Origin of the sequence: Klebsiella sp. CN_Kp075, from assembly GCF_040065055.2 — a bacterium.
GTDB lineage: Bacteria > Pseudomonadota > Gammaproteobacteria > Enterobacterales > Enterobacteriaceae > Klebsiella > Klebsiella aerogenes.
In genome coordinates this window covers 1,844,721-1,902,391 of the sequence record NZ_CM198050.1, presented here as the reverse complement: position 1 = coordinate 1,902,391, position 57,671 = coordinate 1,844,721, and the positions used below count along the sequence as shown (strand labels likewise).

The following is a 57,671-nucleotide window of genomic DNA, read 5'->3' as shown; positions in this document are numbered from 1 at the left end:
TCGCACCAGATAAAAAAACATGTGCGGGAGCGGCGAAAAGAAAACGTACCGCAAAGATACTTATTCACTTTGCTATGGCAACGACTCAATGGGTACAACAACAATTACGCCGAAAGCAGGCGCTTTTTCCGCCCCGGCATTATTGGTGGCTGGCGCTTTCTTTATGGAGTTTCTCGATGGCACGGTCATCGCTACCGCCCTGCCTGATATGGCGAAGGATTTTGGCGTAGCGGCGGTCGCGCTTAATATCGGCATCAGCGCCTACCTGATCACCCTCGCGGTGCTGATCCCCGCCAGCGGCTGGATTGCCGACCGCTTCGGCGCGCGAAAAGTGTTTACGCTGGCACTAGCCATTTTTACCCTCGCCTCCGTTTTCTGCGGTTTATCGCGCAACATCGAAAGCTTTGTGACAATGCGCATTCTACAGGGTATCGGCGGCGCGCTAATGGTCCCCGTCGGGCGACTGGCGGTGTTGCGCGCCACGCCCAAAGATCAGCTCATCAAGGCAATAGCCACGCTGACCTGGCCGGCATTGGTCGCACCGATAATCGGCCCGCCGCTCGGGGGCTTTATTACCAGTTACGCCAGCTGGCACTGGATCTTTTTTATAAACGTGCCGCTTGGGCTACTGGCGATGGCGCTCTCGCTACGCATCATTCCCAGCATCCGTGAAGAAGAACGCCGCCCCTTCGACCTCCCCGGTTTTGTGGCGACGTCATTGGCAATGATAAGTCTGGTGGCAGCTATGGAACGGCTCGGCGACCAGCAGCCACAAAGTTGGCAAACGCCGGCGCTCCTGGCGACGGGTATGGGATGTATGGCTTTTGCGCTACGTCATTTCCGCCGCGCCGCCTGGCCAATGGTACGGTTGGACGCTCTGCAGGTTCCGACTTTCCGGGTAACCATGTACGGCGGTTCACTGTTTCGCGCCTCGATAAGCGCCGTCCCGTTTCTGCTTCCGCTATTATTCCAGGTAGGGTTCGGTATGGATGCTTTTCATTCCGGGCTACTGGTGCTGGCCGTTTTCGTCGGCAATCTCACTATCAAGCCCGCAACCACGCCGCTCATCCGCTGGTTGGGTTTTCGCCGCTTATTGCTGATTAACGGTGCGCTGAATGTCGCCTCGCTACTTGCCTGCGCGCTGTTAACGCCGCAAACGCCGGTATGGCTGATAATGTTGATCCTCTATCTTGGCGGGGTGTTCCGTTCCATCCAATTTACCGGCGTCAGTACGCTCGCTTTTGCCGACGTTCCTTCCGCTCAGATGAGTTATGCCAATACGCTGTTCAGCACCGCTTCACAGCTGGCGGTTGGGCTAGGTATCACTCTCGGCGCCATCGGCATCCGCATCGGTGAACAGTTGAGCGAGTGGTTTAACCTGACGACTCTACCGGGAATTGATTTCCGTATGGCGTTTGTCTTTATTGCGCTGATTTGTTTGGTAGGGATGGTTGATACGTTGCACCTTACGCGAGATGCTGGCAGCACGGTATCCAGCAAAGAAAAACCATAGCAAACAGACCTGCACATGGATGCAGGCCTGTTTGAAAAGCCCTATCAACCAATAATCTGGCGGACAAAAGCTTCGATTTCTTTATCCTGGCAGTTTTCGAAGAAGCATTGCTGGAACCGCGGCCCGGAAACGGCGGTTTTTACCAGTTCCGGATCGATCGCCCGCAGGGTATCAAGATAATTTTCTTTCACCACCGCCGCTTTCACTGTGTTGAGGATGCCCGCGTTGCGTACCTGAGGTTCTTTGCGCTCAGGCGGATAACCTTCGCCATTGCGGCCCGTAAAGGCCTTCTCGAAGATAAAGCGCACGTTCAACTCCGCCCCCCAGCCAAAGCCTTTAGCAAAAGGCAGCGACAACGCGTTACCGTTGTTGATTTGGGCAAACAGGAAGGCATCCGCAGGGTCAATACAATAACCACAGACCACCCCTGGATGAATATTCAATGACATCAACGCGCCCTGACCTGTGCCGCAACCGGTCACCACGAAATCGACCGCTTTAGCGTTCAGCAGGATGCTGGCCATGATCCCCAGATGAATGTAGGTCAGATGATGGTCCTGTTCATCACTCATTCCCACGTTGTAAACCGGAAAGCCTTTCTCATCAGCAACGGTTTTCAACTCGTTGAGAATGATGGCGTTTTTGCTGGCCTGGCTGTTTTCCATCATCAGTGCGATTTTCATGCTTCACTCTCCTGAAAGCTGTGCGGGAGCGGCCCGCGAGTTCATTAGCGTTATCAGGACTCTACTACTTCATAAATGCATTTTCAAACTTTATGAAAAGCTGTTTTATAAATTACGTAGCGCTTCACACTTTAAGATCCGAGGCCCACGTACCGCCACCTTTGCCTCTGCGCCTAACGATGAGTATGTTGTCGTTGGGCTATCACTGACGGAATAATTATTAAATTAAAAGCATTCTCATCCTTTAATATATTGCCAATGCGTTTTATTCCCATTTGCATTTTTAATAATTAAATTTTTTAATTTACTTTTTGCAAATAAATAACTAACAAATTATAGTGGCGCCACACTATGTTTTATTCTTTATTTCCGGAGTGGACGCCATGCTGAAAGCAGAAATGATCGAAAAACTTAATGAGCAAATGAATCTTGAGCTTTATTCTTCTTTGCTTTATCAGCAGATGAGCGCATGGTGCAGCTACCATAGCTTTGAAGGCGCCGCCGCGTTTCTCCGCCGCCACGCGCAGGAAGAAATGACGCACATGCAGCGCCTGTTTGACTATTTGACCGATACCGGTAGCCTGCCGCGCATTAATGCCATTAGCTCGCCGTTTGCCGAATATACTTCACTGGATGAACTCTTCCGCCAGACCTATGAACATGAACAGTTAATTACGCAAAAAATTAATGAACTGGCGCATGCGGCGATGACCAATCAGGATTACCCGACCTTTAATTTCCTGCAATGGTATGTTGCTGAGCAGCATGAAGAAGAGAAATTATTCAAATCTGTTATTGATAAACTGACTCTTGTCGGTAAGAGCGGTGAAGGCTTGTACTTTATCGATAAAGAACTGGCAACCCTCGATACACAAAACTAATTCCCGCTGCGGCGGCTGCTGGCCGCCGCGTGTTCAATGACGGCAGATTTTACTTTCGCTGGTATTGAAGCCCTCTTCCACCGCAATAAATTTACCTTTCCGCTGCAAAAAAGCCACCAGTTGCGCCGCATCCAGACCCTGCGCCGAACAGGTGTGAAAGCGCGCATCAATACCAAATTGCGTCTTAATTGCCGCTTCGAGACTGGCAACGCTGTACGATTCGCCCGATGCGATCATCATCTGTAATACTTCATGACCGTGAATAGATGACATAGCTCCTCCTGTAAAAACGTGCAGCATATATGAGTCTGCGCCTGGCGGCTTTGCGCCAGCGCAGTGTTTTCTGCCCGCCAGAAGTGTAAATTTTTAATTACACACAATGTAACCTTCATTTGACGAAATCACTCATTTCACATACTCTGCGCGGCATAATTATTTGTCCATTCATTCACAGATAGAGAAAAGCGTGAAGAACCGCACTCTGGGTAGTATTTTAATCGTTGCAGGCACCACAATTGGTGCCGGTATGTTGGCGATGCCGCTCGCTTCGGCGGGAGTGGGTTTTGGCGTCACCCTGGTATTACTGATCGCGCTGTGGGCGCTGATGTGCTATACCGCCCTGCTGCTGCTGGAAGTCTATCAACATGTCCCTGCGGATATGGGGTTAGGCTCACTGGCGGCGCGCTATCTCGGCCGCTACGGCCAATGGGTCACCGGTTTCTGTATGCTATTTCTGATGTATGCGCTAACAGCGGCCTACATCAGCGGCGCCGGGGAACTACTGGCCTCTAGTCTGAATCAGTGGCTAAACTGGAGCCTGCCGCCTTCTGCTGGCGTATTGCTCTTTACCGGCATTGGCGGCGCGGTGGTGTGCATCGGGACCTCGCTGGTCGATCTGTTTAACCGCTTTTTATTTAGCGCCAAAATTATCTTCCTTGCGGTGATGCTGGTGCTGCTGCTGCCGCATATTCACCAGATAAATCTCCTGACCCTGCCGTTACAGCAAGGCCTGGCGCTGTCCGCTATTCCGGTGATTTTCACCTCGTTTGGTTTTCATGGCAGTATTCCAAGCATCGTTAGCTATCTGAATGGCGATATTCGTAAGCTGCGCCGCGTCTTTATCATCGGTAGCTTTATTCCGCTGGTCGCCTATATTTTCTGGCAACTCGCCACGCTTGGCAGCATCGACTCTCCGGCCTTTACCGCCGTGCTGGCGAAGAATTCCGGCCTGAACGGCCTGCTGGCAGCAATCCGCGATGTTGTCGCCTCGCCGCATGTAGAAGTGGCGGTACATCTGTTTGCCGACTTCGCGTTGGCCACGTCTTTCCTCGGCGTCGCATTGGGTTTGTTTGATTACCTGGCAGATTTGTTCCAGCGTAAAAACACGCCTGCAGGACGTATTCAGAGCGGCATCATCACTTTTCTGCCGCCGCTGGCGTTCGCCCTGTTTTATCCGCAAGGTTTCGTGATGGCGCTGGGATACGCCGGCGTGGCGCTCGCCGTACTGGCGCTGATGCTGCCATCATTGCTGGTGATGAAGAGCCGTAGACTGCACCCGAAGGCGACATGGCGTGTACCCGGCGGCTCGATAGCGCTGTGGCTGGTGTTGAGCTGTGGAGTGGCGATTGTGGTCATTCAATTCTGTATTGTGGCGGGATTATTACCCGCAGTCGGATAAACAACAGGGGCCATTTGGCCCCTGTTGTTATTTAGCTAAGCAACACTGCTTATACTTTTTGCCGCTACCGCAGGGACAAGGATCATTACGCCCCACCTTGGTCTCATTTCTTACCGGTTGCTGCACGGCCGTCGGCTGAGCGTTTTCCATCCAGTAATTATATAAAGCCAGCGCCGCGGGCTTAATACTATCAATGCTTTCGACAAATTCGTCAGCCGTCAGCGTATCGAGCGCTTCGAAGCGTTCTTCCGTTCCGTGTAGCGCAATGGCATCAAGCTGCGGCTGCAGTTCAGCGGGTAACGTCGACCAATCACTGAGAGCAACGCCACGCATGTAGCCGAAGCACCACTCTTCAACAATAGTCAGCTCCTGCCCTTCAAACTCACGGGTGCCGAACAGGGGATCAAACTGCTCCGGATAGTCAGCCAGGCGTTCGGCGATGTCGCTCATATGCTGCAGGGTCAGGTTGACGAAACGGTCGCGCTCGCGATCGTTAGCCCAGCGCGGTACGTTATCCGCTCCGCCCCAGATAGCCAGCAGCCACTGCGCTGGTTCAATTTCGCTCGGTCCGGATAAGATAGCCGTCAGCAGACCATCAAGTTCAGAGACATCAAGGATGGCGCCTTCGGTGGCATATTTCGACAGGATCTCATCCAGCCACTCGAGTTCGCTTTCGTTCAGGGGTCCGGTTTTCATTAACAGGCTCATGATGGTAGAAAAATGGCGCTTACAGTAGCGAAAACGGGAGGAGAAAACCACCCGCTCTCACTATCACAGGTGAATTTATTAACGCCGGGCAGGCCCGGCGGAGAATCAGTTACATATCTTTAATGATATTAGCACGCATCACTTCGTATTCACTTGCGCTAATGACGCCGTCATCAAGCATTTTCTTAGCTTGCGCCAGCCGATCTCTAACATCATCCGCGGCAGAACTCTTACCCATCGTGTTACCACCGACATTGTCGTCGTTCTGTTCATCGCCAAAGCGGTTGCTGCCAATGGTGCCACGGGTGAAAATCATCCAAATCGACATCACCAATGCGGCCAGGCCGCCCAGCGCAATCACCCATACCCATACTGCGGCTCTACCCTCTTCGACGGTGGCGGCAATACCAATCAGGCCGATTAGCATAATGCCGTACGGCGCCAGCAACCACCAACCGGACTTATTGAGATCGTGCAGACGGCGCACCGCAACCGCGATCCCCGGAATGATAATGATTAACCCGAAGATACCGCCAACGACAGGAATCAATCCCAGGATCGCGGACAAAATAAAGTTAGCAATGGTAAAAACCACATATTCCTGGCGCGCGGAGCGGCCGCGGAACGTAGCGTATTTTCGAAAACAGTTCCCGTAGCTTTCAAGCAACGTGGCCATAAGATCCCTCATATATAATTATCATTGCCATTAAGGCTTCACATACCCAAAAGATATCAATACAGCGTTAACATTAACGCCAGTGATATATTACCTTAAATAGTTTGTGAATTTCCTGATAAAAATAGGTAAGGGAAACGCGGTTAACTTCAGCGTAGACCCAGCTTATCCATAACCGATTTAACTTCGTTAATGGCCTCCGCGGAGAGTGAGACCAAAGGTCGTGGTAAACACTCTACTTCGGTCAGTTCGAGAATAGAGGCGGCGGCGGCAATCACTTTCAGACTGCCGTGCAGTCTAAACAATGCCCATAATGGCTCCAGACGCTCGCTTAATACCGATGCCAGCTGCCGATCGCCGCTCAGCGCTGCCGCGGTAATATTTTGGGCAATTTCCGGGAACAGGCCACCGCAAACTGAATACCACAAGTTACAGCCGGCGTTTAACCCTGCAGCGGCAAAAGCGTCGCCGCTGACGCCAATACTGACTCGCTGCGGCACGAGCTGACGAAGCGTAGCGACTCTGACACCAACCTGATCATCCGGCAAACCGGGGATCTTTATTGATGCAATATTAGCTAACGAGGCAATACGCTCAACAAGCGCATCAGAAAAGATCCTGTGGGTGGTACGCGGGTTATCATAAATGCAAATGGGTACCGACACATGGCGATCAACCGTCTGGAACAGGGTGAACACCTCGTCATCCGCCAGAGGCTGGTAATTCAACACCGGTAGCAGCAACGCGTCCGCCCCCGCCTGCTGAGCATCCTCTGCAAGACGTAAAATAGTATCCGTCGCCATCGCACCTATCCCGACCATCATCGGGATCCCTTGCGTATGCTGCTTTGCCGCCAACACAACCGTTTTACGCTGCTCGCGGTTCAAATAGGCATAGCTGCCGGTCGAGCCCAGGATGCCCAGAGAATCAACTCGCGCCGAAACCAGACGATCGATAATTTTTATCAGCGCGCGGCTATCTACTTCATTGTCGCGCAGCGGCGTCAGTGGAAAAGCACACAATCCGGTAAACATATTTCCCCTACTCCTGTTGCCTGGTTCGAAAATCCCATTAAGCGTAGCAAGCACCGCAGGTTTTGTCATAGGACAAATAACGCTATAGCGCTGTGAGTCTATCTCAGCGGGTGGGGGAGGATGTCAGAAATGATGTCAGGAAATGACGCTTCAGAAATGGAAAAACCACCCGGAGGTGGTTTCACGACACTGCTTATTGCTTTGATTATTCTACTTTATCCCAATGGTACCCGGAGTGGGACTTGAACCCACACAGCGCGAACGCCGAGGGATTTTAAATCCCTTGTGTCTACCGATTCCACCATCCGGGCTCGGGATATAAAGTGGAGGCGCGTTCCGGAGTCGAACCGGACTAGACGGATTTGCAATCCGCTACATAACCGCTTTGCTAACGCGCCTTTAATACTTAAACACCCGCTACTGCCGATGCTTTTAATTTGGAGCGGGAAACGAGACTCGAACTCGCGACCCCGACCTTGGCAAGGTCGTGCTCTACCAACTGAGCTATTCCCGCATCATCAAGTAGATTAGCTAATCACTTGATTTTGTTATCGTCTGGAAGACTGTGCCGCCGTTCGATGCGTTGCATTCTACTTATCTCACGCGGTGAGTCAACGGTATTTTTCGCAACTTCGTCTCGTTTGCTGAAATTTGCGTCGAAACGATCACTGTTCAAGCAAATCGCCGCGCGCAGCGTTCAAATATTGTAGCATTGACCACAGCGTCAACACCGCAGCAACCATGAACAGAACGATACCAGCCCATTCCACCCACATATTCGGCCGCCACAGCATCCAGACCAGCGCCGCCATCTGGGCTGTCGTTTTCACTTTACCAATCCATGATACGGCTACGCTGCTGCGTTTACCCAGCTCTGCCATCCACTCACGAAGTGCAGAAATAATAATTTCACGTGCGATCATCGTCGCTGCCGGCAATGTCACCCACCAGGTATGATAGTGCTCGGCGACCAGCACCATGGCAATCGCCACCATCACTTTATCCGCGACTGGATCAAGGAAGGCGCCAAAACGCGTGCTTTGGTTCCAGCGACGCGCCAGATAACCATCGAACCAGTCGGTAACGGCAGCAACAAAGAAAATTAACGCGCAGACGAAAGGCGCCCAGCTAAAAGGCAGATAGAACGCCAGCACGAAAAACGGTATCAAAATAACGCGAAACAGAGTGAGCAACGTAGGAATATTAAATTGCATGGTAACAGGTAACTATATGTTGTAAGTGTAAATTAGCCCTATGGTGCTACAGAGCCCCTAATGTTTCAACGAGTAGAAGATCTTTTCTGCCAGTCCGTGAGATATCCCCGGTACTTGCGCAATTTCTTCTACACTGGCTTTCTGCAAACCCTGCAGACCACCCATATATTTCAACAACATCTGTCGGCGTTTCGGACCAACGCCGTCAATCGTTTCAAGAGTACTGGTACTTTTCACTTTTGCCCGTTTTTTGCGGTGCCCAGAGATAGCATGATCGTGCGACTCATCGCGAATGTGCTGGATAACATGTAAAGCAGGAGAATCCGGCGGCAGACTAAACCCCTCGCCTTCAGGTTCAAAGAATAATGTCTCCAGTCCGGCTTTACGATCGCTCCCCTTTGCTACTCCCAGCAGCAGTGGATGATTTTTGTCCCACGGTACATCCAGTTCGGCAAATACGGTTTTGGCCTGGCCAAGCTGGCCTTTACCGCCGTCGATCAGGATGACGTCCGGGATTTTGCTCTCTTCAATGGCTTTACCATAGCGGCGACGTAATACCTGATTCATTGCCGCGTAATCATCGCCAGGCGTAATACCGGTAATATTGTAGCGGCGGTATTCCGCCCGCAGCGGACCATTGCTATCAAACACTACGCAGGAAGCGACGGTTTGCTCCCCCATGGTATGGCTGATATCAAAACACTCCATCCGCTTCACCGCAGGCAGTTTCAGTAACGTCGCCAGGGCCTGCAGACGCTGGCTGACCGTTGATTGCTGCGACAGTCTGGTGGTAAGCGCGACAGCGGCGTTGGTACGCGCCAGCTTCAAATAGCGCGCGCGATCGCCGCGAGGTTTGGTCTGCACATTCACCCGACGACCGGCAAGCTCGGAAAGCGAATCGGCAAGCAGGGTTTTATCGCCAAGGTTGAAATCGAGCAATATTTCCCCCGGCAGCGTTCGCATCTGGCTACCCTGCAGGTAGAACTGGCCTACGAAGGTTTCCACTACCTCCCCCAACTCAGTGCCACCCGGAACTTTCGGGAAATAACTGCGACTACCGAGTACCTTACCCTGACGAATAAACAGCACATGCACACAGGCCATTCCGGCATCAAACGCCACGCCAATCACATCCAGGTCGTCGCCAGTATTGGAAACAAACTGTTTCTCCGTCACCCGACGTACCGCCTGAATCTGATCGCGGATACGGGCGGCTTCTTCAAATTCAAGCGCCTGACTGGCCTTTTCCATACGGGCAATTAGCTGGGTCAATACCTGATCGTCCTTGCCAGCAAGGAACAGGCGCACATATTCCACCTGCTGTTCGTACTCTTCTTCACTCACCAACCCGGCGACGCATGGCCCTAAACAACGACCAATTTGATATTGCAGACAGGGACGCGAACGGTTGCGATAGACGCTGTTTTCACACTGGCGAATGGGGAAGATTTTTTGCAGCAGCGCGAGCGTCTCGCGGACGGCATAACCGTTAGGGAACGGGCCAAAATATTCGCCTTTGGCGTGTTTAGCGCCGCGGTGCATCGCCAGTCGTGGATGGGTGTCGCCGCTGAGAAAAATAAAAGGATAGGATTTATCGTCGCGCAACAGCACGTTGTAACGTGGCTGGTACAGCTTAATATAGTTATGCTCAAGCAGTAGCGCTTCCGTTTCGGTATGAGTAACGGTTACGTCAATTTGCGCGATCAACGCCACCAGAGCCTCGGTTTTACGCGAAGCCAGGTTGCTGCGAAAATAGCTGCTAAGCCGCTTTTTCAGATCTTTGGCTTTACCAACATAAATGACGGTACCGCCGGCATCATACATACGATAAACGCCCGGTTGGCTGGTAACCGTCTTGAGGAAAGCTTTTGCGTCAAAAACATCACTCACTGACTTGCTAACGACTCCGCATTGCACAGGCCATGGCGAATTGCCAGGTGAGTAAGCTCCACGTCGCCATGAATGTTTAGTTTACTGAACATTCGGTAACGATAGCTATTCACCGTCTTGGGACTCAGGTTTAACTGTTCTGAGATCTCATTGACCTTTTGGCCCTTGGTGATCATCAGCATAATCTGCAATTCGCGTTCAGACAAACTGGCAAACGGCGATTCCGTTTTTTCCGGTTCAATCTGACTGAGCGCCATCTGTTGGGCAATATCGGAAGCGATATAACGCTGACCCGAAGCAACGCAACGAATCGCATTTACCACTTCCTGCGGGGCTGCGCCTTTGCTTAAGTAACCGGCGGCGCCAGCTTGCATAACCTTCGCAGGCAGCGGATTCTCAGTATGCACGGTCAACATGATCACTTTGGTATCGACAATAGAGCGCGCAATTTTACGCGTCGCTTCAAGCCCCCCGATACCCGGCATGTTCATATCCATCAGGACGACGTCCACAGGATTCGCACGGCACCACTTCACGGCATCCTCGCCGCAGCAGGCCTCACCGACAACTTTAATCCCTTTTATATCTTCCAGAATGCGTCGTATCCCTGCGCGCACTAGTTCGTGGTCATCAACAAGAAGTACGTTGATCAAAGGAATAATCTCCAGAATTAGGGATAACGCTACTGATAGTTTATCTCACATATATTACCGGGTTTTATCGTAACTTTAAAAGCCCAAAAAGTGTCCTGGAGAAGATTTCTATCCCATTCATGGCAATTTGTCTCCACACCAGGTGGAAACCTATACAGAACATATAGTTGGATTATGTTTCTTTTTTAACATTCCCCCTACAGAAGGAGCAAAAAAAGCAACAGAACAGCTCGCGGATAAATACGGTTCGAAGGATGTAACAATAATTAACTTCTCCCAAAAACAGCGGCAAAAATTAACGACGACCGTTAAGATGAACAGATATTATTCAGTAAATTTAACCGCTCAGCGCCCGAAACCTGGAACACAAATCACGCGCTCCTTTTTTTTCTACTGCTTGTGGTATACTGCGCCGCCTTAACATTTAGTATTGCGCAACAGCGCCGATAGCAAACGAGGATATCGATGAGCACACCAGATTTTTCCACTGCAGAAAATAATCAACAACTGGCGCAGGAAGTCTCCTGCCTGAAAGCGCTACTGACGCTAATGCTTCAGGCTATGGGCCAGGCGGACGCAGGCCGCGTGATTATTAAAATGGAAAAACAAATCGCGCAGATGGAAGATGAGGCTCAGGCTGCCGTATTCTCCAGCACCGTTAAGCAAATTAAACAAGCTTACCGTCAGTAAGAAAGGACCGGCTGAAAGTTATCACTGACAGCCGGTTTCACGTCTGACACGCAGAACGAACGATTCGCTCAAATTAATCCTGTTGCGACGGCATAACAGGCGATTTGCGTTTTGTTGGGCGCGTTAAATTTGCGCTGCATATTCTTCTGATGAAAATTGACCGTATTTTCTGAAATAGACAATATCATCGCCACCTCGGCGGAAGTTTTCCCTTCTGCGGTCCATTTGAGAATCTCCAGTTCGCGTCGGCTAAACTTCATCTCCGGCGGCATTACCATCTCATCCTCCAGCCGCAACAGCGCCAGCAGGCTGAGTTCGGTGAGCGTTCTCAGGCGCAATTCTAATTCGTCCTCCTGATAAGAACCCGGTTGCGCATTTTTCGCGGAAACCGATAAGAAGCCCAACGCATGATTTGGCAAGGTAAGACACTGCGTCACACCTTTATTTAAACCATGATCGCGCGCGCCATTCCATAATTCCGGCGTATCGCAAAAGAGCTGGTCATTCCACGGCAAATGTCCACGGAGAAAATTTTCTCTGCGTAATACGGGGTCAACAGCAAAATAATTCTCCGCCTGATAATGAGACATCCAGGCCTGAGGATAAGTTGATTGCAGCGTGAGTTTCGGACGCGTAAAAGGCACCGGATGGCGCACACAAAGTGCGTAGTAGTCGTATTCCAGCGCCTCTGTTTGTTGCTGGAGCAGGTTATAAACCGAATCCCCATCATGAGTTGACTGGAATTGTTGCAGCATTTCCCGCCGCCAGCTGAAAAAATCAATGTCCCTCATAACCTACCAAATAACCCCTGATTGATAATCATTATTATAAATACATAAAACTAACACATAAATCTTATTTATATGTATAAAATAACGTAGCCATCGCATTATTCGATTTTCGCTGACGATTATTTATCGAACTCTGGAGGAAAATATGCTCTCGCCGTCCTCGTCTATGCAGCTCTTTTCCCGGATGTGGCAAGACTTTAGCGCAAGCCCTGTCCCGCCAATCGAGTTCCGCCACCCAGGGGCTTTATCTTCTTGTTTTGCTGTCAGTGATTTTGCTGCCGCCTCAATGGGGATCGCCGCCGCTTACCTTGCCCGCTTGTGCTCATCATCCGCCACGCCAATAGTGGATCGCCGGCTCGCGTCATATTGGTTTTCAGCCAGCGCCAAGCCGCACAATCGCCCAATACAGCAGCTTTGGGATCCATTAGCGGGAGATTATCAAACGGAAGATGGATGGATCCGACTGCATACGAATGCCGCCCATCACAGAATCGCCGTGGCGCAGATTCTGGGGCAACATGCGACGCGGCAAATGTTGGCTCAACAAGTTCGTCAATGGCGCTCGCATGCGTTGGAACAAGCGGTGGTGGAAAATGGCGGTTGCGCGGCGGCGATGCGCAGCGCGGAAGAGTGGCGAGCCCATCCGCAAGGCATCGCCGTCAGCCGGCAGCCGCTGCTGATAGAAGCAGATTTACCGCCGGGACCGTCGGTTGTTTGGCCTCTCTCCTCCTCCCGTCCTTTGTCAGGAATCAGGATACTGGATTTAACCCGGATTATTGCTGGCCCAGTCGCAACACGTTTTCTCGCGGGATTAGGCGCTGATGTATTACGTATCGATCCGTTCGACTGGCAAGAACCCACGCTCGAAGAAGAGATTACGCTCGGTAAGCGCTGCGCCCGATTGAATATAAAAAAACAAATCGATAAGCAACATTTAATCACGTTACTCTCGCAAGCCGACGTCATTGTTCATGGTTACCGCGCTGACGCGTTGGATGCGCTAGGCCTGGATTGTCATACCAGAGCCGCTTTATCGCCGGGAATTGTTGATGTTTCATTGAATGCCTGGGGATGGGAGGGTCCATGGAGAAACCGACGTGGTTTCGACAGTCTGGTGCAAATGGCCTGTGGTATCGCTCATGCCGGTCAACGCTGGCGCGACGCGGATAAACCAATCCCGCTTCCGGTACAAGCCTTAGACCACGCGACGGGGTATCTGATGGCTGCAGCGGTATTAAAAGGGATAGGACAACGCATAGAGAGCGGCAAAGGTTATCGTGCGCGGCTGTCATTGGCGCGCGTCGCCGCCACCCTGATGGAGTGGCCAGGCGCACGGCATGAGATGCCTTTCGCGCCGCTGCAACGTCGTGATTTTCAACCTGCGATGGAGTGGTCGACATTTGGTCTGGCTGAACGGCTCACATTTCCCATCCGCCTGTCGGGTACGCCCATTATCTGGTCACGACCGCCCTGCCGTTTAGGGTCGGCCGCGCCAGAATGGTAACATTTACTGCATTAAAAATTTCTCAAGGAACTGACGCGTCCGCGGCTGCTGAGGATTAGCAAATAGCTCTCTGGCCTTACCTTGTTCGACGATACGTCCCTGATCCATGAAAATGGCGCGGTCGGCGACATCACGAGCGAAGCTCATCTCATGGGTCACAATAACCATGGTACGTTTCTCCTGCGCCAGCTGGCGTATGGTGTTGAGCACCTCGCCCACCAACTCAGGATCCAATGCAGAAGTCGGCTCATCAAAAAGGATAACGTCCGGGCGCATTGCTAACGCGCGGGCAATTGCCACACGCTGCTGCTGCCCACCGGATAAACGACGCGGATAGCTATTCTCTTTTCCCGATAACCCCACCTTTGCCAGCAGCTCACGCGCCAGAGAAATGGCCTCGTTCTTATCTTCGCCTTTTACGATAACCGGCCCTTCAATAATATTTTCCAGCACCGTACGATGCGGAAACAGATTGAAGTTCTGAAACACAAAGCCAACATGCTGACGCAGGCGGCGGATCAGCCCTTTTTGCTGGCTAATACTACGCGACGTATCGATAGTCACATCACCCACGCGAATGGTACCGCTTTCGGGGTGCTCAAGCAGGTTAATGCTGCGCAACAGCGTGGTTTTACCGGAGCCACTAGGGCCGATAATTGCCACCACTTCCCCTTCCTGAACCTCGAGATCGATACCGTGCAGCACGGTCTGCCCGTGGAATTTCTTCACCAGTTTTTTGACTTCAATCGCACTCATTTTGGATCACGCTCCTGGCGATTCAGCTGATTTTCAAAATAATTCTGCAAGGTTGAGAGTACGGTCGCCATCACCCAATAGATCAGCGAGGCGGCCAGATACATCGTAAAGACCTCCAGCGTACGCGAGGTAATTAACTGCGCCTGACGGAACAGTTCCGGTACCTGAATCGTCGCCGCCAGCGAAGTATCTTTGACGAGGCTGATAAAGCTGTTAGAGAGCGGCGGCAGCGCCACGCGGGCAGCCTGGGGTAAAATAGCCCGTCGCAAGGTCTGCCACGGCGTCATACCGATACTCGCTGCCGCTTCCCACTGCCCTTTATCTATAGAGGCAATTGCCGCTCGCAACGTTTCCGCCGCATAGGCCGCGGTATTCAACGACAGGCCAATCATCGCCGCCGGAATAGGATCCAACTCAATGCCGAACTGCGGCAGACCGTAATAGATCATAAACAGTTGAGCAATCAACGGAGTTCCGCGGAAAATGGAGATATACATCCGCGCCAGCCATCTGATCGGCCAGATGGACGACATGCGCATCAGTGCGAGGATAAAGCCCAGCAGCAGACCAAAGAACATGCCGCCGATGCTCAGTTGTAACGTAAAAACCGCGCCCTTTAACAGGTATGGTGCGGAATCAATGACCAGTTGGATACTTTCGTGCATTCTATTAATTCTGCATTAAACGTGCGGATGATAAGCAAACAGCGCTGGTGCGCCGCCAGTATGGATAAACAGAATCGGCCCCTCATCCTTAAAGCGATTCTGATTAATGCCGTCAATCAGACCGGCCATAGCCTTGCCGGTGTAGACGGGATCCAGCAGGATACCTTCCAGCTGCGCCAGTAGTTTCACCGCTTCCAGGCCTTCTTCATTGGGCGTACCGTATCCGGGAGCGAAATAATCATCCCACAAGGTAATTTCCGCTTTGGCCTGTAATTCAAGGCTATTCGCAACGGCTTGCTGCAGCGCAACCACTTTCGGCAACTGGTCGGCAACGCTACGTGACACGGTCACCCCAATTAATTCTGCGTTCGGCATTAGCTGTTCCAGGCCAACGGCTAGCCCTGCGTGAGTACCCGCGCTACCGGAGGCGACCACTACCGAGGAGATCTCCACCGCCCCTTCACACTGCTGGGCGATTTCCAGCGCGCTTTCGACATACCCCAACGCGCCAAGGGCGTTAGAACCGCCAACCGGAATGACATAAGGGCGATATCCCTGCGCTTCAATACGAGTCGCCAGCTCCTCAAGCTGCGCGTTAGGATCGGTCAATGCATCGCACATCTCGACCTGAGTATTGAACAGATCCAGCAGCAGGCGGTTACCGTTGGTCAGATAATTTTCAGCACGAGTGCCTATCGGATTTTCCAACAGCGCGACGCAGTGCAGACCCAGTTTCGCGGCGACGGCCGCCGTCTGACGCACATGGTTGGACTGAATGGCTCCAGCGGTAATCAGCGTATCAGCGCCCTCGCGCAGCGCATCAGCGGCAAGAAATTCCAGCTTGCGCAGTTTATTTCCGCCCATCGCCATGGGGGTAACATCATCACGTTTAATAAATATATCCCGCCCGAGATGATCGGACAGGCGCGGTAGATATTCGAGCGGCGTCGGCGCGCCAATAAATTCCAGGCGCGGAAAACGCGTTAAATTTTGTAGTGACATGGCACCTCCAGACTCAGTTATCCTTATTATGCACGCAGTTGCGTGCGAAATAAAAAAAGGCGCCATTATCAGCGCCTTTTTTCATCTGCAGACGTTACTTAGTGACGTCAGCACCAAACCATTTTTCTGAAAGCGCCTTCAGGCTGCCATCTTTCTGCATATCGGCAATGGCGGTGTCCACCGCTTTCAGCAGATCTTCATTACCTTTACGCAACGCCACGCCGGATTCCTGACGGGAGAATGCTTCACCGGTTACGGCCAGGGTATTGTTGGTTTTCTTCACTAAATCCAACGCTGCCAGGCGATCGACCAGAATAGCGTCAATACGGCCTACGCGCAGGTCCTGATATTTTGTCGGGTCATCATCGTAGGTACGAATATCAACGCCCTGTACATTCTGGCGCAGCCACTCTTCATAATTGGTGCCCAGGCCAACGCCGACTTTTTTGCCTTTCAGGTCCGCTGCGGTTTTAATCACGCCTTCGTTACCCTTTTTCACCAGCGCCTGAATACCAGAAATAGTATACGGGGTGGAGAAGTCGTATTTTTTCTTACGCTGGTCGGAAATAGTGACCTGGTTAATCACCACATCAATTCGTTTGGAATCAAGTGAAGCCAGCATACCGTCCCATTTAGTAGGTTTGAGGTCCGCTTTCACACCGATGTGTTTCGCCAGCTCATTGGCAAACTCAACTTCAAAACCGGTCAGTTTGCCATCATCACCTTGATAACTAAATGGCGGGTATGTGCCCTCCAGGCCAACGCGCAGCGTGCCGCGCTCTTTGACCTGATTAAGCAGATTTTCAGCGGCGAAAGTTTTCACGCTCACACCAGCCATCAATGCTACGGCCATTGCGCCCATCAGCGCCTGACGACCCAGAAGTGCTAGTTTCATAGATACCCCGAATATGATGAGATTTTCGTGTAGTGTAAGGCGTTTAGCAGTAGCCTACCAACATCTATCCGCTACATCTTATGCCAATTTATTATATATGCAGCCATTTAGGGTATAGCGAAAAAGCAACGAAATTATTCATATTTGCCAGTTATCTCCCATACTGCAAAGGTCAGCTTGATGACGCCAGGAGCATGGAAGATGAAAAATCCCACGTTGTTGCAATGTTTTCATTGGTATTACCCGGAAGGTGGCGAGCTATGGCGGGAAGTAGAAGCCCTTGCGCCAAATCTTAACGAAATTGGCATTAATATGATTTGGTTGCCGCCCGCCTATAAGGGTGCCTCCGGCGGTTATTCGGTTGGCTATGATAGCTACGATCTTTTCGACCTCGGGGAATTCGATCAGAAAGGATCGGTTGCCACCAAATATGGCGATAAGGCCCAGTTATTGGCGGCAATTAAGGCGCTAAAAGAGCATCAAATTGCCGTCCTACTTGATGTCGTCGTTAATCATAAGATGGGCGCCGATGAGAAAGAACGCATTCGCGTACAACGCGTTGATGAACAGGACCGCACGCAAATTTCGGAAGAAATCATCGAATGTGAAGCCTGGACTCGCTATACCTTCCCTGCCCGTGGTGGACAATATTCACAATTCATCTGGGACTATAAATGTTTTAGCGGTATCGACCATATCGAAAATCCCGATGAAGATGGCGTATTCAAGGTGGTTAATGACTACACCGGCGACGGCTGGAACGATCAGGTCGACGATGAAATGGGCAACTTCGATTATCTCATGGGCGAAAATATCGATTTCCGCAACCATGCCGTCACCGAGGAGATAAAATACTGGGCCCGCTGGGTCATTGAACAGACTGGCTGCGATGGTTTTCGCCTTGATGCCGTCAAACATATTCCGGCATGGTTTTATAAAGAGTGGATTGAGCACGTACAGAGTTCCAGCGAAAAACCACTCTTTATTGTTGCCGAATACTGGTCGCATGAGGTGGATAAACTACAGCAGTATATCGATCTTGTAGACGGTAATACCATGCTGTTTGATGCACCACTGCAGATGAAATTCCATGAAGCCTCACGTCAGGGGCGCGATTACGACATGAGTCAAATCTTTACCGGCACGCTGGTTGAAGCCGATCCCTTCCATGCGGTTACGTTGGTGACGAATCATGACACTCAACCGCTTCAGGCGTTGGAAGCGCCGGTCGAAGCCTGGTTTAAGCCGCTAGCCTATGCGCTGATTTTACTGCGTGAAAACGGTGTTCCCTCGGTATTTTACGCCGACCTGTTCGGCGCAAGCTATGAAGATACCGGCGGAGATGGCCAGACTTACGCCATCGAGATGCCGGTTATCGAGCAACTTCATGAGCTCATCGACGCCCGTCAGCGTTTCGCCCACGGCGTACAAACGCTGTGGTTCGATCACCCTAACTGTATTGCCTTTAGCCGCAGCGGTACCGATGAGCACCCGGGCTGCGTGGTGGTGCTTTCTAACGGCGATGATGGCGAGAAAACGCTGCCGCTTGGCGAGAATTACGCCAATAAACGCTGGAAGGATTTTCTTAATAATCGCCAGGAGGTGATTGAAACCGACGACGAGGGCAATGCCGTATTTACCTGTAACGCTGGTAGCGTCAGCGTCTGGGTCATTGAAGAGGTGCTTTAAAGCACACGGGCCGGCTTAAGCCGGCCCGCCAAAAATCGATTATGGCGCGGTTTTACTCGCCGCCAGGTTCTTTTTCCAGGCCTCTTCGCACTCCGGCGTTAAGCGCTCGACGCGGGTTAACGTCATTCGGTCATATTCCAGCGTATTTCCATTACGTTCAATAGGATAAATATCAAGGCTGCTGGTCACATTGTAGACCTGGTCATCGCGGTTCATTAATTTCCCCGGCTCAGCAATCACCCGCTGCCACTGACGGCAATCGAGGGTATCCCCGTCTTTAGTGACGATAAACGTCGCAATCGCCTCAGGGCTTACCATCGCGCTTTGCGGTCCCTTCGATTGCCAGAACCCTTCCAACCCTGCAGGCGCTGGCGCTTTAACCACTGCCTGATAGGTATCAACCTGTACGCATCCGGCCAAAGCAAGCAGCGCGCCAGCCATAACAATCTTTTTCATCATCCATCCCACAAACCGATAAAAAAGTATTGTGGCATTAAAGCGTTAAGGCCGCCACCCCTGCACGATGCGCCCGTTGCTTAACCTCACCGCCAATCCCGGCATTTACTCTTACCGATTATTATTAGTTGTATGAAACATGAATGAAAAATGCATTTTTTGAATACAACACCGATAACATCCATTTAATTGACTGCCGCCTCATAAGGATAATCCGAAAATAAATTGAAATAGTCGCGACGCCATGCCCCAGCGCCGGGCATTATTACTGTCAGGAACTGATTATTCTTTTTCTATGGCTTTACTTTAAGAATATTCCTGGCAAATTATGAGTATTATTAGCAAATAGTTTAGTCTGGCTAATGCTTTCCGCATAAAGTCAGGCGTTATAAAAATGGACTTCATCACACGGCCAGGCGCCAGATGAATTATCGTTACGTGTTGATTGAGGATGGGTCATGTCAACGATTATCATGGATTTGTGCAGCTATACCCGGCTAGGTTTAACCGGATATCTGGCAAGCCGGGGAATAAAGAAGCGCGATATCATTGAGGTGCGTAGTGCACTAAGTTTGAAGGAGCGCTGCGAATCACTGCGTCCGGCGGTTGTGTTTCTCAACGAGGACTGTTTTATACATCACGAAGAGAGCAACCAACTTATCCGCGACATCATTACCACCAACCCCGATACCTTATTTGTTATTTTTATGTCCCTGGCAAACATCCATTTTGACCACTATTTACTTGTGCGCAAGAATCTACTTATCAGTTCAAAATCGCTAACGCCGAAAGACCTTGATAACATTCTGGGTAATTATCTACAAACCGATACCGCCAATAATCTAAACCAATTACGCACCCGCATTCCTACTTTATCGCTCAGTCAGGCAGAATCGAATATGCTGCAGATGTGGATGGCCGGGCACGCGACTTCACATATTTCAAGACAGATGAATATCAAAGCAAAAACCGTCTCGTCACATAAAGGTAATATTAAGAAAAAGATCCAGACGCATAATAAACAGGTGATTTATCATATTGTTCGATTGGCTGAAAACATTACTTCCGGCATTTACGTCAATATGCGCTGATGGCAAACTGGCGGGTATCGCCGCCAGTTTCTGAATCGGGCCTACTCAGCTTTCTCAACAAAAATGCCGTCCGGGTGCCCCACTTCATTGAAAAACCAGATCCCCAGCGGGTAGTCTTCCAGCGCCACAAGATACATGGTTCCTTCACTAAACGACTCAATTGCCAGTACTACCCCCGAACGACGTGGGCCACCGTCGGTCTTTACCGTGACACGATCGTTTACCTGCATAACTCGCCTCCTCTCGTTTTGAGCCAGTGTAGAACAAAACCTGCCTTCACGCAGCGTTCAGCCAGCGCAACTGGCGTTTTTATAGACCGTCTATACTTAAAGAGGCCCTGTCAGAGCCGAGCGAGGTAGTGATGATGAAATCCGCTAAAGACCGCGGTGTGACGAATACAGACGGGATTGACGTTAATGTCGATGCCCTACTGGCGGCGATCAATGAGATAAGCGAAAGCGAAGTACATCGTAGTGAAGATGATCCGCACCATGTCAGTATCGATGGTCGCAACGAACACACCTGGCGCGAGCTGGCTGAAGCTTTTGAGCTTGATATTCATGACTTTAGCGTGACTGAAGCCAACCGTTAAGCACAGGTGAAAAAAATCCCGACTCGCAGGAGTCGGGATCAAACTTGCTAATGCAAGAAGCACTTGAAAATTCGTTACACCGGGAAATCCGATGCATGGAAGACATTATCCTCAATTATTTTGCATGACAAGAAGTATTGATGATGAGAATTATTGAGAAATGCGGCTTATATTTACATCCAATTTAATAACCCAGGCGTGACAAGGCTTGCCCCTTATCGTTCTGTTACGAACGGTGCGCCGAAGTGGTGAGTTTTTTAGGAATTTTCCTATACCGAAGAATATCAACGCGGCAGAAAAGGTGAGCAATTTCACATTATCGAGTCCTATCCAGCCGAACAAACCCGGTTACGTCCATTCTGCTTTGCCAGATACAGGCGATGATCGGCAATCGACTGCAGCTCCTCAAAGTTAAACTCCTCTGATATCTCGCTACTACTAACCCCCAGCGAGGCGCTGATCCGCAGACTAACGCTGTTGTGCAATAATATCTCCCGGCTATGGATACGCAGACGAATACGCTCAGCAATCGCGCGTGCTTGCGACAGTTGCGTGTTGGGTAGAACGATACAGAACTCTTCGCCGCCAACGCGGCCGGCAATATCCTCCTCGCGGATCTGCCCCATAATGGTGCTTCCCACCAGCGTTAAAACGCGGTCTCCGGCCTGGTGTCCGTGTTTATCATTAATACCTTTAAAATAATCCAGATCCAGCTGAATGACGGATATGGGCTGATTATTCCGCCGGCAGTTTCGGGCCGCCGCAATCGCCCTCTCAAACAGGGCGCCGCGATTTAACAGCCGTGTTAAAGCATCATGCCAGGCCTGCCATTCAAGCGACGCCTGTAACACGCTCATATTGATGACCATACGGCGGATAACCAACCAGGACACGATCAGCATGAGGGTAAACATTAACCACATCAGGGTCAGGGCGATGGAAATCGTCCCGAAATCACCACGCACGCCCTCCTTCAGGGTATGAATATGCAATAGTAGGCCGTCAAAGTTACGGATCTTTTCCCAACTGATATAACGGGTTAACTGGCGTATGCCACCATGGTTATCATTGGCCAACGCATAGCGCAGTTTTTCTTGTTCCTCGGGCGAGAGCGGCGTCAGCACATCATCCGGCGCCGAAGAGGCCAGCAAGTTGAGCTGCTTGTCATACAGCTGATACTCGCCCATCTGGCCTCCTTTTACCGCACTGACGAGAAAATTCTGCAGGTCGCGGATGGAAAAATCCATCGCCAGCACGCCCAGCCAGTAGTGCTCATAATCCAGAGGAATCGAGGCCGTAACCACCTGCGGTTGCGTATACCCATCTTCCTGCTGGGTGGTTTGCCAGAGGATCCCTCGCCCCGGATTATCACGCTGGGTTTGCCGCATAAACCATGCTGACCCCGTATCTCGCGAAAACTGCGCCAGCACCTGGCTTGAACTGCGCGGAGCATCGGTGGTGGTGTAAAAGCCGCTGCGAGAAACGTAGGACATGCGCTCGCTGAAGATTCGGTTATTGTTGGTCAAACGCAGAAGATAGCCAAGCTCAAGGGTAGCCATCAATTCATTGCTGGCCTGAGGATTGTTACGCGACAACAGGTCATCTGCGTCGACAAAAGAATCGGAGACTCCGTATACCGTCAGGGTACGCCGGTTATTTAGCTCGACTGACCAGATAGGATCGTGACGTTTACTGATGTACTCCTGCTCGGCCCGGCGCAGAATGGCGAAATCCAGCGGGTTCTCCAGCGCCGATTGCATGCTGTTGCGGAAAAAGAGCAGCCGATTAAGATTAAATTGCAACAGCCCATCCATTTCATGGGCCACGTTCTCAAGATTATTACGTTGATTGGCGACGTAGGCCTCTTCCAGTACCCGGATTTCTCGCCAGATGAGTAACGTAGAAAAGAACAGCACCACGATGAAACAGATATTAACCACACGCCCCGGATTGAAGAGGCGACGGAACTTTTTTGGCCACAGCGGCTTATCCATTATTTACTCGCAGTACGGTCAAAGAAACCAACGACATCAACGCTCCTTGTCCGAACGTAATCAATATAAAAAGCGCCCGCACCAGCGGGCGCTGCACATCTAATTATGCTGCGAACGTTGCCCTTCGCCGCGGACCAGCTCATCTTCACGGAAGGCTTCACGCTGTACGACGTGACCGTCATACCACCGGCACTCCACCATGTCGCCGGCGATGCCGGTGACGACCATTCGCGGCCCGCCGCTTTTCCGTCTGACTTCATCACTGACCAACAAGACCATTTTTGCCTCCGGTATCAGGGAGAAACAGTTTCACCTTAGACGACGCCGGCCCATCTTGCGTAACCGGCGCTGGGATTTATTTCGCGTTACCGCGCAATGCGGTTATCGCTTTTACGACGCCAAAGACGATAGCGCCAATGATAAATCCTAGCACCAGATTAGCGACCACAGGCATTATGGATGCCAGTATACCGCTCAGCCCATGGGCAAGATTTTCGATGAAATGATGCAGCGGCGCTACGCCGTGAACCACGATACCGCCGCCAACCAGAAACATCGCCAGGGTACCGACGAAAGTCAGAATTTTCATCAACCGCGGCGCGATGGCCAGGAGAGCTTTTCCTATCCATTGTGCCAGTACGCTTTTTTTCTCTACCAGCCAATAGCCCATGTCATCCAGCTTGACGATGACGCCCACCAGGCCGTAAACCCCAACGGTCACGAGGATGGCGATACCGGATAAAATCAGGATCTGATTAAGCAATGGCGCATCAGCCACAATACCCAGGGTTATCGCGACGATTTCGGCTGATAAGATAAAATCGGTACGGATCGCTCCTTTTACTTTATCGCGTTCAAAGGCCTGCGGATCCTGGGCTGCGAGCGTTTCCAGACGCTGCTGACGCAGTTTCGGGTCTTCCTTATTCTTACGCGCATGCAGGTTATGCAGCACTTTTTCAAAACCTTCAAAGCAGAGAAAAGCGCCGCCGAGCATCAAAAGCGGCGTAATAGCCCAGGGAATAAATGCGCTGATGAGTAACGCCAGCGGCACCAGAATCACTTTATTCAGAAACGAGCCTTTTGCTACCCCCCATACTACCGGGAGCTCGCGGTTGGCCCTTACGCCAGTGACCTGCTGCGCATTGAGAGAAAGATCATCGCCCAGTACGCCAGCCGTTTTCTTGGCCGCCAGTTTTCCCATGACGGAGATATCGTCCAGCAGCGTGGCAATATCGTCCAATAAGGTTAAAAGACTACTTCCTGCCAAAATGTACTTCCTTCAATTTCTGTTTATGAAACATAGAGTATGAGGCAAAAGCGCCCTCTCGCCCAGAGATGTCACTAGTCAACAAAAAAATAACAAAAAAATCACATTGAAAGCGCTCGCCAGCACGTTAGTTTTCACGTTAACTATATGTCCCCTTTCTATCTTTTTTCGTCGTGAGGAAGTATGTCTACCCGTCAACTGTTACCCCTAATCGGCGCGCTGTTTGCGCTGTATATCATTTGGGGTTCAACCTATTTTGCTATCGCGATTGGCGTCGCCAGTTGGCCGCCGTTGATGATGGCCGGGATCCGCTTTCTCTCTGCCGGGGGCGTGTTGCTCATCTATTTGTTGGCCACCGGCCATAAACTCCCGGCCCGCCGGCCGCTACTTAATGCTGCACTGATAGGTATCCTGTTGCTCGCCGTCGGTAATGGCTTCGTCACCCTTGCAGAACATCAGCATGTACCATCAGGTATCGCTGCGGTAATGGTCGCCACCGTACCGCTGTTTACGCTCTGTTTCAGCCGTTTTTTTGGCATTGCCACACGCAAGCTGGAATGGTTCGGTATCGCGATCGGCCTGGCGGGAATTGTGATGCTCAATAGCGGCGGCAACCTCAGCGGCAACCCCTGGGGTGCATTGCTGATTCTGATTGGTTCCCTGAGCTGGGCGTTTGGCTCGGTTTACGGTTCGCGTATTGAATTACCAACCGGGATGATGGCTGGAGCGATTGAAATGCTGGCGGCAGGGATTGTGCTGTCTGCGGCATCGGGGCTCTCGGGGGAGAAACTCACTCAAATGCCGTCCTGGTCCGGTATTTTTGCTGTTGCTTATCTGGCCATTTTTGGCTCGCTTATTGCCATTAACGCCTATATGTATCTGATACGTAACGTAACGCCGGCGGTTGCTACCAGCTATGCCTATGTAAACCCGGTTGTCGCCGTGCTACTGGGAACCGGGTTTGGCGGCGAAAGTCTCTCCTTGATCGAATGGCTGGCGCTGGCGGTGATTATTTTCGCGGTCGTGTTGGTGACGCTGGGTAAATATCTCTTCCCTGCCCGTTCAACCGTTACGCCTTGTCAATCGGATCGATAATACCGATGCCGTGAGTGTCGATCTGCGCGCAATCCCCGCCGCCGCAGATCCACTCCTCCAGACGCTCGTTTAGGGCTTCATCGCTTAATTTCAGCCTCCCGCGGAGCGCGCACTCCCAGACAATAAGCACCCGCCAACCTTGTTCTACCAACAGCGCCAGGTCGCGGCGATCGCGCTGCACGTTAGCACCAATCTTTTTTAGCCAAAAATCGGTGCGCGTCGCCGGTACTTTAAACAGATAGCAGTGGTGATGATGCCAAAAGCAGCCGTGGGTGAAGATAACACAGCGGTAGTCAGGCAGCAGAAAATCAGGCCGCCCAGGAAGCGATGCCGCCTGAACGCTAAAAGTGAACCCGGCCTGCGTCAGTAGCGCCGCCAGCCGCTTCTCAATAGCCGTATCGCGGGTAGCGATAGCGCGCATATTTTTACTACGCGTGGCCTTATCGTGAACGTCCGCCATCGCTCTCTCCGGCAACACGTTGCTTTACCGCGACGGCAATTCGCGGCGCCAGCAGCTTCGCCACCGCGGCAAACACCGGAACAATCACCGAGTTGCCAAACTGGCGATAGGCCTGAGTATCGGAAACCGGAATACGAAAACGGTGCTCTCCCGGCGCTTCGAATCCCATCAACCTTGCGCATTCACGCGGCGTTAAGCGCCGCGGGCGACGCAGTTGATTCTGAGGATCGTCAAAATGCTTTTCGCCTAATGCCTTATCCCAACCGCGATCCACCAGGATCTCAGCGCCATCTTTGTAGTAGCGAGCAGAGAGCGTTCGCGCGACGCTGCCTGGATGAGTCGGGTCGACCAGACCGTAGCCAAAACCGTTGCCACGCGCCTGATGTTTACGCGCGTACCGGTAAAGATACTTCCACAGAACCGGCGTCAGGATGAATTTAGCATCGACGGTCGGATCTAATAACTCACCGAAGGTTGGCCGCTGCGGCGGATACAAACTGGCGATATCGCGCAGCGTAAATCCTTCATGCAACTGTAAGTCACGACGGAAACCCACCAGCACAATACGCTCGCGGTGCTGCGGCAGGAAATGACGCCCATCGATAACTTTGGGATCCTCGGCGCCTGCATGATCGGCATCCGCCACCTCATAGCCAAGCTCATCCAGCGTTTGCATGATAATGCGGAAGGTTCTTCCTTGATCGTGACTTTTCAGATTCTTGACGTTTTCCAGCACGAAGATCGGCGGACGGCGGGCGGCAATAATTCTGACGACATCAAAAAACAGTGTTCCCTGAGTTTCACAGGCAAAACCATGGGCGCGTCCCATGGCATTTTTCTTTGATACCCCGGCGAGGGAAAAGGGCTGGCAGGGGAAGCCCGCCAGCAGCACATCATGTTGCGGGATCGCCTCGCGGATAGACTTCGCCGCCTCTTCATCACTGATATCGCTGCGCTGGCTGAGAGTGATTTCGCGGATATCGGCGTTAAAGCTGTGCTCCTGTGGATCGCAATACCAGTTAGCTTTATAGGTACGAACAGCGTGTTTATTCCACTCGCTGGTAAATACGCACTGCCCGCCAATAGCTTCAAAGCCGTGGCGAATGCCGCCGATGCCGGCGAAGAGATCGATAAAACGAAACGCATAGTCGGGATGATGGCGCGGCGGAATCGGTAAAAGGCTCGCCAGATGCGCACACTCCGCGTTCGTCAACCGGCTTGCCGCACGGCTCACCGTCGCCACCCGTTTGACTATCGCCGGGCTCCAGTGCTGATCGCCAACAGCAACCAGCTGTGCAACCAGGGTTTTGACATCATATATCGTCATCAGCTGGCGCAATAACGCCTGCGCGTGTTCCCCTGCCGGCTCAGACAGGAGCTTTTCTTTTGGTAAATTTTGCGGCATAACCTCAACCAGCACGGACAATTTTTGCAGAGAGTACCACAAATAGTCGCAACGGATTTAAACCGCAGGCGCAAAGCGGCGCAAAACCGCCTCATCCAACGACAGAGGGTTGCCGCGCAGTTCGGCGCTCAGCTTCGCCATAAATTGCACCAGAAATTGGGCATTATGCACCGCCAGCGCTCTCCCCTGCTCCGTTTGCATGGTCTCAGGCAGGCGTAGCAATTTACTCTGAAAATGGTCGAGGGCATATTTCTTGTCATCAAGATCGCGCTGATCAGCAAAGGGGTCGTCAGCATCAAACAAAATAGTGTTCAACGCGCCGGAAACAGCAAAGACACGAGCCAGGCCAATCGCGCCCAGAGCCTCCAGACGATCTGCATCTTGCACAATTTTCGCCTCTACGCTTTGCGGTAATATAGCCGCACTAAAGCTATGCGCTTCAATAGCATGCATAACCGCAGGATAACGGTCGGCGGGAAAGTCGGGGAAAGCGCTTTGCAGGATAGACCGCGTTTTTTCTGCCGCCATCCGTGAGGACTGATGACGTTGAGGGTGATTTTTAGCCAGGCTGACAATATCGTGAAAGTAGCAGGCCGTCAGGATAACCAACTGGTCAGCGTCGCTATCGCCGACCAGTTGCTGCGCGGTACTCCAGACACGGCGAAAGTGAGATATATCATGAGCCGCATCTTCCTGCGCATGATGCGCATTTAACCAGTTTTCAAATCGTTGTTGCCATTCAGCTAATAACATGAGCTTTTCCTGATGCCTGGACCCGCTGTGAGCATAGCAACTTTAATCGTGCTGTTCATGTCCCTGAATTTGGGGACGCGTGTACCAGGCTATCGCCCCAAGGATGGACCCCACACCTCCCAGCACCAAGAAACCCAGTAGCGCGCCAATCCATTTGCCTGCCGTTGAACCCAATTCACCATCAATGCTGGCGCCGGGAATGCTTTGAATACGCCCCACTATCCACCAGTACCGCACCATCGCCCATACAAAGTAACCGCAAAAGGCGTAAAAAGCCCATAACGCCAGCTTTCCACCGGGGCTCCGTTTCGCTTTAGTGTCCATTAAATCCTTCTCCATACGTCAACCACTGCGCATGATCTCCAATCACACAGTTGTGATGTGTGTCACATTATACAATTATCGTGCTTATCTGGAAGCATGAGTATGGTGTGAGCGCTTTCGGCCACCCGCGAACGCAGGATTGGGGCGCTCTCTATATACTACGGATGTGGTCATGCTTTTAAATAAGACGATTTGATGAAATGTAGCGCCATTAATTATAAAGCAACATTATTCCAAATATAATTTATCAATATATAATCTGTCATATTTTATATTATTTACAATGCAAATGTTATTTCAAGAGATAATTTAAAGAACATTAATATCAACAAGAAAAATAAAACACCAATAAACCACAGAAATATTAATCACCCAAAGAATAAAAAATACATATATTGAATATAAAATAAATATTTTGAAATATTTTAATATACTTTTATTACATTTTTTATTTAATTAAAAATGAACTTAAGCGGCTAGTATCAATTCGTCATTCCACAGGGAATTAGACAATTCATATTAATTATGATTAAAGGGAATACATAATGAAAAGAAAAGTATTGGCTATTATGCTGCCGGCGTTATTAGCAGCAGGCGCGGCGCACTCTGCGGAAATTTATAACAAAAACGGCAACAAGCTTGACCTCTACGGAAAAGTTGACGGTCTGCACTATTTCTCTGACGATGCTTCTGAAGATGGCGACCAAACCTACGCGCGTTTAGGCGTGAAAGGCGAAACGCAGATCAACGATCAGCTGACCGGCTACGGCCAGTGGGAATACAATATTCAGGCGAACACCACTGAAGGTGAAGGCGCTAACTCCTGGACCCGTCTGGGCTTCGCGGGTCTGAAATTTGCTGACTACGGTTCTCTGGACTACGGCCGTAACTACGGCGTTATCTATGATGTCGAAGCGTGGACCGACGTACTGCCGGAATTCGGCGGCGACAGCTACACCCAAACTGACGTCTTCATGCTTGGCCGTACCAACGGCGTGGCGACCTATCGTAACAGCGATTTCTTCGGCCTGGTTGATGGTCTGAGCTTTGCTCTGCAGTATCAGGGTAATAACGAAAACGCTGGCTCCGGCGAAGGCACCAATAACGGCGGTGATCGTAAACTGGCCCGTGAAAATGGCGACGGTTTCGGTATCTCCTCTTCCTACGATCTCGGCATGGGCATCAGCTTCGGCGCGGCGTATGCTTCTTCTGACCGTACCAACAATCAGGTGGCCGCAGCGGCCAACAGCGCTTACGCCGGCGGCGATAAAGCCGATGCCTGGACCGTGGGCGCGAAATACGATGCTAACAACATCTACCTGGCCGCAATGTACGCGGAAACCCGCAACATGACTTCCTTCGGTAAATCCACCAGCAATCTTGGCGGCGGTATTGCCAACAAGACGCAGAACTTCGAAGTTGTTGCCCAGTATCAGTTCGACGATTTCGGTTTACCGCTGCGTCCATCCGTCGCTTATCTGCAATCTAAAGGTAAAGACCTGTACAACAGCGGCGACAAAGACCTGGTTAAATACGTTGATGTGGGTATGACTTACTACTTCAACAAAAACATGTCCACCTACGTTGATTAGAAAATCAACCTGCTGGACGAAGACGACTACTTCTATCGCGCTAACGGCATCGCGACTGATGACGTAGTCGCGCTGGGCCTGGTCTACCAGTTCTAAGAGCCCCGCATCACCAAAGCCTGCCACGGGCAGGCTTTTTTCGTTTTTAGCAGTCAGCCGATCGCGGCATCGGCATACATCCAGCCATTGAAGTCATTTAAACTTTCGTCCTGGAAATGGCTCCAGCCCCCACGGTTCAGGAAAGCGGGAGATTTGCTCCCCCAATAAAGTTGCCCCTAATCCGCTGTTCAGAACCTATTCTAACGACATAAAAATCAGCTAATTAATAATTTTACTATATTACATTGATTTTACATCCAGCAATATTGGGTTGGCATACGGCTCTTATGAACTATCTGGCAAAATGATTGGCACGATCGGACAGTATTTTCTCGCCCCTGCACTGATGATTATCCGGCAACTCTTCTATTCGATTGCTGGCTGGCTCTCTCCTCTCGCCCCCTACATCTCCCACGATTTCTGCACCGGGATGGAATACCCCTACAAAAATGATCGTTTTGACCGATCGATTTAACAAAATCGATCTGTCATAACAATTATCCACACGAAAAATACGCCTTTAAAATATCCCCTTCACAGGGAAGAACATTTTGTGACTCTTAAACAGGTAATAACCGGGCTGGTTTACGGCGTGAAAGTTATGTCGTGTCGCATCACAACACGTTAAACCTGTTATGAAGAGCATGACTACAGCAGGCTTAGCTGTCTGATATGCATTGATTGAAAAAACGACAAATTGGTATAATTGCAAAGTGAAATTATTTAAATGTAAACACTGCATGCGCTGCGGTAAAAAGCTAGGGTTCTTCGAAAGATTAATGGCTGAGAAAGATTATCTCTGCGATGCGTGTTGTTCTAAAGTAAGCAAATACATGTATGACAAGAGACAATAAGTTTCCAACCGCAAGGCAGGAAAACGACTCAAATTCGCATGGATAAGTCTTATGATATGTAAAATCTCATGACCCGTGAACAAAGTAATGGGGTTCGTTTTCTCTTACAATTGCGACATCAATAGCGACCAATACGGATGGTCAATAATATTGATCAGGTTTGCCATTTGGTTGCGATAGCCAGGTACTAGTATTGTAAACAATCATCTCGGTTAGTTGTTAACCGTCCATTTCAATTTTTTATCGCGCTTTAAATAATCAAAAAGAGGAATAATGGAAACAGCAAAATGCTTACAGCGGTTGGTTATGCCAAACGCCAGGTTTGGGGCTTCTGAAAGCATGTACATCAGAGGGAGCCTTTTTTCATTTTCGGGAAATATCATTACCATATTTCCCGGAGGGAAAATTTCTTTTGATACCTATTACAATGGTTTTTCCACTATTCTCTGGAAAGAAAAATGCGGAATACACGATCTCGCGTTCAATGCATCAGGCACTGGGTTAGCCAAAATCAGCGCGATGCTCATTACAGAAGAAAATTCAAAATATGAGCTAGCATCGGCGACCGTGGCACTGGATAACCTCACTCGAGAAATATTCACCCTGGATTTGGGCAACACTCTCAATCGAGGCATTATATATATTGAAATAATTCCGATAGATGGAATTGTCTCCCTTAATAGCGGGGAATGGTTTACCAAACAGTCTCCCCGCAGAGAGGTTAAGCTTGGGATATCAATTACACATTTTGATAGAAAAAAATACGTTATCCCATCAATGATGAGAATAAAGCGAGAAATATTAGAAGATGATAACTATCGCGGACTAATTGATTTTACTGTTATTGATAACTCCAATAATATAACAGCTAATGAGGCTAATGGAATTAAGGTCATTCCAAATAAAAATACCGGAGGTGCGGGTGGATTTATGAGAGGCCTACTTCATTACATTGATGAAGGTGATTTCACCCATACATTATTCATGGATGATGATGCAAGTTGTGAAGCTGAATGCATTAAAAAGACATACTCGATATTGAGTTATGCGTTAAACGACAATGCTGCAGTTTCTGGTTCGTTATTCGCAGGTGCGCGCCCCGACTCTTTAGTTGAGAAGGGAGCATTTTTTGATAGGGTATGTCATCCTATTTACTCAGGGTGGCGATTAAATGATGTGGAATCCCTGGTAAAAACAGAAACTCTAATACAATTCCCTAATTATGGCGCGTGGTGGTTCTTTGCATTCCCGATAAATCACGTCAAGAGTTTTGCATTTCCTTTTTTTGTTCGCGGTGATGATATCTTATTCGGCATGATGAACGATTTTGATATATTAACAACAAATGGCATTGCTTGTTACGCGGAGGAAGATTTCTCCTCTAAGACCTCACCGTTGACCGCCTACCTTGATACGCGAAATCATCTCGTGAATATGTTATATTTTGGCCGACCAGTTAAAGACATAATTGGTACATATATTTCATTTCATCTAAAAAGCCTGCTTGCTCATCAATATGGTAGTGCAGCCGCCATCAACCTGGCTTTCAAACATGTTTATGGCGCTCCCGATTTTTGGGAAAATAATGCAGACATGAAGGATGTTCGAGAAGAATTAAACTCTATTACTTTTAATGAAAAAATGAAACCGATATCTCCTCCAGATAATAGTGTAGAGTTTAAGTGTAATTTCGAAAAAAAATCACGGCGATTTTTCAGAATTATTACGTTAAATGGATTTCTGGCGCCTTCAAAAAACAAAATTATTTATCAGGAAAAAACATCAGGCGTGTCGCTGAGACAGATTTTTAGGTACAAGAAGATCTTTTATTACGATCGAAGCACTAAAAATGGTTATATTGCTGAAGCATCAAAAAAACAGCAGGCCTTAGGGTTTATCAAGATACTCTTTAATACCTTAAAGATAATTATTACATCAAAAGCACAGCGAAAAAAATATTCAGAAGTGACTTGCAAGCTCACAACAGAAGGGTTCTGGAGAAAGATACTTCTTCGCCAATAAATACTCTTTCTCTCTTATTCGAGTGAATCCTATCCCGTAAGAAAAGAGTTTTTATTCTTACTGGCTATCAACGCATCAGATCTTTTTATAGTTGCAGGAGTTGAAGTATCAACAAACTGCAACTTTTTAATGTAATCCATTCACCCCGTCAAGCTGACTATACACGCTAGCATGTTTACGATGGTAAATTCAGTGAATCGATTTTATGCAGAATAATCATCACCGCACTACACATGAAGAGGCTCTGTTACGTAAATTATCGCTCAAGTCGTGTAGTGACAAGATGAGTTCATGACCACGTTTTTACCGGTGGGTGGCTGACAACTTACCGGCCCTGACATTTTATGAGCCTGCGGGCAAACCAGTTCCCTATTCTGAAGCCTTTTAGGGTTGCCTGGTCGCGATACTTCTTACAACTGCTATTTGTGTGAAATTCACGCGAAGTTAAACAACTTTCTGCGGTGATAAAACAGAGCGTCAGGTACGGGTTTATGACCGCAAATTGACCGTTTCGCCGACACTGGAGCAACCGATTTTCGAGGATTCAGAAGATGATGATTGATAAAAATATAGCGACGGAATATACCAACAGTATACCAAGTGTGATGGATGTCGTTGAAGGGATTTGGCGTAAGTGATTGAATAGTGGCGGAGAGAGGGGGATTTGAACCCCCGGTAGAGTTGCCCCTACTCCGGTTTTCGAGACCGGTCCGTTCAGCCGCTCCGGCATCTCTCCGCTGTTGAGGTTGCTATAATGCCAGGTTCTTTGGCATTTTAATAGCTCCAGTCCCTTAAATTGAGTTCAAGTGACGACTTTGCGAGCGATATGATGTTTAAATGGCCGTGGAAAGCAGAAGAACAGACAGGCAATGGCGAAATCCCATGGGAACAAGCGGTTGCCATTCCGGTTTTAGCGAACCTCACTCAACAGGAACAGCAGCAGCTGTGCCAAATGGCGGCACGTTTTTTACAGCAAAAACGTCTGGTGCCGTTACAGGGATTTGAGTTAACCCCCCTGCACAGCGCGCGTATCGCACTCCTCTTTTGCCTGCCTGTACTGGAACTTGGCCTTGAATGGTTAGATGGCTTCCATGAAGTCTTGATCTATCCTGCCCCCTTTGTCGTCGATGACGAATGGGAAGATGACATCGGCCTGGTACATAATCAACGCGTTGTCCAATCCGGCCAAAGCTGGCAACAGGGCCCCATTATCCTTAACTGGTTAGATATTCAGGACTCTTTCGACGCCTCCGGCTTTAATCTGGTGGTACATGAGGTCGCGCACAAACTGGATTCACGCAACGGCGACCGCGCCAGCGGCGTTCCTTTTATCCCTCTGCGAGAAGTGGCTGGCTGGGAACACGATCTGCATGCGGCGATGAACAACATACAGGATGAGATCGATTTGGTCGGCGAAAGCGCCGCCAGCATTGATGCTTATGCGGCAACCGATCCGGCTGAGTGCTTTGCAGTGCTATCTGAATATTTCTTTAGCGCCCCAGAGCTTTTCGCCCCCCGTTTCCCGGCGCTATGGCAGCGGTTCTGTCAGTTCTATCGTCAAGATCCGCTACAGCGTTTACGAGAAAACGATCTGCTGGATGAAGACGACGTGCGGATTGTTCATTAAAAGCTCGCTTTGAATTAAACTTAGCCATTCGAATCAGTTGCTTAAATTTAGCGTTGACACAAAAATGCGAGGCCAGTAGTATGCGCCTCGTTCACACGATTCCTCTGTAGTTCAGTCGGTAGAACGGCGGACTGTTAATCCGTATGTCACTGGTTCGAGTCCAGTCAGAGGAGCCAAATTTAAAAAGCCTGCTTTCGAGCAGGCTTTTTGCTTTTTAACGTTCATGGCTTAAAAACTGGCTTCCCCCGCTGAACTGCTAATATTCACCGGCATCCCGGATCGCCGCTGTAGTGCATAATCCGCACGACCGACGTTTACACCCGCTCCCTGCACAAACTCGCGTATTGCCGGGGTATACGGCAGCGGCACTTTGCGGTCTGACTCAAATTCCGAACGATTACGCGACAATGGTTCATGAACTTCCAGCCAGCGGCTGCCGTCCGGCTCGGTAGTGTACTTCACCGGCTGATCGATTATCTGTACTCGCGTGCCGACCGGCACATTATCGAACAGGTATTTAATGTCATCGTTGCGCAGGCGAATACAACCCTGGCTCACCCGCAGGCCAATGCCAAAATTGGCGTTGGTACCATGAATGGCATACAGCCTGCCGATATAGATAGCATATAGCCCCATCGGATTATCTGGCCCGGGGGGCACCATCGCCGGCAGGGTTTTACCTTCTTTGGCGTACTCACGACGGGTATTCGCCGTCGGTACCCAGGTAGGTCCTTCCTGTTTACGTTCCACCGTCGTCACCCAGTTGCGCGGCGTTTCACGCCCCGCCTGGCCAATACCGATCGGCAGCACCTCGACGGTAGTGCCCTCGGGCGGATAATAATAAAGCCGCATCTCGGCGACGTTGATTACGATACCGCTCCGTACGGTGGCAGGCAGGATCAATTGCTGCGGGATAATCAACGAACTACCGGATTTAGGCAAATAGACATCGACGCCGGGGTTAGCCTCCAGCATGTTGCTGAGCCCCTGCCCGTACTGCGCGGCAAAGGTTTCCAGCGGCTGGGTGTTACGCTCGGGCACGCTAATTTTAATCGGGCTGCCAACCAGACGACTCCCTTCCGGCGGTAACGGATAACTTACCGCCAACGCGCTGTAGCTGGCCAACATCATCACCAGAGAGCAAAGCAACTTCATACGCCGCACCATCATTTTCCCTTCCTCAGTCGCGACTCACGTGAATGAATTATAGCTGCTTTGACGCCTCCCGCTGGCCTGCTGCCCGCACTCAGATTTGATAATCGATAGCCACTTCCTCCGGCTCCATCGCCTGGCGTTTAATCTCATCCAATGACAACCCGGCATTGCACAGTTCAATGAAACGCCAGACATAGTTACGCTGTAACTGACCGCGTTTTAACCCCAACCAAACGGTATTAGCATCAAAGAGATGGCGTGTTTCCAGACGGGTAAAGGTATCCGCTTCGCGAGCATCGCCGGATTGCTCCGCCACCAGCCCCACGCCCAAGCCCAGCTCCACGTATGTTTTAATGACATCGGAATCCTGAGCGCTGAGAACGATATCCGGCATCAGCCCTTTACGGGTGAAGGCTTCATCAATACGCGAACGTCCGGTGATCCCCTGCCGATAGGTAATTAACGGCCAGCGTGCAATAGCCTCAAGCGTCAGCGGCGTAACCTCAATCAGCGGATGATCTTTTGGCACTAACAAACTGTGATGCCAGCGGAACCAGGGGAATGCCACCAGCGTCGGATCGTTACTTAAGCGCTCGCTGGCGATACCAATATCCGCCCCGCCGTTGTGCAGCAGCGCTTCGATTTCCTGCGGCGTCCCTTGCACTAACTCCAGCCGCACGTCGGGGAACAGTTCGCGAAAAGCTTTAATCACCGGAGGCAGGCTATAGCGTGCCTGAGTATGCGTGGTGGCAATGGTTAATACGCCTGAAGCGTCGTTGGTAAAAAGGTCAGCCAGTCGGCGGACATTGCTGGCTTCGTTGAGGATCCTTTCGGCAATAGAGAGCAGCGCTTTGCCAGGTTCGGTCATCCCCAGCAGACGCTTACCACGACGGATAAAGATTTCTATCCCCAACTCTTCTTCCAGCTCACGAATATGGCGGCTGACGCCAGATTGCGAGGTGTACAGCATGTTAGCAACCTCCGTCAGGTTGTAATCCCGACGGGCCGCCTCACGAATAATTTTAAGTTGCTGGAAATTCACCTTTTCCCCCAGGTCTTCAGACATAACATGATGTCTATTGTTAAAGTCTGTTTACCCGGCAAACAAATAATAAAAACCAGCAACTTATTCCTTAAAAGAATATAACCTAACTGACCAGCTGTAATTCACGATTCTCCAGGGACGGACGACTGACCAGCGACAGCAGGATATCTTTGACGGCCTGTGCTTGAGGAGATAAGCCGCCACGTGCCGAGGTATTCAGTGATAACGACAGACTCATCGACGGCGTGCTGATGCGCGCCATCCAGCCATTAGCCGTAGCACACAGCGCGCGCGCCGCCGATTCCGGCAATACGGTAACGCCCATTCCACTAGCGATTGCCGCAGTTAATGTGGTGATGGATTCGATCTCGCCAATCACTTTTGCCGACAGGCGGCGTAAAGTGAAAGCTTCGGTGACCCGGGCGCAAACGGCGCTATAGTCGCGCGGTAAAAACAGGCTCATTTCCGCGACGGCTGAAAGGTCAACGCTTTGCCCCGGACAGTTTTGCGTACCGACCAGATACAAATCCTCTTTCAGCAGCGGCTGGCTGACCACTCCCGCCACCGGCGAACGCTCATACAGCACCGCCATGTCCAGCTGACCGCCAAGCAGCTTGTCATTCAATACGCTGCCGCTGCATTCCTGCAGATATACGTTCACCTCGGGAAGTTCATTACGCACCGTTTGCAACAGCGGCATGGTGATCGCCGAAGCCGCAGTTCCCGGCGCAAGGCCAATTGCCACCTGCCCGCTCAGCGTCTGGCCAACGTTATGTACCGCCAGATGCGCCTGTTCACACTGACGTAAAATGGTCCGCGCGTGGGTATAGAGAATCTTCCCCGCTTCCGTTGGCGTGACGCCTCGCTTGGTGCGGATCAACAGTTTCTGCTCCAGTTCACCTTCCAGGGTCGCTACCTGCTGGCTCAGCGCCGGTTGTGCGATGTGCAAGACTTCAGCGGCCTGGGTCAGACTGCCGATATCGACGATTTTCACAAAATACTTCAGTCGTCTTAAGTTCATTTTGCCTCCTGTAAGGGAATGCCACTACTGGCCATTAAGTTACAGGTATTTTGCAAGATGCTTGCCAGGTTTTACGTCGCGGCGTCATCACCCTGCTGGTGCGGCAAAATAAGGGTTTGTGATAATACTGGTGGCTTCCATGAGCGCATGATATGCCCCATTAGGGGTATAAATGCACCATCACGGTGCATTTCGGCATGATTTATCATAAAAGGCTTTTGATTGTTGAAATTGTCAGCAGTCGCACGCTTTATGGCGATTCAGCCTTTGACAACACCGTCAGTCATCGATAATATGCGCCCCGTTCACACGATTCCTCTGTAGTTCAGTCGGTAGAACGGCGGACTGTTAATCCGTATGTCACTGGTTCGAGTCCAGTCAGAGGAGCCAAATTTAGAAAAGCCTGCCTTCGAGCAGGCTTTTTGCTTTATATTTCACACAACTCTTCTGCTTCGTTCATCACCTGCGCTATGGTAGCGCCATACTGGTTTTTCCTGATGAGTCTGCATGTTTATCGTTACCAACAGCTTTCACGATCTCCCCTTTATTCAGCACGCCGAATACGGCTATCTTCGTGCTGACCCGGCGTTGAAATTTTGTCGGGTACGTTTCGCCAGATCGCAACTACAGGACGCTCTTTTTAGCCAGTACGCCATCCCGCTTCCTCCTTCTCTTACTGGCGCCGTCGCAAAACGGAAAGCCGAATATCTGGCCGGGCGCTACTGTGCGCACTATTTGCTGCAACAATCAGGTTGTTTCAAACCGGTGTTAACCGCTACGGATCGTGCGCCAATTTGGCCGGCAGGCTGGCGAGGAAGCGTCTCGCACAGCGAAGATATTGCCATCGCGGTGGTTAGCGCCGAGGACGACGGTCTATATCCCGGGGTCGATATCGAGCATCTGCAACCGGGGATCATGCTGGAAAGCGCCGATATGTTTGTCTCGAGACCGGAACAGACGCTGCTTTCCTGTTGTGGTCTGGATAAGGAGTGGGCGCTGCTGCTGGCTTTCTCGGCCAAAGAAAGCCTGTTCAAAGCGCTTTATCCGCGCGTACAGCAGATGTTTGATTTCGATGCCGCCGCCATGGTTGCACTCGACCCGGCAAATCAGCGTTTCACATTGCGCCTTAATAAAATCCTCAGCGACGAGTTGCCCGCAGGTAGCCAGTTCAGCGGCGAATACCACTTCCGTGAAGGCACTGTTCTTACCTGTCTACGCTAACACACGAAAGCATGTTCATTTTGCCCCTTCAGGATTATGATGGCGCTAACTATTTGACCTGCATACAGTGATAGATAAATGGATGTCATCGGCATCATTATGTCAGCGGGAAAATCCTCCGTCGACGTAGCGCTTTATACCTTGTTACCCATTATGGTCGTCATGCTGATCATAATGAAATATCTCGAAGTCCGTGGAATTCTCGACATCATCGTGCGCTGGCTGGCGCCGCTGCTTAAGCCCTTTGGACTGACCGGCATGAGCGCCTTCGCGCTGATTCAGATAAATTTCGTCAGCTTTGCCGCCCCACTCGCCACGCTGGCGATTATGGATAAACGCGGCGTCTCTGACCGTCAAATGGCCGCCACCCTGGCGATGGTCTTCGCCATGGGCCAGGGCAATGTATTCTATCCCTTAACGCCGTTCGGCCTGCACTGGCTGGCCGCGATCGCCATTTCTATTATCGGCGGACTCTGCGCCGCAGCGGTTTGCTGGTACGCAACCGGGCGTAAGTTGTCAATTGTCGAGAGCAGCCGGGCAGAAGCGCTCCCGGAAAGCGAACAAAATAATCACGGGCTGATTGCGGTCATCAATAGCGCCGGCGCCGACGCTATCCGCCTGGCGCTTGGCGCCGTGCCGATGCTAATTTTATCATTGACTATCGTCGGACTGATGCAGGCGGCTGGCGTCATCGAGATGCTGCAGCGCGTACTGATGCCGCTGCTGCTATGGCTACATATCCCCGAAAACTTCGTCCTACCCGCGCTGGTGAAATGCGTGGCGGGCGGTACCGCCTATTTTGGGGTTATCTCCGAGCTGGCGCAGCAGGGTAAAGTGACGCTCAGCCAAATTAACGCCTCCGCAGGGATCCTCATCCAGACCTTCGACCTACCCGGCATCGGCATTTTCCTTGGCGTCAGCTCAAGATTTGTGCGTCTTTTCCGCTTCGTCGCCCCTGCCGCCCTCATCGGTATTGCGCTGCGGACGGTACTGCACATCCTGTGGTTCTGAGAACGACGGCAGACGCTGATTGATCCGCTGCAGCAGATAGGGGAAAAACGGGTTAGAAGTAGCGCGCATTAACGTATCAAGGCCGACGCTCAGCGTCGCGGTCTCGCCGCGTAGCGAAATGGTGCCAAGGCTAATACCGCTAAGGTTTTTCTCCGTCGGCTCGCGGCCATACAGCGAATCGGTGATGGGGAATGGCACCGCAATATGCGAAAGCGAGTACATATCCTGCGGCCAGGCCAGATGCAGCGCCTGCGTTCTCTCTGCGGTTTGCTCCGCCAGCGTCAGGCGCGCGACGGTATCGAGGGTGTGCTCAGTCGCGTTCGTCACGATAGTCGTAGAGTACGGACGCGGCGCCGGAGGTAACAAGGTATTCACCGCTGAGTAGGTCGCCGGGCGAAACAGCGCCCGCAGGTTCGCCGCCTGATTAATATCGAAAATCACCAGTTCGCTGCCGTTGTCCGGCAAATAGCGGTACAACGAATCAACCACCGCCCGGGTGCTGACTGTAGAATCAATCACCGATTGAAAGGTTAACACCGGGGCGAGAGAGGTTAAGCGTTGGCTCTGCGCCGCCGCAAGAATCTGTTTTTGCAAGGCCTGGGTCAGCAACCACGACTGGCGCGCCGCCTTAACCGGAAAGGAATTGTACTTATAGGGGTTAAACTCCGGAACGACATTTAGCCACGCCGCACGCGCAAAGGCGGGAAACACCGAGGGTAGCCCGGCAAGTCCTGCGAAACGGGCAAAAGCGGTTACGCCAATCATCGGCGATAACAGTATTATCTGCTGCGGCCTGACCAGCGATTTATCGGTCAGTTCATCGAGCGCATACTTCAGCGCCAACGCGCCGCCGTTAGAATATCCCACCAGATGCAGCGGCACATCCCCACCGGCAAGTCGCGTCGCTTCCCGAACCGCCAGGCGCGTTGTCGCCAGCCACTGTTGCCAATCAACGTGGGTTAATGCGCCCGGGGCGGTACCGTGGCCGGGTAAGCGCGGCGCCACTGCAATAAACCCCTGCCGTTGATACTCTTCCGCCAGATAGCGCACGCTGTAGGGGGAGTCGGTTAAACCATGCAGTAGCACCACCGCACCACGCGGTTTGCCAGATGGCAATAGTATAAAGGAGCGATTCCAGTCAGGCTTAAAGCGTGGTGGATAGACCAGGCTGTCGCGATAAAAGCGGTTTATCGGCGTTTTGTCAGCGGCAGGCAGTTGGTCACTGACCTCACGCCGCAAATCGGCGAAAATCTCATCTTCCCGTTTGAGATAGCTGGCAAAACTGGCGCGGTCGATTTCATCAGCGGTCATCTCATCGCCAGACCAGGTATGCCGCCGCTGCCAGCGTTTTTTTCGCTAGCGAGACTATTCTTAATCCAGAATGATTCAGAAACTTGTTAAGCCGCATCAAAGCCATAAGCGTTATTTGCCTGTCCCGCTGCATCGCAGAGTTAAGATTTAACAACGTGAGCTAAACGTAAATTAAACCAATGGGTAGTTTCAGTTGTCTTTAAAGCGATAACACGTCAATTATCATGCCGAGTGTATCAAGCCAGGGTGAAAAAATGGAATGGTGGGTAAAAAAAGTACGGAAAAATTCATCTCCAGCAAGAACTTGCGTGGTTCTACAGAGCGGTCAGATCGTGGTGATTGCTGAAATCGAAAGCCGATGCAAACTGCAGGAAGGCGATAAGTTAACGCCTGGTCCTAATGCGCTTTATTACATCAACAATAACAGCGCGGCGACCTTAAGAGTGATAAGCGCAAGTAATTTTAGCGCCGAACGCTGGGCACAGACTGCCTGACCCTGCGCGGCTAAGCTTTTATTATCAACGCGTTTGAATATTTACCCGGGACAGTAATTTTCCTTCGCCATTTTCACGCTGTAGCATACTATCGACAGTATCAGCAGACCTGAAACAAGGAGCGAATGATGAACCAGAAGGCCGTCAGTCTGACCCCGGAGCAGGCGCTTTCCCAGCTGGAAGCGCAGTATGAAAGAGCGGTTAACGCGTTGCGTAAGGCCATTGGCGAGTACATTCACCACAATATCCTTCCTGATGAAATAGCCCGTGCTGAAGGCTTATTCGTCTATCCTCAACTGTCTGTTTCATGGGATGGCGCCGAGCACAAAGCCTTAAAAACCCGTGCCTGGGGGCGATTCACCCATTCGGGCTGCTACACCACCACCATTACTAACCCAAAACTCTTTCGCGCTTACCTGCTGGAACAATTAACTCTGCTGTATCAGGATTACGGCGCGCATATTAGCGTTGGCCATTCGCAGCACGAAATTCCCTTTCCTTACGTGATTGATGGCTCAGCCCTGACGCTGGATCGCTCAATGAGCGCTGGATTAACACGTTATTTTCCAACCACCGAACTGTCGCAGATTGGCGATGAAACCGCCGATGGTCTGTTCCACGCTACCGAGTATTATCCGCTGTCGCATTTTGACGCCCGCCGCGTCGATTTTTCGCTGGCACGTCTGAAGCATTATACCGGCACGCCGGTTGAGCACTTCCAGCCGTATGTATTGTTTACCAACTACACTCGTTACGTCGATGAGTTCGTCAGCTGGGGCTGTAGCCAGATCCTCGATCCGGATAGCCCGTACATTGCCCTCTCCTGCGCAGGCGGGATTTGGATCACCGCCGACACGGAGGCCCCGGAAGAGGCGATTTCCGATCTGGCGTGGAAAAAGCACCAGATGCCGGCCTGGCACCTGATCACTAACGACGGTCAGGGCATTACGTTGATCAACATCGGCGTCGGCCCGGCGAATGCAAAAAATATTTGCGATCACCTCGCGGTGCTGCGTCCTGACGTCTGGCTGATGATTGGCCACTGTGGCGGCCTGCGTGAGAGCCAGTCGATAGGCGACTACGTGCTCGCGCACGCCTATTTACGTGATGACCACGTGCTGGATGCGGTGCTGCCGCCGGATATTCCCATCCCGAGCATCGCCGAAGTGCAGCGCGCGCTGTATGACGCCACTAAACAGGTTAGCGGCATGCCGGGCGAAGAGGTCAAACAGCGTCTGCGTACCGGTACGGTGGTGACGACCGATGACCGCAACTGGGAGTTACGTTATTCCGCCTCGGCGCTGCGCTTTAATCTCAGTCGGGCGGTGGCTATTGATATGGAAAGCGCCACTATTGCCGCACAGGGCTACCGTTTCCGCGTTCCTTACGGCACGCTGCTGTGCGTCTCCGATAAACCGCTGCACGGTGAAATCAAACTGCCGGGACAAGCGAACCGCTTTTACGAAGGGGCGATTTCCGAGCATCTGCAGATAGGGATCCGCGCCATCGATCTGCTGCGCGCCGAGGGCGACCACATGCACTCCCGCAAGCTGCGTACCTTCAACGAACCGCCGTTCCGTTAATCCCAGGCGAGCCCTGCGCGCTATGTGCGCAGGGAAAAATTGTATGGATGCAGAAAAGCAAAAAGCCTGCTCGAAAGCAGGCTTTTTAAATTTGGCTCCTCTGACTGGACTCGAACCAGTGACATACGGATTAACAGTCCGCCGTTCTACCGACTGAACTACAGAGGAATCGTGTGAACGGGGCGAATATTAGCGAGCACGCTCAGCCATGTCAAAGATGTTTTTTATAATGGCGATCGTTTGCCTATTTATTCCTCACTTCGTCTAAAAAGTAACGCTTTTTCAGTATATTCATGACTTTTCTTCCAGCCGAGCCTTTAATCGCGGGTACTTCCACAACCAACGCCCGGTGATCATCCGACGATAGAACAACAGGCCGCGCACCGCCCAGTCAAGCACCATACCCAGCCAGACGCCGATAACGCCCATACCCAGCATGATCCCCAGCGTATAGCCAGCAACCACCCGGCAGCCCCACATACCCAGCATCGACACCCACATGGTGTAACGCACGTCGCGTGCGCCTTTAAAGGCACAGGGCAAGGTCCACGAAAGCGACCAAATTGGCATAAACAGGGCATTGAGCCACAATAATTCTTTAACCACTACTTTTACATCTTCTTCGCTGGTATAGAACGAAGCGATCAGGCCGGCGAAAGGTGCGGTGCCCCAGGCGATAAGCGTCAGGATAATGGTCGACAGCCAGAACACGAACCAGGCCTGACGTTCCGCCTGGCCGACTTGCCCTTTCCCCAGACGTTTACCGGTAATAATGGTGGAGGCCGATCCCAGCGCGTTACCCGGCAAGTTAATTAACGAAGCCACCGAGAAGGCAATAAAGTTTCCGGCGATGACGTTGGTCCCCATACCGGCAACAAACATTTGCGTCAGCAGCTTGCCGCCGTTAAACAGTACCGATTCGATGCTCGCCGGGATACCAATACCCATCACTTCCCAGATAATGGCAAAGTTAAACGGTTTAAAGTAACTCTTCAGCGAAATGCGCAGCGCCGGGTTAAAACCGGTCATCAGTACCCAGATTGTTGCCAACGCACCAATATAGCGGGCAATAGTCAGCCCCAGTCCAGCGCCGACAAAGCCGAGCCCCGGCCAGGAAAAGAGGCCGTAAATCAGGATACTGCTGATAATAATATTGAGAATATTCATCCCACCGTTAATTAGCAGCGGTATTTTGGTGGTTCCCGCGCCGCGAAGCGCGCCGCTACCAATTAAAGCAATGGCCGCCGCCGGATAGCTCAGCACGGTCAGTTCGAGATAGGTTAGGGCCAGCGCTTTAACCTGAACCGTGGCGTCTCCGGCAACGATATCGATAATCTGCTGACCAAAAGCGTGAATAACCGCCGCCAGCACAATCGAGAACAAGGTCATGATCGCCAGCGACTGCCGCGCAGCCGCCCTCGCCCGCTTTCTATCGCGCTTGCCGAGGCTGAAGGCCACCACCACGGTGGTGCCAAGGTCAATCGCGGCAAAGAACGACATAATCACCATATTAAAGCTATCGGCTAAGCCCACCCCGGCCATCGCTTCTTTGCCGAGCCAGCTAACAAGGAAAGTACTCAGCACACCCATCAATAACACGCAGGCATTTTCCAACAGGATCGGTACGGCAAGGGGACTGATTTCACGCCAGTAGAGCACCCGATAGCTCTTGCGTTTTTTAAACCAGGACGTGCGCGCTACGGCCTGGCGTACTGCTGAAGTGACGTTCAAGGGAGACCTTAGTGAGAAGAGTTGAAACAACATTTCAAATGATGATTGAGAACTGCTAATCCTGCAAAGTATTTTTCCTGATAATTTGTTGGCAATTACGACAATTTGTTGAGAGATGCAGCAAGCGAAGCCCCACCACTGAATTGATATTTGACAAATTTTTTTTCGCCGCTAAGATACCACTCCACACGATTCCTCTGTAGTTCAGTCGGTAGAACGGCGGACTGTTAATCCGTATGTCACTGGTTCGAGTCCAGTCAGAGGAGCCATATTCTTGTTTTCGTGCAGCTTCATTAATGCCTGTATGGTTTTAATACAACAGCTTAGCGTGAAAACTTCTCCTGATGCATTTTGATTTTATCCTCCGCATCGGGAAAAATTGGTGGTCAAATCTGGGGTCCGGTTCGTTCTATTATGGAGTGACCCCATATGTCTCTTACCGACACCAAAATCCGCAGTCTCAAACCATCTGATAAACCCTTTAAAGTTTCCGATTCCCACGGTCTGTATCTCCTGGTCAAACCTGGCGGTTCACGTCACTGGTATCTCAAGTACCGTATTAAGGGTAAAGAATCCCGTATTGCACTCGGTGCCTACCCAGTCATCTCCCTCTCAGACGCCCGTAGTCAACGTGAAGGTATTCGCAAAATGCTGGTACTTAACATCAATCCAGCAGAGCAGCGAGCAGCTGAACGCAGTTCTCGTATACCAAAGAAAGTGTTTAAAAACGTGGCACTGGCGTGGCATAAGAGCAATAAAAAATGGTCACAGAACACCGCCGACCGTCTGCTCGCCAGCATGAATAATCATATATTCCCGGTCATTGGTACGATGTCAGTTTCAGAACTGAAACCCCGTCACTTCATCACTTTATTAAAAGGAATTGAGGAAAAGGGTCTACTGGAAGTTGCATCCCGTACACGCCAGCACCTCCGGAATATCATGCGCTACGCCGTGCATCATGGATTAATCGATTTTAATCCGGCAGCAAACTTGGACGGAGTGACGGCTCCGCCAGTAAAACGTCACTACCCCGCTCTACCGCTGGAGCGTCTTCCAGAATTGCTTGAGAGCATTGAGAGCTTTCAGCAGTGCCGTGAACTCACCCGCCTTGCCATCCTGCTAACACTGCATCTATTCATTCGCTCGAGTGAATTGCGTTTTGCCCGCTGGCATGAAATTGATTTCGGAAACCAGGTCTGGATAATACCCGCCACGCGCGAAGCTATTGAAGGCGTGCGTTACTCTGGTCGTGGTGCCAAAATGCGCAGGCCTCATATCGTACCCCTCTCACAACAATCGATCGCGATCCTGAAAAAGATTAAAGATATCTCAGGAGATAATGCACTCGTGTTTCCCGGGGACCATAACCCGTATAAACCGATGTGTGAAAATACAGTAAACAAGGCGCTACGCCTGATGGGCTGGGACACGAAAGTGGAAATCTGCGGTCACGGTTTCAGGACAATGGCATGCAGCGCCCTTATGGAGTCCAGTATATGGTCACAGGATGCTGTTGAACGGCAAATGAGCCACCAGGAACGTAACTCCGTGCGCCAAGCATATATTCACAGAGCAGAGCATCTGGAAGCCAGAAAGGCAATGATGCAGTGGTGGTCGGATTATCTGGATACTTGCCGCAAAACCTATATACCGCCCTATATTCTGGGGAGAGAGAAAGCGACTCTTCAACCAGCCTAATGAATCAATCGTCCTGACACATCAAAGCCGCATCAGTGCAGACTGATGCGGCTTTTTACTTTGTCCAAACTACATGGCAAACCGTTTCGCTAATACCGTGTAAAAAACCCACATCTCCGAAAAAATGCTTAATAATTTAATTGAAAATAAAAAACACTCCTGTCAGAACTGACAGTTTTATTTTATATTCAAAAGCTTTTAATAGACTCTCCATATTTAAAAAACACTCTAAAAATGAACTTAAACAATGAACATGGGGTTTCTATGCACGTAAAATATATACGACTTAAACCATTTATTGTTGCTCCGTTTATTACTGCAGCGATAGTCGCACCTGCCTGTGCACAGGTGAGTAGCGGGGAACATGCGGCTCCAGCATATACTGCTACACAGACCAAGGGGGAGATGATTTATCAAAATGATGATACAGCCATTTCAGTTATGGGATCCTTACGTCTCATGGCAAAGGACGATTCAGCGCACAGTGTAGAACATAATATACAAAACAACGACTCACGTCTGGGTGTCGCACTACGACACAATATTAATGACAAAGGCTATTACGCGGCAGGTTATTATGAAACTGGCATACACGGTCTGGATTCCGCAACTGATAATCAGGGTAACGATGTTTATACCCGTCAGGCGTATGCGGGGATAGGTAATGATGAATATGGGGTGGTGACTTTCGGTAAGCAATATTCCCCAACCGACTGGGGGCTGGGAATTGATACCACCTATGCATACGGTGGCAAAGCCAAACATGATACCACTGGTATGTCGACCGATATTATTAACTCGGCTGTTATTTATTATTACAACACCAAGGCCTTCACGGTGGGTGTAATGGGCCAAGGGAATGACGATGTCGATAAAATTGGTTTTGGCAGCGGTTACGGCAACGGACCGGATATGCATGATGCGTACCACGATGGTTCCGCGACTGTTCACGGCGGCGCTGCGTTAGCAGCACAATATCGCTTCGATAATGGTTTCTCACTTTCCGGTACGGCAGCTTATAACAACTATTCTGTCAATCAGGGTACCATAACCACGGATGTGCCCATAGGTCCGCACGGTGGTACTGTTCCAGTTACAACGGTGACCGGCCCTTCTTATGACGGTAATACCTATTCGATGGGGATGAACGCTAAGTACACAACAAGCTTTGATAGTTTCACCTGGTATAACGGCGCGCAAGCGACTTACTATATCAATAAAGTTGATGACGTTCAGGCAGCAACCAGCGGCGCCAGCAAACAGACTAACGACCAAGAAAAGATTCTGGGTCTGGAATATGCCTCACAGTTCAAAATTACCCCTGAGTGGAGCGTCTATGCCAACTTTGACTGGACCGAAGGCGGTGATGCGATGGACGGTCAACACTTCCAGTCCACCACGCTGGGTACCGATTACTGGCTGGGGAAAAACGCAGTGACCTATATTGAATACGGTTATGAGAAAGCAAGCGGTAACACTGATGCGTCATATAATGTATCAGATCATCTGGCGGCGGTCGGCCTACGTATCTTCATTTAATGTGATTTGACCCAGTTCTTTTCCAGTCTAGTTCACAAAAAGTAACAATGCTGAATGGACTATTATGTACTCCGCTGGAGTTGCCACGATATGTAGTAAAAAACCGGCTAGGTTAACCATACCTAGAAGGAACGACAATTCATGCTATAGGTGAGGCATTGTCCGATATACCTCACAGAATCTTGTCCATTGGTGCAAAACCAAAGGAGCTCAGACAATGTTGGACCCCAGAAGAACACATTCGGGCGCATGGATTTGATACCGATGGCTTGAGATTACGCCTTTCAGAATTCTATCGTCATTGATAGATGATCTGACAAGGAAAACCTTGTCAGATCAAACCTTCGGAAGCTGCTTTAAAGATCGCATAACGAACTGATGTCACATTCAATTTATCAAGAATATTATTGATATGAAATCTGACGGTCCTTTCACTTACACCAAGAATAAATGCTATTTCAATATAAGTTTTTCCAAACTTCAGCAAATTCATAACTTCCTTTTCTCGTACAGTGAATACATGCTTGGGTGTTTTTTCATAATGGGATTCAAAAAGATTCATAACATCATACAATATTTTATGTTTCTTTCTAGAGTAGTACCTTATGAAATCCTCATCATCCTCATTGTAGTACATCGTGAAGATCACGACATCATGTTTTATTTTTATAACAAAAGTCACCCCATTGCGAATATTATACCTATTGGATAAAGCCTTAAGATCTTCATTATTACCATTTACAGAAGACCATTTGAAGGGGGTTATTTTACTTCTAGCTATCAATATAATATCACTTCGAAGATGCAGCTCTCTTTTCAGAAAATCACGCTCCCAACAATGAGGCATATTAGATATAATTGAAGCTTCATCAAGAGAATTAATAGTAATAATTGAGTAATTTTTTATGTAGATCTGATTAAGATATTCTTCAACGAATTTTTTAATCATAATTACACCTTTATTATTACTTTTAACAAAATGAAGCTGCTATTTCATGCATCGACAAAGTTATTTTATCGCATATAGTCCGTGGGAAAATTGATCAATCGTAAATTATATTCCTACCAGAATTACCATCTACTCGCACGGTTTCGCAATAAACAATTCCTCAATTCTTATTTTCTCTGCGATATTGGCTACCTATCACACTGCAACAATAAATGATTCTTTCTGTATTCCTTTGTGTTCAAAATGACAGCGTTTAACGGGAACATGGAAATAATCGGCGAGGAGAGACTCTTGTAAGACACTCTGTGTAGTTCCAAAACAGTAACTATCTTTTCCCATTAGCAGACATTTATCTGCAATGTTATTTGCATGATTGATGAAGTGCGTATTCAGGATAATAGTAACATTTTTCTCCCGCGACAACGTGTGCAACCAATTGATAATGAGAGACTGATTATTAAAATCAAGATTTGATTCAGGTTCATCAAGCACAAGGATGTCCGGCTCTGAGACCAGCGCCTTCGCGATGTAGCACATCTGTAGTTCACCTCCACTGATCTGGTTAACGTCTTTGGTTGCAAGATATGAAGCGCCAAGTCCCGATAATATTTGCGCCGCTTTTTCGATATCCCTCTCCCCAGGAGATGCCAGCATTCCGCCCCGTAATGGGCAACCAAAGGAGATGAAATCGAGTACGTTGTAAGAAAAGTGAACACGTTTGGCCTGCGGAACATACGCCATATGAGCTTTCCGGTTTCCAACTCGGCCAATATGACATGAGCCACTAACCGGCTGATACAGACCGGTAACCGTTTTAAGCAATGTTGTTTTGCCAACACCATTCGGTCCTAATACGCACAGTACCTCACCTTCATCAATGGTGAAGCTGATATTGTTAAAGGCAGTTTTACTCTTTTTGAACGCGAACGTCAGATTATTCACTTCGATCATATCGGTTACTCATGATGAACAGTACAGCAAATAAAGGCGCACCAACCAGAGCAGTAAGTATTCCAATGGGGATCTCTGCGTAAGTCAGGGTCCTGGCAATGTTGTCGATGACCAATAAAAACAACGCACCACATACAGCCGAAGCCGGGATCAGCTTGCTATGGTTGTACCCGACCAGCGTTCTAACCAGATGCGGGATAACCAGACCAACCCAGCCCACCACGCCAGCGATGGTGACTGATGCTGCCACCAAAATTGAGGCTGTGATTAGCAAAACTGTATTCAACAATTGTGGGTTCATTCCAGCAATTTTGGCCTCATCATTTCCCAAAGACAAGACATTGATTTTCCATCGAAGTTTGTAGATAACCAGATAACAAATGATGTATAGCGGGATGAGTCCATAAACCTGCTCTTTGACCAGAGAAGCGAAACTCCCCATAAGCCAGAAGACGATAGCAGGGAGTTTGTCCTGTGGATCGGCAACATATTTAATGATTGATACAAAAGACATAAACACCGAAGCCACTATGATGCCCGACAGGATAGTCGTGAGCTCCCCATTGTTTTTCTTGAAATGGCAAAGTCCCATCACGCATAAAAGGCTGACAATGCCAAAGAAGAAAGAGGAAAAAGCGCTGAGTTGTAGTGGAAAACCTAGCAGTATCCCAAGTGCTGCGCCGAACGCTGCGGCGGAAGATGTACCGAGCACATCCGGGCTAGCCAGTGCATTTCGCAACACCGCTTGATACGTCACGCCTGCTACTGATAGCCCTGCCCCTACCATCATGACGGCAATAATCCTTGGCAACCGTAGATTGCATATAACCGAGAATCCTGCGCTCAAACAACGGTGACCATTATCATGTAATACCTCCGTCATTATTTCGGGGAAAGATAATGTATAGCGACCTATGAACAAAGAAATCATAGCCACAATCAGTAACAATACGATTGAAATCCACATTAGCATGCGGTATTTTTGTCTTTCCTGCATAACTAACCTTTAAAAATAAAAACCTATGCGCCGAATTACTTTATTACCGCTGTCTTAACTCATCGGTTAATAGCGCGTCCGGAATTTCATAATCAAACACTTTTTTATAGTGTAACCGCGTTGCAACTTTCAATTCCGCATCTGTTATATAGTCAGGGTTAAATTTATTAATCATAAACAATGGTAATAGCGAAGTCTCAGCAGACAATCCTCCCCAATTATGTAGTCCTACGGGTGTAGAAAATATTTTCCCATCTTTGAATGCTTTAACATTATGCCAGTCTTGCCCGGGATTTTTATTATTAAGAATATCCTTCGCGCTACCAAAGACCACAAATACAACATCGGGATCCCACTGAATTATTTGCTCCATTGAAACATTAATGTACCTGCCAGCATCCCCTTTTACCACCAGATCACTTGCTACATTTTCCATCCCCGCCATCTTAAGATAGGTATCACCATATGTTTTCGGCCCACTCACCTTGAGCTCTTTCCCATCACTCTGCTCAAGATATAATGCCCGAATATGTTGTGATTTGATCTTCTCGGCATATGGTTTTGCCTCACTGAGGCTTCTCTTCCATGCATCCGAAAATTTGTGACTGTGAGGTAAACCAAGCGTCTGGTTAAATTCGTTTTCCCAATACGTTTGCGTTACTACTGGCTCAAATTTCGTGTCACCACCAGCATCAAGATTAATAGTTGGGATCCCTGCCCGCTCCAGATTATCATTCTGACTTTTACCATAATAGTAAATAATATCTGGTTGTAAATTTAGTAAGGATTCCATATTTACAACATAGTCTTTATTAATAAAGTCAGTAGTGATACGGTCGATATCTGGCTTCATATCCTTGAGAAGTTTCATGTTTGAATGCAGAAAAGCCCAAGGTCCTACGCCCACAACATGTTTATATGCCAAATCATTTGCCATAATTACACCAAAGGGGCAATTACCGGTGATAATAATACGGTTGAATTTTATGGGTATTTCTTCAGTATTTTTCATATTTTGGTCATTTATCGTCTTACTCACCTCACTACTATTGGCATAGCTTGCCGTTGATAATAATATTATCGATGATATGAATAATGAGAATAATATTTTTCCATTAAGCATACTTAGCACCTCAATGAGTTAAATGAATTGTAATTTAATAGCATCACATGATTATTTTATTGAAAGACTTATATTACTTTCTTAACAAAACCAACGTCATGAGAAGCAGATTTATAGCGGAGATAACTCACCGCCAGAGACATAAATGAGAACAATGCTCCGGCGAAAAGACTAATATTTGTTACATTACGCCCAAAGTTATTAAAGAAAAACGCCACCAGCACAGAACCAATAATCTGCCCAATCAGACGTGAACTGCCTAATAATCCGCTGGCAATACCGCTATTTTCATGTGGGACCGAAGTCATAATGAGAAAATTATTAGGGGACTGGAATAGTCCAAAACCAAAACCACAAATAGCGATCCGCCAGAGGATCTGCAGATTCGAGGGTTGTACGGGCAGCCATGTCATTAAAAGAGTGCCTATCAAAAGTAGTAATAGTCCGGTAAATGCTACCAGGTTGGGCTCGAACTTTTTGATTAGTTCACCCGCGACCAATGACGTCAACATTGTCGCCAGCGGCCATGCCGTTAACAGCATGCCAATTTCAACGACATTGCGGTTTAATACATTATGAAAATAAAATGGTAAGGAGACATATGCCAGTAACTGCGTACTATATGATAACAAAGACATTAATAACGACAGAGAAAATGTCCTGTTGCGAAATATCGCAACCGGGATCAAAGCATCAGTAATCTTTCTTTTTTGATTCAGATACAAAGTGATTGCCAGCACGACAAGAATAATCGAGCTTGGGATAACGTCTAACACGTTGTTCCTCGCCAGACCCAGCATCATCGTTGAAAACGAAGCGAACGTCAGGAAAACCAGCAACGCACCCGCTTTATCAAACCGGTTTTCGGTACGTTGCGTCGATTTGAACGATACAATACAGAGCAGCAATGAAATACAAGCGATCGGTACATTAATAGAAAACAACCAGTTCCAGTTCGCAACTGACATAATAGCTGAAGCAATTGACGGGCCCGCCGCTGCGGAAACAGAGACCACCATTACATTAATCCCCAATCCACGACCTAACAACCGGGCAGGATAGATCTCTTTAATCAACACCGCATTCACACTTAGAATGGCCGCAGCCCCAAAGCCCTGAATGACGCGAAAAGCCGTCAGCATCATCAGTGTTTCAGAAAGTGCACATCCTAACGAGGAAAGCGCAAAAAAAATCACTCCAAGAATAAAAATACGTTTGTTACCTATTTTGCCTCCCAATGCAGCGAATACCAGCAATGAAGCGACCACAGCAAACTGGTAAGCATTGATTATCATGATGGATGCAGCTTCTGAGACGGCAAAATCTTTGCCAATAACAGGTAAGGCAACATTTGCGATAGTGCTGTCCAGCATCGCAATCACTGTACTAAGTGATACAGCCAGCACAGCACCAATGTTGAGTTTTTCTTCTTTGATATGTTCAGTTGACATAATTCCTCCCCAGAATAAGTCATCGAATAATGGATAGACTCATTCTAAATCTCGGCACACCCTCAATTGTTACGTTATAACATATCTAATAGTAATGAGAATAATTATCTTTTGAAAGGATCTATATCAATATGTTTCCAGCAGGACTCCATTGTCCTGTTTGATAATTCAGGATTTAAAGTAAACAGATGGGACAAAGGCTAATCAGCAGTGCTCTTGCAGATTACGATCATACCTGGACGCCTGATGTCATCATGATTCAAGCGATGAGAGGTAGTGATGGGTATTAAAAATCCAATTTATCAATAGATTGGGAGCCTCGTGATTTTCCAATGATTAATATTAAGTAACCCGAAGCAACAAAAAATAACATTCAAGTCCTCGACCTTAAATAATTCATAACGTTATAACATAACAAATCATTCAGCATGAGGCGTCAACATTGAACACCAACATTACCCGGCGAAAACTTATTCTTACTGGTTTAGCGGCCCTCGCAGCCAATACACTGGCTATACCGCTGACATATGCACATATGCGACCTCAGCTAAGTCATAAGCATTCCTCCCTCCCAACAAATGGGCGTAGCAAATTTACGATAATGCTAGATCCTGGACACGGGGGTATTGATTCCGGCGCAGTGGGTTGTGAAGGATCGCTGGAAAAACATGTAGTACTGGATATTACCTCTAAGATAAAAGCCATTCTCAATAGCCACGGTATTAATGCACTCCAGACGCGATCGGATGACACATTTATTCCACTATACGATCGCGTACAGATTGCTCACGCACACAAAGCCGATCTATTTATGTCCATTCACGCCGATGGTTTCGCAAGTCCTGCAGCCCATGGCGCTTCCGTTTTTGCACTTTCAACACGGGGAGCCAGCAGCGCTATGGCAAGGTATCTATCTAAAAGTGAGAATGCTGCTGATAATATTGCTGGAAAACGAATCATTCACAGAGACAAGTATCTCGACAAAATCATCTTCGATCTTGAACAGACTGAAACCATCAGGGAAAGTCTTTTACTGGGATCACATATAGTTCACCACATTTCTCCTGTCCACCATATGCATTCAAACCATACAGAACAGGCAGCTTTTGCCGTACTTAAATCACCCTATATCCCATCTGTCCTGGTTGAAACCTCTTTTATCACCAACCCACAGGAGGAGAAATTATTAGGCACAACAGCATTCCGCAACAAAATTGCATCCGCCATTTCTAATGGCATCATCAGTTATTTTAGCCATAAACAAAACGCTCCAGCATAACGATAATAATCTCATTCCATTGGATTTAAGCAATGAGCATATGTCGCGGTAAATTGTTCACCCTGCCACCATTCAGATGCTGAGCCATCTTTAGGGATGTTTATCATGACATTGCATTACTTACGCTATTATTTTATATCAATCACACTACTCTTCTCACCCTACTCTTTTGCGGTCAACGTTCTGAACCAGGACGGTAAAAGTCTCGATTTTTATGGCACTATTATTGCGAGACGTTTTACCAGTAATACCATAAAAGATGATGGCGATCGTAGCTATCTCTATTTTGGGTTGATTGGGAAGCATGAACTTACCCACAACTGGCAAACCTACGCTCACTGGGAATATACGGTTAGTGCATCAGATGCCAGCAGAAATGCAACCCGACTAGCGTTTCTGGGTGTAGACAACCCGTACTGGGGAAGCCTTGATATCGGTCGGAACTGGGGGGTACTGTACGACGTTACCTCAATAACAGACCGCTCTCCCTTATTCAGGGAAATGTCCTATAACTACATTGACAACTTCATGCGTGGCCGAGCCCTTAATCTTATTACGTGGCGAAAAAAATTTTCGGTCTTTCAACAGACTGTGAAATTAGCGATGCAATACCAGTTCAAAAGTAACAACGAGAATCGTGCCTTAAGACAACAGAACGGCAATGGTATTGGTACTTCGCTATCCTGGTTCTTTACGCCAAAGCTCAGTGCAATTTTTGCTGCGTCATCTTCCGAGACCACATTTTCACAGCAACAAAATGCCGGTTACAAAAAAAATATTCGAACTTTCGCAGAGGGAGTCAAGTACCAGAGCAAAAAACTTTATCTGGCCACTGTTTTCACGCAGAGTAATAATGCTATCAACCCCCAACCTCGCAACAATAATACCAACTCCTTCAGCTATGAAGCCCTGGCTAAATATATGCTGACCGACAAATTTCAGCCCAACATTGGTTACACTCACCTGACGCAAACAATCGCTGGCCAACGAACCCGAGTGCTGGATTATGAAGAAATAGGCTTTAGCTACTACTTCAACAAAAATATGCAGATATTTTTAGATTATAAATTTAATAACGTCAGAAATAGCCCTGCAGGGATTGACTGTGCAGATAAACTTGATACAGGGATAAGTTATCACTGGTGAAAACGTATCCAGAGTTAGATGTATTCTGACTCTGGACAACAGAACATGGTTGAAATTAACGGATAGGATATATGCCCATAAAGACCCTTTCCCTTGCATCATTGGCTACTACCACTTACAAGCTATAAAGAAGAGATATCAATAAGATAATTTATTTTTCTGAACCTCGCATGTCTATAAACGCTGAGGTATTTCTCACATTGATAGCAATCAATTAACTTATGGCATCAGATAATTGCCAAAGAAAATAAATGAAGGAAAATCACTTATGTCCTGGAATAGCAATCTCAAGCTTATGGTAAAAAACTGGTTAACAATACACGAAGCTGTGCAAGTGATTAATGAGACATTCGACACTTCAATTACAGAAAGTACAATATATCGCTGTGCACTGTATGGGCAAATAAATCTATCCATTTACTTCCAGTCTCCGGTGACATTACGAAAAATAACTAAAAATGGAGAAAAAGTAAAAATATCCACCTTGGACAATTCAGAACTAAAGAGACTCTGCTTTCTCGATAAACATTGTTTCAAAAATAATAGGAACCTTATCATATCTACTGAAGGAGATTACTTTTCATCTCGCAGGAATATTTTGGACACAAACCTATTTGGATTTGAATACATTATCATACAAAGATATCTAGCAGACTCGCTCAGCATGCCACTACCTATTGATAATCCTGACACCATTAATTTTGGCATCACTGTTACGAGTGGAAATGAACTTTTCTTACTTTTCAATAAAATATCATGGAAAGAACAAATTCAGAGCAAGATAAAATACTTATCGAATGAAACCACCTCTATAATAAAAGAGTCTACCTTGCGGAATGAAAAGCGGGACTATGCGGATCCATGCTACTTCCCAATGCATGACTTGCCACAAGATGCTTGTTTCGTTATCAAATGTGTTGAAATTGAGAGATTGATAGAAAAGCTAACCAGTGACAAAAACCCCAAGTTATCTCCGACGAGAATATCTACGCCCTTATCCCGGCTGTTCTGGCTAGCCTGTTATCATAATGATGATATACGCCCTCTGGTGAAACAACCCTACAAACTCTTGTCTATATTTGAGGAATGGGCAATCTCTGATGGTATCACCGATCATCTCAGCGGTGATACGCTAAAAACGGCGCTGGAGCGTGGCTCCCCTTTATCGTTTAAAACTACGGTGAAGTAGTACATCCTTCGTGTATATAGCTCTGAGATCCGTATTACGGGTGAATAATGTCGTAATACGGGTTCACTGTCTTTATCTAAACATCATTCTGTGTTCCTTTATGATAGCAATCCCATAAGCCCCTGGAGGAACAAATGCCATCTCATCAATTATTACGCCTCAGACAGGTCGAACAAAAAACAGGTCTTAAACGCTCACAAATCTATCTGTATATGAAAGACAAG

53 protein-coding genes, 8 tRNA genes and 2 pseudogenes (1 of these 63 only partly in view) are annotated in these 57,671 nt (G+C 49.1%); 25 read left to right on the top strand and 38 right to left on the bottom strand.

Annotated features, from left to right (window positions below; all coding sequences use genetic code 11):
- Positions 1-88 precede the first annotated feature (88 nt).
- Positions 89-1,513 (top strand): MFS transporter, encoded by a 1,425-nt coding sequence (locus ABLV78_RS09030; protein ID WP_047045543.1) that lies wholly within the window; start codon positions 89-91, stop codon positions 1,511-1,513.
- Positions 1,514-1,557: 44 nt separating this feature from the next.
- Here the strand turns inward: ABLV78_RS09030 and ABLV78_RS09025 are convergent, their stop codons facing one another.
- Positions 1,558-2,196 (bottom strand): RpiB/LacA/LacB family sugar-phosphate isomerase, encoded by a 639-nt coding sequence (locus ABLV78_RS09025; RefSeq protein WP_047045541.1) that lies wholly within the window; start codon positions 2,194-2,196, stop codon positions 1,558-1,560.
- 383 nt (positions 2,197-2,579) lie between these two features.
- Here ABLV78_RS09025 and ftnA point away from each other — a divergent pair, with 383 nt between their 5' ends.
- Entirely contained in the window at positions 2,580-3,077 is a 498-nt protein-coding gene (gene ftnA / locus ABLV78_RS09020; RefSeq protein WP_047045539.1) for a non-heme ferritin, read from the top strand.
- A 33-nt stretch (positions 3,078-3,110) separates the two neighbouring features.
- Here the strand turns inward: ftnA and ABLV78_RS09015 are convergent, their stop codons facing one another.
- Positions 3,111-3,350, bottom strand: coding sequence for a YecH family metal-binding protein (locus ABLV78_RS09015; protein ID WP_047045536.1), 240 nt, complete (start codon positions 3,348-3,350; stop codon positions 3,111-3,113).
- Between the two features lie 193 nt (positions 3,351-3,543).
- Here ABLV78_RS09015 and tyrP point away from each other — a divergent pair, with 193 nt between their 5' ends.
- Positions 3,544-4,755, top strand: a complete 1,212-nt coding sequence (tyrP, locus tag ABLV78_RS09010) for a tyrosine transporter TyrP (RefSeq protein ID WP_047045532.1) — start codon at positions 3,544-3,546, stop codon at positions 4,753-4,755.
- Between the two features lie 27 nt (positions 4,756-4,782).
- Here tyrP and ABLV78_RS09005 read toward each other — a convergent pair whose 3' ends face one another.
- From ABLV78_RS09005 to uvrY, 9 genes are all read right to left on the bottom strand, one after another.
- Positions 4,783-5,451 carry a YecA/YgfB family protein gene (locus ABLV78_RS09005; RefSeq protein ID WP_047045528.1) on the bottom strand — a complete coding sequence of 223 codons (669 nt, stop codon included), beginning with the start codon at positions 5,449-5,451 and terminating at the stop codon, positions 4,783-4,785.
- A 121-nt stretch (positions 5,452-5,572) separates the two neighbouring features.
- Complete coding sequence (locus ABLV78_RS09000) at positions 5,573-6,139, bottom strand: DUF805 domain-containing protein (protein ID WP_045390263.1); 567 nt, start codon at positions 6,137-6,139, stop codon at positions 5,573-5,575.
- 149 nt (positions 6,140-6,288) lie between these two features.
- On the bottom strand, positions 6,289-7,173 hold the full coding sequence (locus ABLV78_RS08995) for a dihydrodipicolinate synthase family protein (RefSeq protein WP_047045526.1): 885 nt from the start codon (positions 7,171-7,173) through the stop codon (positions 6,289-6,291).
- 224 nt (positions 7,174-7,397) lie between these two features.
- A tRNA-Leu gene (locus tag ABLV78_RS08990) sits at positions 7,398-7,484 on the bottom strand.
- Between the two features lie 13 nt (positions 7,485-7,497).
- A tRNA-Cys gene (locus tag ABLV78_RS08985) sits at positions 7,498-7,571 on the bottom strand.
- 40 nt (positions 7,572-7,611) lie between these two features.
- A tRNA-Gly gene (locus tag ABLV78_RS08980) sits at positions 7,612-7,687 on the bottom strand.
- Positions 7,688-7,838: 151 nt separating this feature from the next.
- On the bottom strand, positions 7,839-8,387 hold the full coding sequence (gene pgsA / locus ABLV78_RS08975; protein ID WP_045390257.1) for a CDP-diacylglycerol--glycerol-3-phosphate 3-phosphatidyltransferase: 549 nt from the start codon (positions 8,385-8,387) through the stop codon (positions 7,839-7,841).
- Positions 8,388-8,444: 57 nt separating this feature from the next.
- A complete protein-coding gene (uvrC, locus tag ABLV78_RS08970; protein WP_047045524.1) occupies positions 8,445-10,277 on the bottom strand; it encodes an excinuclease ABC subunit UvrC in 1,833 nt (610 codons plus the stop codon).
- A complete protein-coding gene (gene uvrY, locus ABLV78_RS08965; protein ID WP_015705978.1) occupies positions 10,274-10,930 on the bottom strand; it encodes a UvrY/SirA/GacA family response regulator transcription factor in 657 nt (218 codons plus the stop codon). The genes uvrC and uvrY overlap by 4 nt, the downstream gene beginning before the upstream one ends.
- 465 nt (positions 10,931-11,395) lie before the next feature.
- Between uvrY and ABLV78_RS08960 the strand changes: the two genes are divergently transcribed.
- Entirely contained in the window at positions 11,396-11,620 is a 225-nt protein-coding gene (locus tag ABLV78_RS08960; protein WP_015365908.1) for a DUF2594 family protein, read from the top strand.
- 68 nt (positions 11,621-11,688) lie between these two features.
- Here ABLV78_RS08960 and sdiA read toward each other — a convergent pair whose 3' ends face one another.
- Positions 11,689-12,411, bottom strand: a complete 723-nt coding sequence (gene sdiA / locus ABLV78_RS08955) for a quorum-sensing transcriptional regulator SdiA (RefSeq protein ID WP_045390253.1) — start codon at positions 12,409-12,411, stop codon at positions 11,689-11,691.
- A gap of 145 nt (positions 12,412-12,556) precedes the next feature.
- Here sdiA and ABLV78_RS08950 point away from each other — a divergent pair, with 145 nt between their 5' ends.
- The gene (locus ABLV78_RS08950) at positions 12,557-13,915 is read left to right on the top strand and encodes a CoA transferase (RefSeq protein ID WP_047045521.1); all 1,359 of its coding nucleotides are present in this window, start codon (positions 12,557-12,559) and stop codon (positions 13,913-13,915) included.
- Between the two features lie 3 nt (positions 13,916-13,918).
- Here the strand turns inward: ABLV78_RS08950 and tcyN are convergent, their stop codons facing one another.
- The 4 genes from tcyN to tcyJ all read right to left on the bottom strand — a co-directional run bounded on the left by tcyN (position 13,919) and on the right by tcyJ (position 17,233).
- On the bottom strand, positions 13,919-14,671 hold the full coding sequence (gene tcyN, locus ABLV78_RS08945) for an L-cystine ABC transporter ATP-binding protein TcyN (RefSeq protein WP_045390250.1): 753 nt from the start codon (positions 14,669-14,671) through the stop codon (positions 13,919-13,921).
- Positions 14,668-15,336, bottom strand: coding sequence for a cystine ABC transporter permease (tcyL, locus tag ABLV78_RS08940; RefSeq protein ID WP_020078444.1), 669 nt, complete (start codon positions 15,334-15,336; stop codon positions 14,668-14,670). Before tcyL ends, tcyN begins: the two co-directional genes overlap by 4 nt.
- A gap of 15 nt (positions 15,337-15,351) precedes the next feature.
- The gene (gene dcyD / locus ABLV78_RS08935) at positions 15,352-16,338 is read right to left on the bottom strand and encodes a D-cysteine desulfhydrase (RefSeq protein WP_045390247.1); all 987 of its coding nucleotides are present in this window, start codon (positions 16,336-16,338) and stop codon (positions 15,352-15,354) included.
- A gap of 94 nt (positions 16,339-16,432) precedes the next feature.
- Positions 16,433-17,233, bottom strand: coding sequence for a cystine ABC transporter substrate-binding protein (tcyJ, locus tag ABLV78_RS08930; protein ID WP_045376245.1), 801 nt, complete (start codon positions 17,231-17,233; stop codon positions 16,433-16,435).
- A gap of 201 nt (positions 17,234-17,434) precedes the next feature.
- Between tcyJ and amyA the strand changes: the two genes are divergently transcribed.
- The gene (gene amyA, locus ABLV78_RS08925) at positions 17,435-18,922 is read left to right on the top strand and encodes an alpha-amylase (protein WP_047045519.1); all 1,488 of its coding nucleotides are present in this window, start codon (positions 17,435-17,437) and stop codon (positions 18,920-18,922) included.
- Positions 18,923-18,961: 39 nt separating this feature from the next.
- Here amyA and yedD read toward each other — a convergent pair whose 3' ends face one another.
- Entirely contained in the window at positions 18,962-19,381 is a 420-nt protein-coding gene (gene yedD / locus ABLV78_RS08920) for a lipoprotein YedD (protein WP_161801938.1), read from the bottom strand.
- Positions 19,382-19,836: 455 nt separating this feature from the next.
- Between yedD and rcsA the strand changes: the two genes are divergently transcribed.
- Positions 19,837-20,469 carry a transcriptional regulator RcsA gene (rcsA, locus tag ABLV78_RS08915; protein WP_047045514.1) on the top strand — a complete coding sequence of 211 codons (633 nt, stop codon included), beginning with the start codon at positions 19,837-19,839 and terminating at the stop codon, positions 20,467-20,469.
- A 41-nt stretch (positions 20,470-20,510) separates the two neighbouring features.
- Here rcsA and dsrB read toward each other — a convergent pair whose 3' ends face one another.
- Positions 20,511-20,699 (bottom strand): protein DsrB, encoded by a 189-nt coding sequence (gene dsrB, locus ABLV78_RS08910; protein WP_015365898.1) that lies wholly within the window; start codon positions 20,697-20,699, stop codon positions 20,511-20,513.
- A gap of 134 nt (positions 20,700-20,833) precedes the next feature.
- Here dsrB and yodD point away from each other — a divergent pair, with 134 nt between their 5' ends.
- On the top strand, positions 20,834-21,061 hold the full coding sequence (yodD, locus tag ABLV78_RS08905) for a YodD family peroxide/acid resistance protein (RefSeq protein WP_045390235.1): 228 nt from the start codon (positions 20,834-20,836) through the stop codon (positions 21,059-21,061).
- Positions 21,062-21,387: 326 nt separating this feature from the next.
- Here yodD and dgcQ read toward each other — a convergent pair whose 3' ends face one another.
- The 3 genes from dgcQ to ABLV78_RS08890 all read right to left on the bottom strand — a co-directional run bounded on the left by dgcQ (position 21,388) and on the right by ABLV78_RS08890 (position 24,322).
- On the bottom strand, positions 21,388-23,055 hold the full coding sequence (gene dgcQ / locus ABLV78_RS08900; RefSeq protein WP_047045512.1) for a cellulose biosynthesis regulator diguanylate cyclase DgcQ: 1,668 nt from the start codon (positions 23,053-23,055) through the stop codon (positions 21,388-21,390).
- 99 nt (positions 23,056-23,154) lie between these two features.
- Positions 23,155-23,334 (bottom strand): YodC family protein, encoded by a 180-nt coding sequence (locus ABLV78_RS08895; RefSeq protein WP_045390229.1) that lies wholly within the window; start codon positions 23,332-23,334, stop codon positions 23,155-23,157.
- Between the two features lie 76 nt (positions 23,335-23,410).
- On the bottom strand, positions 23,411-24,322 hold the full coding sequence (locus ABLV78_RS08890) for a DUF808 family protein (protein ID WP_045390227.1): 912 nt from the start codon (positions 24,320-24,322) through the stop codon (positions 23,411-23,413).
- A gap of 183 nt (positions 24,323-24,505) precedes the next feature.
- Here ABLV78_RS08890 and yedA point away from each other — a divergent pair, with 183 nt between their 5' ends.
- Positions 24,506-25,417 (top strand): drug/metabolite exporter YedA, encoded by a 912-nt coding sequence (yedA, locus tag ABLV78_RS08885; RefSeq protein ID WP_045390224.1) that lies wholly within the window; start codon positions 24,506-24,508, stop codon positions 25,415-25,417.
- Here the strand turns inward: yedA and ABLV78_RS08880 are convergent.
- From ABLV78_RS08880 to drpB, 4 genes are read right to left on the bottom strand one after another with little or no spacing between them, the layout of a single operon-like run.
- Positions 25,392-25,877, bottom strand: coding sequence for a very short patch repair endonuclease (locus ABLV78_RS08880; RefSeq protein WP_045390221.1), 486 nt, complete (start codon positions 25,875-25,877; stop codon positions 25,392-25,394). The two genes, yedA and ABLV78_RS08880, sit on opposite strands and share 26 nt — an antisense overlap.
- Positions 25,858-27,282 carry a DNA cytosine methyltransferase gene (locus ABLV78_RS08875; protein ID WP_047045510.1) on the bottom strand — a complete coding sequence of 475 codons (1,425 nt, stop codon included), beginning with the start codon at positions 27,280-27,282 and terminating at the stop codon, positions 25,858-25,860. Before ABLV78_RS08875 ends, ABLV78_RS08880 begins: the two co-directional genes overlap by 20 nt.
- Positions 27,283-27,339: 57 nt before the next feature.
- Complete coding sequence (locus tag ABLV78_RS08870) at positions 27,340-28,035, bottom strand: phosphohydrolase (protein WP_045390215.1); 696 nt, start codon at positions 28,033-28,035, stop codon at positions 27,340-27,342.
- Between the two features lie 42 nt (positions 28,036-28,077).
- Positions 28,078-28,359, bottom strand: a complete 282-nt coding sequence (gene drpB / locus ABLV78_RS08865) for a cell division protein DrpB (RefSeq protein ID WP_045390212.1) — start codon at positions 28,357-28,359, stop codon at positions 28,078-28,080.
- A 545-nt stretch (positions 28,360-28,904) separates the two neighbouring features.
- On the opposite strand from drpB, the pseudogene ompC reads away from it, so the two are divergent.
- Together ompC and ABLV78_RS08855 are read left to right on the top strand one after the other, a co-directional pair.
- Positions 28,905-30,047: pseudogene (gene ompC / locus ABLV78_RS08860) on the top strand (porin OmpC).
- A 1,127-nt stretch (positions 30,048-31,174) separates the two neighbouring features.
- Positions 31,175-32,923, top strand: coding sequence for a glycosyltransferase (locus ABLV78_RS08855; protein ID WP_047045506.1), 1,749 nt, complete (start codon positions 31,175-31,177; stop codon positions 32,921-32,923).
- Positions 32,924-33,569: 646 nt separating this feature from the next.
- Here the strand turns inward: ABLV78_RS08855 and ABLV78_RS08850 are convergent.
- Positions 33,570-33,659 (bottom strand) — tRNA-Ser (locus ABLV78_RS08850).
- A gap of 90 nt (positions 33,660-33,749) precedes the next feature.
- Here ABLV78_RS08850 and mtfA point away from each other — a divergent pair.
- Both mtfA and ABLV78_RS08840 read left to right on the top strand, forming a co-directional pair.
- Entirely contained in the window at positions 33,750-34,550 is an 801-nt protein-coding gene (gene mtfA, locus ABLV78_RS08845; protein WP_161801904.1) for a DgsA anti-repressor MtfA, read from the top strand.
- Positions 34,551-34,650: 100 nt separating this feature from the next.
- A tRNA-Asn gene (locus ABLV78_RS08840) sits at positions 34,651-34,726 on the top strand.
- A gap of 52 nt (positions 34,727-34,778) precedes the next feature.
- Here ABLV78_RS08840 and ldtA read toward each other — a convergent pair.
- The 3 genes from ldtA to nac form a co-directional block, all read right to left on the bottom strand.
- The gene (gene ldtA / locus ABLV78_RS08835) at positions 34,779-35,720 is read right to left on the bottom strand and encodes a L,D-transpeptidase LdtA (protein WP_045390203.1); all 942 of its coding nucleotides are present in this window, start codon (positions 35,718-35,720) and stop codon (positions 34,779-34,781) included.
- 76 nt (positions 35,721-35,796) lie between these two features.
- Positions 35,797-36,747, bottom strand: a complete 951-nt coding sequence (cbl, locus tag ABLV78_RS08830) for an HTH-type transcriptional regulator Cbl (protein WP_045390486.1) — start codon at positions 36,745-36,747, stop codon at positions 35,797-35,799.
- A 106-nt stretch (positions 36,748-36,853) separates the two neighbouring features.
- On the bottom strand, positions 36,854-37,771 hold the full coding sequence (gene nac, locus ABLV78_RS08825; protein ID WP_045390201.1) for a nitrogen assimilation transcriptional regulator NAC: 918 nt from the start codon (positions 37,769-37,771) through the stop codon (positions 36,854-36,856).
- 314 nt (positions 37,772-38,085) lie between these two features.
- On the opposite strand from nac, the gene ABLV78_RS08820 reads away from it, so the two are divergent.
- The 3 genes from ABLV78_RS08820 (at position 38,086) to ABLV78_RS08810 (ending at position 40,003) form a co-directional block, all read left to right on the top strand.
- A tRNA-Asn gene (locus ABLV78_RS08820) sits at positions 38,086-38,161 on the top strand.
- Positions 38,162-38,278: 117 nt separating this feature from the next.
- Positions 38,279-38,992 (top strand): 4'-phosphopantetheinyl transferase family protein, encoded by a 714-nt coding sequence (locus ABLV78_RS08815; RefSeq protein ID WP_047047269.1) that lies wholly within the window; start codon positions 38,279-38,281, stop codon positions 38,990-38,992.
- A 78-nt stretch (positions 38,993-39,070) separates the two neighbouring features.
- Positions 39,071-40,003: a nucleoside recognition domain-containing protein gene (locus tag ABLV78_RS08810; RefSeq protein ID WP_072058229.1), complete on the top strand. Its 933-nt coding sequence runs from the start codon at positions 39,071-39,073 to the stop codon at positions 40,001-40,003.
- On the opposite strand, the pseudogene ABLV78_RS08805 reads toward ABLV78_RS08810, so the two are convergent.
- Positions 39,914-41,420, bottom strand: a pseudogene (locus tag ABLV78_RS08805) (alpha/beta hydrolase). The gene ABLV78_RS08810 and the pseudogene ABLV78_RS08805 sit on opposite strands and share 90 nt — an antisense overlap.
- A gap of 148 nt (positions 41,421-41,568) precedes the next feature.
- Between ABLV78_RS08805 and ABLV78_RS08800 the strand changes: the two are divergent.
- A complete protein-coding gene (locus ABLV78_RS08800) occupies positions 41,569-41,808 on the top strand; it encodes a histidine kinase (protein ID WP_045390193.1) in 240 nt (79 codons plus the stop codon).
- A gap of 128 nt (positions 41,809-41,936) precedes the next feature.
- On the top strand, positions 41,937-43,391 hold the full coding sequence (locus ABLV78_RS08795; RefSeq protein WP_045390191.1) for an AMP nucleosidase: 1,455 nt from the start codon (positions 41,937-41,939) through the stop codon (positions 43,389-43,391).
- A 92-nt stretch (positions 43,392-43,483) separates the two neighbouring features.
- Here the strand turns inward: ABLV78_RS08795 and ABLV78_RS08790 are convergent.
- The 3 genes from ABLV78_RS08790 to ABLV78_RS08780 all read right to left on the bottom strand — a co-directional run bounded on the left by ABLV78_RS08790 (position 43,484) and on the right by ABLV78_RS08780 (position 45,310).
- A tRNA-Asn gene (locus ABLV78_RS08790) sits at positions 43,484-43,559 on the bottom strand.
- Positions 43,560-43,682: 123 nt separating this feature from the next.
- Positions 43,683-45,122, bottom strand: coding sequence for an EmmdR/YeeO family multidrug/toxin efflux MATE transporter (locus ABLV78_RS08785; protein WP_045390189.1), 1,440 nt, complete (start codon positions 45,120-45,122; stop codon positions 43,683-43,685).
- Between the two features lie 95 nt (positions 45,123-45,217).
- Positions 45,218-45,310: a DUF5951 family protein gene (locus ABLV78_RS08780; protein ID WP_221694692.1), complete on the bottom strand. Its 93-nt coding sequence runs from the start codon at positions 45,308-45,310 to the stop codon at positions 45,218-45,220.
- Positions 45,311-45,315: 5 nt separating this feature from the next.
- Here ABLV78_RS08780 and ABLV78_RS08775 point away from each other — a divergent pair.
- The 3 genes from ABLV78_RS08775 to ABLV78_RS08765 all read left to right on the top strand — a co-directional run bounded on the left by ABLV78_RS08775 (position 45,316) and on the right by ABLV78_RS08765 (position 48,362).
- A tRNA-Asn gene (locus tag ABLV78_RS08775) sits at positions 45,316-45,391 on the top strand.
- A 160-nt stretch (positions 45,392-45,551) separates the two neighbouring features.
- Positions 45,552-46,823 (top strand): tyrosine-type recombinase/integrase, encoded by a 1,272-nt coding sequence (locus ABLV78_RS08770; protein ID WP_206159625.1) that lies wholly within the window; start codon positions 45,552-45,554, stop codon positions 46,821-46,823.
- A gap of 264 nt (positions 46,824-47,087) precedes the next feature.
- Positions 47,088-48,362: a porin gene (locus tag ABLV78_RS08765; RefSeq protein ID WP_348865388.1), complete on the top strand. Its 1,275-nt coding sequence runs from the start codon at positions 47,088-47,090 to the stop codon at positions 48,360-48,362.
- 331 nt (positions 48,363-48,693) lie between these two features.
- On the opposite strand, the gene ABLV78_RS08760 is transcribed toward ABLV78_RS08765, so the two are convergent.
- The 5 genes from ABLV78_RS08760 to ABLV78_RS08740 form a co-directional block, all read right to left on the bottom strand.
- Positions 48,694-49,311, bottom strand: a complete 618-nt coding sequence (locus tag ABLV78_RS08760; RefSeq protein WP_206159626.1) for a helix-turn-helix transcriptional regulator — start codon at positions 49,309-49,311, stop codon at positions 48,694-48,696.
- 195 nt (positions 49,312-49,506) lie between these two features.
- On the bottom strand, positions 49,507-50,262 hold the full coding sequence (locus ABLV78_RS08755) for an ABC transporter ATP-binding protein (protein ID WP_023281978.1): 756 nt from the start codon (positions 50,260-50,262) through the stop codon (positions 49,507-49,509).
- Positions 50,246-51,259, bottom strand: coding sequence for a FecCD family ABC transporter permease (locus tag ABLV78_RS08750; RefSeq protein ID WP_023281979.1), 1,014 nt, complete (start codon positions 51,257-51,259; stop codon positions 50,246-50,248). Before ABLV78_RS08750 ends, ABLV78_RS08755 begins: the two co-directional genes overlap by 17 nt.
- A 43-nt stretch (positions 51,260-51,302) precedes the next feature.
- Entirely contained in the window at positions 51,303-52,382 is a 1,080-nt protein-coding gene (locus tag ABLV78_RS08745; protein WP_023281980.1) for an ABC transporter substrate-binding protein, read from the bottom strand.
- Between the two features lie 68 nt (positions 52,383-52,450).
- Entirely contained in the window at positions 52,451-53,833 is a 1,383-nt protein-coding gene (locus ABLV78_RS08740; protein WP_172408803.1) for an MFS transporter, read from the bottom strand.
- Positions 53,834-54,275: 442 nt separating this feature from the next.
- On the opposite strand from ABLV78_RS08740, the gene amiA reads away from it, so the two are divergent.
- The 4 genes from amiA to ABLV78_RS08720 all read left to right on the top strand — a co-directional run.
- Positions 54,276-55,112 (top strand): N-acetylmuramoyl-L-alanine amidase AmiA, encoded by an 837-nt coding sequence (amiA, locus tag ABLV78_RS08735; protein WP_200009737.1) that lies wholly within the window; start codon positions 54,276-54,278, stop codon positions 55,110-55,112.
- Between the two features lie 105 nt (positions 55,113-55,217).
- Positions 55,218-56,258 (top strand): porin, encoded by a 1,041-nt coding sequence (locus ABLV78_RS08730; protein WP_206159627.1) that lies wholly within the window; start codon positions 55,218-55,220, stop codon positions 56,256-56,258.
- A 268-nt stretch (positions 56,259-56,526) separates the two neighbouring features.
- Positions 56,527-57,447 (top strand): hypothetical protein, encoded by a 921-nt coding sequence (locus ABLV78_RS08725; protein WP_206159628.1) that lies wholly within the window; start codon positions 56,527-56,529, stop codon positions 57,445-57,447.
- A 134-nt stretch (positions 57,448-57,581) separates the two neighbouring features.
- Positions 57,582-57,671, top strand: the start of a protein-coding gene (locus ABLV78_RS08720; RefSeq protein ID WP_122079780.1) for an AlpA family transcriptional regulator. The gene runs 96 nt beyond the window's last position; 90 of the gene's 186 nt are visible here — the first part of the coding sequence; its start codon is at positions 57,582-57,584; its stop codon lies off the right edge, out of view.

Excerpts from the sequence above, each read along its gene's own strand:
- drpB (WP_045390212.1), bottom strand. The coding sequence starts at position 28,359 with ATGGACACTAAAGCGAAACGGAGCCCCGGTGGAAAGCTGGCGTTATGG.
- amyA (WP_047045519.1), top strand. The coding sequence starts at position 17,435 with ATGAAAAATCCCACGTTGTTGCAATGTTTTCATTGGTATTACCCGGAA.
- pgsA (WP_045390257.1), bottom strand. The coding sequence starts at position 8,387 with ATGCAATTTAATATTCCTACGTTGCTCACTCTGTTTCGCGTTATTTTG.
- ABLV78_RS08730 (WP_206159627.1), top strand. The coding sequence starts at position 55,218 with ATGACATTGCATTACTTACGCTATTATTTTATATCAATCACACTACTC.
- ABLV78_RS08760 (WP_206159626.1), bottom strand. The coding sequence starts at position 49,311 with ATGATTAAAAAATTCGTTGAAGAATATCTTAATCAGATCTACATAAAA.
- ABLV78_RS08950 (WP_047045521.1), top strand. The coding sequence starts at position 12,557 with ATGCTCTCGCCGTCCTCGTCTATGCAGCTCTTTTCCCGGATGTGGCAA.
- ABLV78_RS09005 (WP_047045528.1), bottom strand. The coding sequence starts at position 5,451 with ATGAAAACCGGACCCCTGAACGAAAGCGAACTCGAGTGGCTGGATGAG.
- ABLV78_RS08995 (WP_047045526.1), bottom strand. The coding sequence starts at position 7,173 with ATGTTTACCGGATTGTGTGCTTTTCCACTGACGCCGCTGCGCGACAAT.
- ABLV78_RS08895 (WP_045390229.1), bottom strand. The coding sequence starts at position 23,334 with ATGGTCTTGTTGGTCAGTGATGAAGTCAGACGGAAAAGCGGCGGGCCG.
- ABLV78_RS09000 (WP_045390263.1), bottom strand. The coding sequence starts at position 6,139 with ATGGCCACGTTGCTTGAAAGCTACGGGAACTGTTTTCGAAAATACGCT.
- ABLV78_RS09030 (WP_047045543.1), top strand. The coding sequence starts at position 89 with ATGGGTACAACAACAATTACGCCGAAAGCAGGCGCTTTTTCCGCCCCG.
- ABLV78_RS08880 (WP_045390221.1), bottom strand. The coding sequence starts at position 25,877 with ATGGCGGACGTTCACGATAAGGCCACGCGTAGTAAAAATATGCGCGCT.
- tcyL (WP_020078444.1), bottom strand. The coding sequence starts at position 15,336 with ATGCACGAAAGTATCCAACTGGTCATTGATTCCGCACCATACCTGTTA.
- ABLV78_RS08795 (WP_045390191.1), top strand. The coding sequence starts at position 41,937 with ATGAACCAGAAGGCCGTCAGTCTGACCCCGGAGCAGGCGCTTTCCCAG.
- rcsA (WP_047045514.1), top strand. The coding sequence starts at position 19,837 with ATGTCAACGATTATCATGGATTTGTGCAGCTATACCCGGCTAGGTTTA.
- ABLV78_RS08875 (WP_047045510.1), bottom strand. The coding sequence starts at position 27,282 with ATGCCGCAAAATTTACCAAAAGAAAAGCTCCTGTCTGAGCCGGCAGGG.
- dgcQ (WP_047045512.1), bottom strand. The coding sequence starts at position 23,055 with ATGGATAAGCCGCTGTGGCCAAAAAAGTTCCGTCGCCTCTTCAATCCG.
- ABLV78_RS08960 (WP_015365908.1), top strand. The coding sequence starts at position 11,396 with ATGAGCACACCAGATTTTTCCACTGCAGAAAATAATCAACAACTGGCG.
- dcyD (WP_045390247.1), bottom strand. The coding sequence starts at position 16,338 with ATGTCACTACAAAATTTAACGCGTTTTCCGCGCCTGGAATTTATTGGC.
- ABLV78_RS08725 (WP_206159628.1), top strand. The coding sequence starts at position 56,527 with ATGTCCTGGAATAGCAATCTCAAGCTTATGGTAAAAAACTGGTTAACA.
- ABLV78_RS08810 (WP_072058229.1), top strand. The coding sequence starts at position 39,071 with ATGGATGTCATCGGCATCATTATGTCAGCGGGAAAATCCTCCGTCGAC.
- ftnA (WP_047045539.1), top strand. The coding sequence starts at position 2,580 with ATGCTGAAAGCAGAAATGATCGAAAAACTTAATGAGCAAATGAATCTT.
- yedD (WP_161801938.1), bottom strand. The coding sequence starts at position 19,381 with ATGATGAAAAAGATTGTTATGGCTGGCGCGCTGCTTGCTTTGGCCGGA.
- ABLV78_RS08755 (WP_023281978.1), bottom strand. The coding sequence starts at position 50,262 with ATGATCGAAGTGAATAATCTGACGTTCGCGTTCAAAAAGAGTAAAACT.
- ABLV78_RS08770 (WP_206159625.1), top strand. The coding sequence starts at position 45,552 with ATGTCTCTTACCGACACCAAAATCCGCAGTCTCAAACCATCTGATAAA.
- sdiA (WP_045390253.1), bottom strand. The coding sequence starts at position 12,411 with ATGAGGGACATTGATTTTTTCAGCTGGCGGCGGGAAATGCTGCAACAA.
- ABLV78_RS08870 (WP_045390215.1), bottom strand. The coding sequence starts at position 28,035 with ATGTTATTAGCTGAATGGCAACAACGATTTGAAAACTGGTTAAATGCG.
- ABLV78_RS08765 (WP_348865388.1), top strand. The coding sequence starts at position 47,088 with ATGCACGTAAAATATATACGACTTAAACCATTTATTGTTGCTCCGTTT.
- ABLV78_RS09015 (WP_047045536.1), bottom strand. The coding sequence starts at position 3,350 with ATGTCATCTATTCACGGTCATGAAGTATTACAGATGATGATCGCATCG.
- tcyN (WP_045390250.1), bottom strand. The coding sequence starts at position 14,671 with ATGAGTGCGATTGAAGTCAAAAAACTGGTGAAGAAATTCCACGGGCAG.
- dsrB (WP_015365898.1), bottom strand. The coding sequence starts at position 20,699 with ATGCAGGTAAACGATCGTGTCACGGTAAAGACCGACGGTGGCCCACGT.
- ABLV78_RS08815 (WP_047047269.1), top strand. The coding sequence starts at position 38,279 with ATGTTTATCGTTACCAACAGCTTTCACGATCTCCCCTTTATTCAGCAC.
- ABLV78_RS08855 (WP_047045506.1), top strand. The coding sequence starts at position 31,175 with ATGGAAACAGCAAAATGCTTACAGCGGTTGGTTATGCCAAACGCCAGG.
- tcyJ (WP_045376245.1), bottom strand. The coding sequence starts at position 17,233 with ATGAAACTAGCACTTCTGGGTCGTCAGGCGCTGATGGGCGCAATGGCC.
- nac (WP_045390201.1), bottom strand. The coding sequence starts at position 37,771 with ATGAACTTAAGACGACTGAAGTATTTTGTGAAAATCGTCGATATCGGC.
- ABLV78_RS08750 (WP_023281979.1), bottom strand. The coding sequence starts at position 51,259 with ATGCAGGAAAGACAAAAATACCGCATGCTAATGTGGATTTCAATCGTA.
- ABLV78_RS08800 (WP_045390193.1), top strand. The coding sequence starts at position 41,569 with ATGGAATGGTGGGTAAAAAAAGTACGGAAAAATTCATCTCCAGCAAGA.
- yodD (WP_045390235.1), top strand. The coding sequence starts at position 20,834 with ATGAAATCCGCTAAAGACCGCGGTGTGACGAATACAGACGGGATTGAC.
- mtfA (WP_161801904.1), top strand. The coding sequence starts at position 33,750 with ATGATGTTTAAATGGCCGTGGAAAGCAGAAGAACAGACAGGCAATGGC.
- yedA (WP_045390224.1), top strand. The coding sequence starts at position 24,506 with ATGTCTACCCGTCAACTGTTACCCCTAATCGGCGCGCTGTTTGCGCTG.
- ABLV78_RS08740 (WP_172408803.1), bottom strand. The coding sequence starts at position 53,833 with ATGTCAACTGAACATATCAAAGAAGAAAAACTCAACATTGGTGCTGTG.
- ABLV78_RS08745 (WP_023281980.1), bottom strand. The coding sequence starts at position 52,382 with ATGCTTAATGGAAAAATATTATTCTCATTATTCATATCATCGATAATA.
- ldtA (WP_045390203.1), bottom strand. The coding sequence starts at position 35,720 with ATGATGGTGCGGCGTATGAAGTTGCTTTGCTCTCTGGTGATGATGTTG.
- ABLV78_RS09025 (WP_047045541.1), bottom strand. The coding sequence starts at position 2,196 with ATGAAAATCGCACTGATGATGGAAAACAGCCAGGCCAGCAAAAACGCC.